Origin of the sequence: Algibacter lectus (assembly GCF_900112395.1) — a bacterium.
Classification (GTDB): Bacteria; Bacteroidota; Bacteroidia; order Flavobacteriales; family Flavobacteriaceae; genus Algibacter; species Algibacter lectus.
Genome location: NZ_FOLN01000006.1, coordinates 1 through 57,671, shown reverse-complemented (window position 1 = coordinate 57,671; position 57,671 = coordinate 1). Strand labels below are relative to the sequence as shown.

Below are 57,671 nucleotides of genomic sequence, written 5' to 3'. Positions count from 1 at the left end.
TAATTTAGGAGGAAACTTACGTATTAGAGCTTATAATAAACTGATTTTAGAAGGAGGTAAAATGCTTAAAACGGCATTAGCAACAAACTCAAATACATTTTATAGCGTACCAGAAATTAAACAACCATTAGTTTCTAAAGAAGCTAAATTAGAGGGGGTGACTTTGAAAAAATCGTACTTGTTTGATATAGAAACAAAAGTAGGTGAGGAGATTATTTTGGTTGGAAAATAAAATGTTTAGAATTAGGTGTTAAAAAGAGGTGTTGATTGTGTGAAAACAGAAGTTATTGGTCGAATTAATAATCGAAACGAACTATAAATTTCTATGTTTGAGTACCTGAGAATCATTTAAGATCTCTTTTAAATAAATTTTATATCAATGAAAAAATTAAGTTTAAAAAATTATTTCAGTTTAACATTTTTAGTGTTGGTGAGTGTTTTTAGCACGAATGTTTTGGCTCAGATTGATGTTGCTTCACCTTTAATATTAGATATGGTTCATCATAATCCTGGTGAAGCACCTTATCAATCGGCCTATAATGATCCTGCGGTTATAAAAGAAATGGGTTATAATGGTAAGGTTTATTTTCTGTTTGAATCTCCAGCATTAGCGATAAATTGGGAATCTGTAGACCCAGACATTTTACCAAAAGGTTCAGAGGAACGCGCATGGGTAGATGCTAAGGCTGCACAAATTAAAGAGATGCATGCGAAGAGTAAAGCACAAGATATGGCTATTTATGCCATGTCTGATTTGGTTTTATTTCCGAAGCGTTTAATAGAAAAATTTGGTATAGAAAACACTTTTGGAGATCCAAATAATGCCTTAACGGAAAAATTTATTCGAGCTCAAATTAACGAAATGTTCGATCAATTTCCAGATTTGGATGGTTTGGTGGTGCGTATTGGGGAAACTTATTTGCACGATGCACCCTATCATCAAGGTGCTATCGAAAATAAAAAAAGCCCCGAAAAGACTATTATTCCTTTAATGAAAATTCTTAAGGAGGAGATTTGCGAGAAACGAAACAAGCAGCTTATTTTTCGAACATGGATTGCCTTCGATAAAAATATAAAAGATTATTTGGAAGTTAGTGATGCCATTGAGCCTCACGATAATTTGGTAATTAGTATAAAACATTGTGAGGGCGATTTTCATAGATCTAACGCATTTAGTAAGGTGATTGGTCAGGGACGTCATCGTCAAATTATAGAAGTTCAGTCAGCACGTGAATATGAGGGGAAAGGTGCTTACCCTAATTACATCGCAAACGGTGTTATAGATGGTTTTGAGGAACATGCATCGATGCCTAAAGAACAAATAAATAGTATTAGCGAGTTTGTTGAAAAAAGACCCAATTTGTATGCCGGTATTTGGACGTGGTCTCGTGGCGGTGGCTGGGAAGGTCCTTATATTAAAAGTGAAATGTGGTGCGATTTAAACGCATGGGTTATGGCACAATGGGGGCAAAATACCAATAAAAGTGAGGAGTTTATTTTTAATAGATATGCTACCGAACGTTTAAAGTTGGAAGGTGAAGATGTTGCTAAATTTAGAGAACTGTGTTTGCTTTCTGCTGAAGCTGTAGTGCGAGGTAGAAATAGTACGTTTAGAGATATGAATCCTTGGTGGACAAGAGATCAGGGAATTGCTTGGCCGGGTGCTGTAAAAGGAGAAGTGGAGCGTAAGCGAAATTTAGAGCAAAAAGATGAATCTGTTGCCAAATGGAAAACGATTGTTAAGCTGGCAAAATCTATTAAATGGGATAGTGAAGCGACTAAAAATCATGCTATAGGTTCTTCGGAATATGGATTAAGACTTTATAAAATATACCGAATTATTGTTAACATGGCCGATGCTGAAAAACAAGGTGATGCCAAGGCTGTTAAAAAATGGATTAAAGCTTATGATAAAGCTTGGAGGCATTACAATAAACTTCCGCAGCAATATCCGTCGGTAGCGACACTTTATACCCAAAAATACGATCGCCACATTTCTAATAATGCTGATAAAAAAATTAACGAGTTGAGAACTAAATATTAATATTAGGAAAATAAATTATGCATAGTTTAAAACAAATTTCATCCATTGCTTTAGTGATGCTTTTGTCTTTAATGACGAGTGGTCAATCAAAAATTAATAAAGCTTCGGAAGCTAAACCTAAACCCAATATTATTTTTTTAATGACTGATGATCAACGTTGGGATAATATGGGAGTTTACGGGAAACCGGAATTTAATACGCCTAATATAGATAAATTGGCAGCCGAAGGTGTGGTGTTCGATCAGGCGTTTTATGCTGTGGCTATTTGTATGCCGAGTCGAGTAACTATGTTAACGGGAAGGTATAATTCAAATCATAGAGTAAGTTTTGTAGCTCCAGACGATTATACGTTATCGCAAAATGATTTTAGTAAAAGTTACCCCGCATTACTTAAAAATGCGGGTTATAGAACGGGTTTTATCGGTAAGGTCGGATTTACAGTAACAGATGAAGCTACACGACCAAGTATGCCAAAAGAGCAATTCTATAAAGAACATATGGGTGGTGTTTTTGATTTTTTTGCAGGAAGTGAAACACGTGATAGAAAAGGGCATGTTACCTGGCCAGAAGACGATGTAGAATTGAAAAATATTTATAAAGAAGGGCGACAAAACTCAGGAAGAACCTTAAGAACGGGAGAAGCCATGATGCGTTTTATAGACACACAGCCAGAGGATCAACCATTTTGTTTGTCGGTTAGCTTTTATGCAGTAAAGCATGATAACGATAAGGATGTATATATGCCGCATTTCGAGCAATTTAAAGAGGTAGAAATGGAAGCGCCAGACAATTGGGTAGAGGGCGATAATCCTGTTTTACCAACAGTAGTTAAAGAAAATGCAAGAGGTGTGTATTTGCATAAAAAACGCTCATCTACACCCGAAATGTATCAAAGGCTTGTACGTCGTTTTGCAACACAGGGTTATACTGTAGATGAACAAGTTGGCTTTTTGGTTGAAAAACTAAAAGAGAAGAACATGTTAGAAAATACCGTTATTATCTATACCAGTGATAACGGTCGTTTTCAAGGTTCTCACGGGCTTTTTGATAAATGCCTTTTGTATGATGAATCTGTTAAGGCTCCTCTTATTATTTATGACGGACGTATGTCGGAATCTAAACGTCAGAGACGTGAAAAGGCTTTAATTTCTTCAGTAGATATGGCGCCTACAATTGTTTCTATGGCAGGTTTACAAGTGCCAAAAAGTATGCAAGGTCGAGATATTAGTAAGGTTTTAAGTAAAACTGAAGACATGTCGCAATGGCGAGATACCGTGTTTATGGAAGATTTGTTTTTGGCCGCTATGTTTCAAGAACGCTATAAAGACAATGTAGACGAATTAAATCAAAATTTAATAGAAAATAACAAATCATATAGAAGCAGAGGCGTGCGTACAGAGCAATGGAAATATATTGTTTACTACGAACATACACCTAAAATTGAGGAACTTTATGATGTGATTAAGGATCCTTCTGAACAAAATAATTTATTTAATAATCCAGAGTATACTGCTGTTTTAGAAAAATTAAGAGCAAAAACAGAGGAGATGTATCAAGTAGCTCTCAATAAAAACAACTAAAAACCATAAACTAAACTAGACTAAAGCCCATGAAACACATTCTAAGTATTCTTTTTTTATTCACTACAGTTTTAGGATTTACTCAAAACAAGAATGAAGTGAGTATAGAATCTTTGTTAAAAGATATGGTGGATAGAGATGTTGTCGCTCGTTTTCCTTCAACTAATTTTAGATTAAAACAAGAAAGTAGTTATAATAGAGCTTCTACAATACCTCAAGATTCTATTGGTTGGTTTAATAATCATGATTTCAACAGTAAAGATGGCGATCATAATTTTATAAGAACAGAAGAAAAAAATGGTCAAAAAGAATGGGTATTAATGGATCATGTAGGGCCTGGAGCTATTGTACGCACTTGGATGCCTTTTTTGAGTGCAAATAAACCAGACACAGACATTGAGATCAAAATTTATTTAGATGGAAGTGAAGAGCCTGCATTGCAAGGTAATATGTTAGGCTTGCTTGATGGAACAGGTTTGATTCCTTTTCCATTGGCACATCAGTCATTGCGTTCAGCAGTATCTTTTTTTCCTATTCCTTATGCTAAGAGTTGTAAAATTACTACAACACAGAGGCCTTTTTTCTATCAATTTACTTATAGAGAATATGATGATTATACACCTATAAAAACCTTTACTAAAGAGGGTTTTGATAATGCAATGCCTTTAACTAAAGAGGTAGGTGAGTTATTGTTAGCTCCAAAAAATACAATGAAAGGTGAAGATGTTTCTTTTAATGCAAAATTAAAATCTAAAAAAGAAAAATCTATAAAATTACCAGAAGGACATGCAGCTGTTAGAGAGCTTAGTATAAAATTAGATGATTACAAAAATCCTGATGTAACTCGTACTGTAATTTTAAAAATTGAATTTGATGGTGAATCAACTGTTTGGTGTCCATTAGGTGATTTCTTTGGTAACGGAATAGGGTTACACCCATTTCAAGGTTGGTATAGAACGGTTAGTGAAGATGGAATAATGACATGTAGATGGGTAATGCCATATCAAAAAACAGGAAAAATATCGATTGTTAATATAGGGGAAACTACAGTAAATGTAGACTTAAAAGCAACTGTTGGTAAATGGAATTGGGATAGTGAAAGTATGTATTTTAATGCAGCTTGGAAAGGGCAATACCCTGTAGCTACTAGACCTTTTTCTGATTGGAATTATATTACACTAAAAGGAAGAGGTGTATATGTTGGCGATGCTTTAACTGTTATGAACCCTGTTGCAAAATGGTGGGGAGAAGGCGATGAAAGAATTTATGTAGATGGTGAAGATTTTCCATCCATTTTTGGAACAGGAACAGAAGATTACTATGCCTATTCTTGGGGAGGGAAAAGTAACGAGTTTTACGAGCATCCTTTTCATGCACAACCAAGAAGTTATATATTCAATAAGTTAAATAAAAAAACTAAAGATTTTAAGGGTAAAAACACCTCTGGTTATAGCACAGAAACTAGAACTCGTGCCTTAGATGTTATGCCTTTTAGTAGTTCTTTAAAATTAGACATGGAAGTTTGGAGCTGGACCGATTGTGAAATGGGATATGGCGTAGGCATGTATTGGTATGGTGATAAACAAACCACATCTAATAGAGTTCCAGATGAAAAAGAAGCATTAAACGTACCTCCATTACCAAAGAATTTTCCGAATGAATAATTTATCAGGAATGATACGGAAAATTATTCATTAAAAAAGCACCAACTAAAAACCAAAATTATAATGACAAAAAACATTTGCTTTCTAAGTATAACGCTTCTTTTTCTAGCAAGCTGTAACTCAAAATATAAATACAATATTGAGAAATCGGAACATGGCCTTACCATCCAGCAGGATAGCTTAAATATTAATGTTGAAATTATTGACGATGCCATTATTCATGTAAATAAAATACTGAATACAAGTACACCGTCAACAATTCCAGATTATGTTACGGTTTTAGAGCCTCAAAGCGTAGAATGGGAGTTGAAAGAAACGTCAGATAGAATAACAATTAGCACCAAATTGGTAAAACTATTTGTAAATAGTGATGGTGTTATTACTTTTGAAACAAAGGATGGTAAAGGTTTATTAGCCGAAACCAATGAGCGTACTTTTATTAATTCCGAAGAAGAAGGAAAGCAACATAATGTTTCACAAGGGTTTCAAGCGGGAGATGAAGGTTTGTACGGTTTAGGGCAGTTTCAAAGTGGTATCATGAATTGGAAAAATGTACCAATTCGTTTACAGCAGTATAATCAGGAAATCGCTATTCCGTTTTTGGTTTCAACTAAAGGTTATGGTATTTATTGGCATAATTATAGTCTTACCGATTTTAATAATCCTGAAAATGAGATCGTATTTGATTCTAAAGCTGAAGTTAATAATAATAGTGAGGATGCAATAGCTCCTTTTGATGGTGAAAAGGAGAATGTAGCAGCTTATGCTGCTAAAGAGGCAGCAGAAAAGAACATACGCGAAACTACATTTACACCAACAAAAACTGGAGAATATACCTTTTTAGCTTTAAGTGATAATAACGGCCGTATGCGAGGGAATATTAATGTATCCATCGATGGCGATCCTGTTATCAACTATTCAACCATATGGATGCCTAGGCGATATTCTGGTAAAAAACATTTGGAAGCAGGAAAAGCATATAAGTTAATATTCCAAAATACAGGAGCAAAAATACCTGGAAAATTATTCTATAATGAACCGGATTTTAACAAAACCGTTTTTAGTAGTACTAAAGGCAATGCCATCGATTATTATTTCGTTTATGGAGATAATCCGGGAGAAGTAATTTCAAACTATCAAGAGTTAACGGGTAAGGCGCCTATGTTTTCAAAAAAATCTTATGGTTTTTGGCAATGTAGAGAACGTTATCATAATCAAGAGGAATTGTTAGAAAATGCTCGCGAAATGAGAGATCGAAATATCCCTGTCGATAACATTGTTCAAGATTGGTTTTACTGGCCAAAAGGGACTAAAGGACCAGAGTGGGATAGAGCTAAATATCGAGATCCAGGTGCTATGGTAGATGAGCTAACCAAACTGAATTTAAATTTAATGGTTTCTGTTTGGCCAGAGGTTAAAAATAAACCTTTAGAGGAAAAGTATGGGCTTACTAAAATAGAAAGTAGTAATTATATCGATATTTATGATAAAAAAGTAAGTGAGCAATTTTATCGAGCTTTAAGTGATTCTATGTTTCATAAAGGTGTAAAATCTATTTGGTTAGATGGTACAGAACCAGAGGGAGTAAGAGATACAAAAGTAAGTACTGCCGTTGGACCTTATGAAGAAGTTCAAAACCCTTATTCTTTAGAAGTAACAAGAGCCATGTATGAAGGTCGAAGAGAAGAGTTTCCTAACGAGCGTGTTTTTAACTTAACACGATCGGCTTATGCCGGACAACAACGTTACGGAGCAACATCTTGGTCTGGCGATGTCGCTGGAACTTGGGAGCAGTTTGCGGAACAAATCCCTGCAGGGCTTAATTTTACTATGGCGGGTGTACCGTATTGGACACATGATATTGGTGGTTTCTTTAGAGATTCTAAGTCGTTAAATCCTATTTACGATAGTCAGTATACTAATCCGGAATATATAGAATTGCTAACACGTTGGTTTCAGTTTGGCGCGTTTAGTCCTATTTTTAGAATTCATGGTTATGTTTCAGAAACTGAAATTTGGAGATATAACAAAGATTTTGAAACTACAGCTCGCAAATTTATAGATACCAGATATAAATTGATGCCATATATTTATTCTGAAGCTTGGAAAGTAACAACTCAAGGTAAATTAATGATGTCGCCGCTTGTGTATCATTACCCAAATGATAAAAATACTTGGGGTATTAAAGATCAATTCTTTTTTGGAGAATCGTTAATGATTTGCAATGTTACCGAATATCAACAACGTCAAAAAGAAATTTATTTGCCAGAAGGTGTTTGGTATAATTTCTGGACAGGTAAAAAAGTAAAAGCTACCGGGAAAATTACTATTGAAACGCCTTTAGATGAAACTCCAATTTTCGTAAAAGCAGGAAGTATCTTGCCAATAGGTCCAAAAGTTCAGTTTGCTACAGAATTAACAAAAGATCCTATTGAAATTGTGGTGTATCCTGGAGCCGATGGGGAATATGTAGTCTATTTTGATGATAACGAATCGTATAATTATGAGGATAAAACCTATTCTGAAGTGGTTTTTACTTATTCCGATGCCGATAAAACATTAAAAGTAACTAAAGGTGTCGATAATTATGTTGTGTTTGAAGATTTGCCAAAAGAATTCCTAATACACACTGTAGATCAAGGTCGAGCAGAAAGAATTTATTTTCAAGGTGAAGAAACTACTATTCAGTTTTAGATTTTTATAGTTTGATTAATTTAAACAATATTAAAATGAATAATTTAAAACTTAGCGTTTTAGTCTTAACAATATTGACAGGAATTAACTTATCCTTCAGTCAAATAAAACTAAAAGATCTTGAAGATTTTCGAACTCCTCAAGGCGATTGGTTCGAAGTGAAATCGGTTGAGGTTGATTCGGTTAACTACCAGTTTTTAAATTTTAAAAAAGGTGCAGGTTTTTTTGTAAATGGAGAAATAGGCAAAACGGAACATATAGAAACTCAGGAGTCTTATGGCGATGTAGAATTGCATATTGAATTTCTATTGCCAAAAGGTTCTAATTCAGGAATTTATTTTCAGAGTAGATACGAAATCCAAATTTTTGATAGTTACGGAAAAGATGATGTGGCGTATTCTGATTGTGGAGGTATTTATCAGCGTTGGGATGAAAGTAAACCTAAAGGAGAAAAAGGTTACGAAGGTATCTCGCCAAGAGTTAATGCAACATTACCGTTAGGAGAATGGCAGACTTACGATGTTATTTTTAGAGCGCCGAAGTTTGATCAAAACGGAAATAAAATAAAAAATGCCATGTTCGAAAAGGTAGTTCTTAACGGACAAATTATTCATGAAAACAAAGAAGTAACGGGAGCTACTCGTGAAGGTTTAGATGCTGCTGAGGTTGCTTTTGCTCCATTAAGGTTACAAGGCGATCATGGAAGTATTGCTTTTAGAAATATTCTAATTAGAAAATTAGATAATACAAGAGAAACCAAACTGAATACTTGGGTGGATCTTTTTGAAAATTCAGAAAAAACGGGACCCAATTATGATTTTATTGTAAACGGAGATGCGACTGAGCAAGAAGCAAACACTATGTTTGAGTATAATGGAAAGGAGCTTAAAGCCATGTATAAATGGAAGAAAACTGCCGCGCCTTACGGGGTTGCGATTACCAAAAAAGCTTACAGCTCTTATGATTTGAAGTTTGAGTTTAAATGGGGTGAACGTAAATTTGAGCCACGACTCGATAAAATACGTGATGCCGGTTTATTATATCATTGTCCTGTGGGAAGTTATGCTTGGCCATCAAGTTTAGAATATCAAATTCAAGAAGACGATTGTGGCGATCTATGGAATATTCTCGGAGCACATTGCGATGTTTTAAAAGAAGGTAAAGTTTTAAAAATTGAAAAAAGAAGTTATAGCAGATCAAAAAAATGGACTAATGAAGAAAAGCCAGGCTGGAATCAAGTCTTGTTGCAAGTTAGAGGTGATAGCGCAAAATACTATTTAAATGAGGTTTTAATCAACGAAATCACCAATGCAACATATGGAGGCTTATCGCTTAAATCTGGATTTATAGCTCTTCAGGCTGAGTATTCAGAATTAATTTATAGAGAAATAAAAATTAAAGAAGTTCAGTTTTAGACCAGATAAAAGTATTAAAATAAAAATAAGATTAATAATGAATAAACTTATCAATACCATTTCAGTAACTAAAAATGCGATGTTTATTTTCGGGATGTGTTTCCTACTAAGCATCATTGCTAGCGCACAAATTAAAGTAAATTCTTTAAGTGAATTAACACCTTATTTAAGTCAGGATAAAGTGCATGTGAAAATGACCCCTGGTGTGTACTCTATAACGGCAGCCGATGTAAAAAATGGTTTATATCCAAAATCTTCTTTTGTAGGTAAAGAGTGTAAAGTATTATTGCTTTTTGAAGGAAGCAAAAGTACTTACGATTTTTCAGGAGTTACCATTAAGGTTGATACAAAAGTGTTTCAATCTTATGGAAATATTAGAATTAACGAAATTCAAATTGTTGGTAATAATAACGTGCTTAAAAACCTAACATTAATAGATGACGGATCGGTTTATGATGGGCCAACAAAAGGTGCGTTAAATGTTTGTATCGATGGGAAAGAGAATCTTGTTGAAGGTTTCTACGTAGCCGCTAAAGGATCGTTTCCTTATGGTTATGGCGATGCCTTTGGTAAAGGTGGTAAAAACGTTATTAGACACCAAAAACACAGTTCTTGTTTAATTCGTGGAGAATCTAATCACTTAAAAAATTCGACGTTTATTCATAGAAGTTACGGGCATTGTTTGTTTATGCAAGCTGCAAGTAACCCGACAATAGAAGGTTGCTATGTAGAAGGCGAAATGCGTAGTACCGACGATATGTTATTAGAAAAAGGTACAGGCTCTCCTGCCGATAAAGTTGATTTCATGACGGTTTGGGGTTACGAACTTCCCAAAGGCTACATGTTAAGTACTGGCGAAGCAGGTATTCGTGCTTATAATGCAGGCGAAACTATTATTGATGGTAAACTTATTAAGCGTGGCACATCGAACCCAACCATATTAAATTGTACGGTTAAAAATATGAGAACAGGTGTTACTTTAGCGCATGCCACTGGTAAAAAGTATGTTGAAAACTGTACAGTTATAGGTAGTGAAAACGGATTTTCTTTAGGTTCTGGCGATGTGATTAATTGTAGAGCCGATTGCAGTTATGGACCAGTATATTCATCGACTTATGAAAATGACAAGAATTTTAATGCTGATATCACTATCATTCCTGCGAGTAATCCGTACATGAATGGTTCTAGAAATGTTGCTTACATAGGTGGTCGTGGTCATAATATCACTTTACGTGGAAGTAATGAAGGTGTCGAACACGGATTACAAATTAAGGTTGGTGGTTTAAAAAATAACATTCGTTTATTAAATGGAAATTTTCCTCATCAAAACGACTTTAAAGGATCCGATTTTGAAATTAATAATCTTACCGATTATCCATTATATCTTTCGAATAAAAGCATAGGTGTTATGGTTAGAACGTCTGGAACTATAGAAGATTTAGGCACAACTAATACTATTCAATCAAAATAATAGATAAGATACCTTTTTAAATGAAGCAGCTTAAGTTTATAAATATTGCAGTAGTACTTATGTTTGTCGTTGCGCAGTTTAGTTATGCCCAAAACAAAAGTAAAACAGTTGAAAAAGGACTTCAGTTAAATCAAATTAAAGTGTCTAGCTTATCAGGGTTACGGGAAGCAGTTCAAGAAAGTAATCAGCACATTATTCTTAATCCAGGAAAATATAATATTACCGATTTACCAACAGAATCTAGAGGTTTCCCATGTTCCGGTTCTAACAATATTATTGAACTGAATGAGGTTTATATCAATTTCCCTGTCGGAACATGTAAAGATGCTCATTTCGATATTACAGGTTCTAATAATATTTTAAGAGGTGGCGATTTCGAAGATACTTACCAAAACGGTATGGAGAAAGTAACCGATTTTGGTAGCTACAATCAAAATCGAAAAACCTTAGCAAAAGGCTTAAAAGGAGGTGCAAATATTCGCGTTTCAGGAAATAATAATACTGTGGAAGGCATAAAGCTAACCGTAAGAGGTTCGTTTCCTTATGGCTATGGCAATATGTACGGTATTGGCAGAGGTAATGCTACCGGTTTAGACAAACGTTGCGCTTTGTTAATTACAGGCGTGGGGAATACGGTTGATAATTGCGAATTTCAACATAGAGCATTTGGACATGTTATTTACATGCAGAAAAACGCTGATAAAACCCTAATTAAAAACACCTACATTGAAGGTGATGTGCGCCCAAGTAACGATACTTACACAGAAACTAACGATGGCGATTTACCAAAACGATTTAATTACAAAATGCCACTTGGAGAAATGGAAGGACTTCCTATTCCTCGTGATGTAATGTTTAACCTTACGGAAGATGGTATTCGCGCTTATAATATTCCAGGGTCTGTAACCGTCGAGAATTGTGTGGTTAAAAAATGCAGAGGCGGTATTAAATTGTACATGGCAAAAGGGAAAGTAACGGTTAAAAATAGCACAGTTTTAGATTGTGTTGTCGAGGGCTATTCTCTAAATAATGGAGGAGAAATGATTAATTGTAAAGGCAATGCTGCTTACGGACCATTACTTTACATGCATTTTGATAAAGTATCAAACCAAAATATAGATTTAACTGTTTTACCGGCGCCACACGCTGTCGGAAACCATGTGTTTGCAGCCATAAAAGGGCATGGACATAATATAAAATTAACGGCAGCTAATCCTTCAGAAACTATCGATAATACACTTAGACCCATTGTGGTTGGTTATCCTGCTCGCTTTCAGTTTTTAACTACAGATTATCCAAATGTACCTAAAGGGTATGAGGAAAATTTTAAGAAGCATTTTGGAAATAAAACGTATAGTGCGACAAATATTTCAATAAAAAATGGTACTAATTATCCGGTTATTTTAGGTCATTTATCCGAAGAAAATCAAGTGAAAAGTAGCGGTAAAGTAACCGATTATGGAACAGCTAATCTTGTAAAAACCTATCCTGCTTCCGAAGAAAAAAAGTAGTTAATCCCTCTAAACATCGAAGTTTTTTCAATATAAGCCTATAATTTATAGTATTTGAATGATAGTTTATATCCATATTTCTAAGGAAATGATATTTTTATGCTCTTAAATGTCCGTTTTCTAAAGCGCGGATATTTTAATTGAAACATTCAACATCTATTCAGATAAATTAATTCTTATGAAAAAAAGTAGAGGTCTTATTGCTGTAATTTTATGCGCCTTATTTATGGTGTCTTGTAAATCGGAAGAAAAAAAGACTGAAGTAAAGAAAGAGAAACCAAACGTAATTTTACTTGTTGTAGACGATCAGGGTTATGGTGATATTGGACGCCTTGGCAACAAGGAAATTAAAACACCAAACATCGATAATCTTTACGATGTAAGTGCGCGTTTTACACAATATCACGTATCTCCAACTTGTGCGCCAACAAGAGCCGCTTTAATGACGGGGCATCACTCTAACCGAGCTGGTGTTTGGCATACTGTAAACGGGCGTTCGTTAATTTTAGATAGAGAAACTACTATTGCTCAGGTTTTTAAAGATAATGGCTATGCAACCGGAATTTTTGGAAAATGGCACTTAGGTGATAATTATCCATTTCGCCCAGAAGATAAAGGCTTCGAAGAAGTTTTAGTACACAGTGGTGGCGGTATTGAGCAAGCTTTGGATTATTGGGATAACGATTATTTCAATGATACTTACAAGCATAACGGTGAGTTAAAGAAGTTTGAAGGATTTTGTACTGATATTTGGTTCGATAACGCTAAAAACTACATGGCAGAAAATCAAAAGAATAATAAGCCATTCTTCTGTTATTTATCTACAAACGCAGCACATACGCCATATTTTGTTGATAAGAAATATTCTGATCCTTATGAAAATAATGAAAACATACCAAATGCAGCCTTTTACGGTTTAATTTCTAATGTTGATGAGAACCTTGGGAAACTAGTAGAATATTTAAAAGAAATCGATTTAATGGATAACACCATTTTGATTTTCTCTACTGATAATGGAACTTCAGCAGGAGCAAAAATTGAAAAAGGAGGCGATCGTTTAGATGGTTTTACTGATAAAGGATTCAATGCTGGTATGCGTGGTATTAAAGCGAGTATGTATGAAGGTGGACACCGTGTACCTTTATTCATTCACTGGAAAGATGGTGGAATTACTACCGGAAAAGATATTAACGAACTTACGGCACATTACGATATCGCACCAACTTTGGTGGATTTATGTGGTTTAGAAGTTAAAGAAGATTTAAAATTCGACGGAAAAAGTTTAAAACCATTAATCGATGGTCATAATGAAGCATTTGTAGATCGTGCGATTATTACAAATTCGCAACGTACTGAAGTGCCAGAACCTTGGAGAAGAACCGCTTTTATGAAAGGCGATTGGAGACTTGTTAATGGTACCGAGCTTTACGATTTAAGTAAAGATCCGGAACAACGTACTAATGTTGCCGATCAATTTCCTGAAAAAATGGATGCTTTTAAAGCAGAGTATGATGCTTGGTGGAAAGAAATTTCTCCAAGTTATGCCGATCAACCTTATATTATTGTAGGCACTCCAAATGAAAACCCAACAACGTTGCACGGTCATGATTGGCACACTACAGCGGCAGCAAGTCCATGGCATCAACGCCATATTAGACAAGGTTATATCGATAATGGCTACTGGTTAGTAAAGGTTGCTGAAAGTGGAACTTACAACTTAAAATTACGTCGTTGGCCAATAGAAACAGGTTTACCTTTAAATGGCTTGGCTCCGGTGCGTCCAACTCTAGAAGGTACAACGGTTAGAGAAAGTGTGAAAAGTAAAGCGTTAACTATTAAAAATGCTAGAATTAAAATTCAAGATGAAGAGCAGTCTGTTGTTGTAGATCCTAATGCAGAATTTGTAGAATTCACTGTAAATCTTAAAGCTGGAGAAACACAACTGCAAACTTGGTTTACTTTAGATTCAGGAAAAGAATTGGGAGCATATTATACGCTCGTCGAAAAAATATAAGTTGGACTTTATAAATTTTTACTTTTAGGAATTAATAACCTAACTTTTACCATAATGAGAAAAAGAATTTCATTACTATTTTTAGTCTTAATTGCCATGTTTTCGAGTTTTGATGGGCTTTCGGCACAATCGAAACAAAAACCAAATGTTATAATTGTAATCACTGACGATCAAGGAAAAGGAGATTTAGCTTGCGAAGGAAATAAGTTTATTAAAACACCAAATATCGATAAGTTTTATTCCGATGCGGTTCGTTTTACAAATTACCACGTGTCAACCACCTGTGCACCAACACGTGGAGCAATCATGACGGGACGCCATAGTAATCGTGTTAATGTGTTTCATACTATTAATGGGCGCTCTATTCTTTTTGAAGATGAAGTGACTTTACCACAAATTTTTGCTCAAAACGGCTATACTAATGCCATGTTTGGAAAATGGCATTTAGGTGATAATTATCCATACCGTCCTGAAGATAGAGGTTTTCATGAAGTTATTCGTCATGGTGGCGGAGGTGTAGGTCAAGGTCCAGATTATTGGGGTAACGATTATTTCGATGATACGTACTGGCACAATAGCAAAATGGAAAAGTACGAAGGATATTGCTCAGATGTGTTTTTCAATGGTGCTTTAGATTTTATTGAAACCAATAAAGACAAACCTTTTTTCTGTTATATTTCTACCAATGCACCGCATTCACCGTATAATCTTCCAAAAGATTATTTTGATTTGTATCAGGGTAAAAAGTATAAAGATATCAATGAGAGAACCTTGCGTTTTTATGGAATGATTACCAATATTGACGACAATTTCAAAAAGTTAGAAGATAAATTAGACGATTTAGGTATCTCCGATAATACCATCGTAATTTTTACTACAGATAATGGAACGGCAGCAGGTAGAAGTGTTTACAACGCAGGCTTAAAAGGCGGTAAAGGTAGCCAGTATGAAGGTGGACACCGTGTACCACTTTACATTAGATGGCCAGATGGAAAATTGACAGGCGGTAAGGATATTGATGAGTTAGTAGCGCATTACGATTTATTGCCAACGTTTGTAGATTTATTAGGTTTAGATTTTAATCCAGTTAAAAAACTAGATGGTAAAAGTTTAACGCCTTTATTAGAGGCTAAGAATGATACTTGGGAAAACCGAATTTTATACATGGATACCCAAAGAGAACAAAATCTGATCAAGTATAGAAAATATACAGTTATGGACAAAGATTGGCGTTTAGTTGATGGTAAAGAACTGTATAATATAAACAACGATTTAGGTCAGCAAAATAACATCATTTCTGCACACCCAGAAGTGGCAGCACGTTTAGGTGTGGGGTACGAAACTTGGTGGCAATCTTTTGTAGACGAAGAAGTTAACGAGCGTTATGCTTACATAAAAGTGGGTTCTCCAAAAGAAAACCCGAGTAGAATTTCAGCTCACGATATGATTGTGGGGAAATTTAGTGGAGCTTGGCACCAAAATGGAGCTATTACTGGAGCTCGTGCTGGTGGTAAGTGGAAAATTGAATTTGTTGAAGATGGCGATTATAAAATCAGTTTACGTAGGTTTCCAAGAGAAAGTAACTTAGCTATCAACGCGACGTTTCCAGCTCAAGAAAAGGCTATAGAATATGATAAAACATCGCCAGCTGGAGAAAAATCAGATTTTAAAGAAGCTTTCTTATATGTAGCTAATATTTCTAAAACTTTAGACATTAAAGCAGATCAAGATGAAGTAACCTTTACAGGGAAGATTCCAGCGGGAAAATACGATATGGAAGCACAACTTATAGATGAGTTAGGTCGTGTACACCCTGCATATTATGTATATGTTGAAAAAATAAATTAGAAACGCTCTTTAGCGGAATTTTAAAATATCAAAATGAAGTTAATATTAAAATTAGTAGCTTGTTTGAACCTTGTCTTGTTAGTCTCTTGCGGCCAGCAAAATAAAGGACAGGAAGTAAAAGTAACACAAGAAACAAAACCTAATATTGTTATTATTTACACCGACGATCAAGGTTATGGAGATGTTGGAGCACTTAACCCAGAGGCGAAATTTAAAACGCCAAATATGGATAAGTTAGTTAACGAAGGCGTAACTTTTACCGATGGACATAGTAGTGATGCGGTTTGTACACCTTCTAGATACAGCTTGTTAACAGGGCGTTACAGTTGGAGAACAAGTTTAAAGAAAAATGTTTTACGTGCAGATGGCCCATGTTTAATTGAAAAAGATAGAATGACGATTGCTTCGTTACTTCGTGAGCAAGGTTATAGCACAGCCATGATTGGTAAATGGCATCTTCAAATGGAGTTTGAAGGTGATGTAAAAAAGGGTGGTCGCGATTGGTCTAAACCTTTTACAGATGGTCCAATAGAAAAAGGTTTCGATTATTTCTTCGGAATTCCTGCTTCTATGAATTATGGTATATTAACATATTTAGAAAACGATCGAGTGCTTGATCCTCCAACGCTTTACACAAAAAAGAAATTGGATGTTACGCCGCGTACTTACAGAATGACGCCTCCTTTTCAAGAAGAAAAAGCTAAGGGCTATGTTGAGGTAGCGCCTTCATTTAATGATGAATTGGTACTTAAAACTTTTGCAGATAAAGCCGTTGAATATATCGGTAATGCTGCCGATGAATCTAAATCTGGGAAACCTTTCTTTTTATACCTACCACTTACAAGTCCACATTTACCACATTGTACACATCCTGATTTTCAAGGAAAAAGTAATTGCGGAAATTATGGCGATTTTATGGAAGAAACAGATTATCGTATCGGGCAAGTGCTTGATGCTTTAAAAGCGAATGGTTTAGATGAAAATACTTTGGTTATTTTTTCATCGGATAATGGTGCGGAATCTAATTACGCTTATCAAAGAGATACTTACGGACATTATAGTTGTATGAATTTTAAAGGAGGAAAACGTGATGTTTATGAAGGCGGACACCGAGTACCGTTTTTAATGCGTTGGCCAAATGCTATTAAAGCAGGAAGTCAAGTAAACGATCCAGTTTGTCAAACCGATTATTTAGCAACTATTGCTGATATTGTTGGAGCTAAAATACCTGATAATGCAGGAGAAGATAGTTACAGCTTATGGCCAATGATGCAAGATGACGCTGTTAAACAAAAAGCAGATAGACCGGTAATTCATCATTCATTTACGGGGCATTTTGCTATTCGCGAAGGGAAATGGAAATTAAATATGCTTAGAGGTTCTGGTGGTTCTTTAAAACCTGTGATTATAGAACCAAAAGAAGGCGAAGCGCCGTTTGAACTTTACGATATAGAAAACGATCCTGGGGAAACTACAAATCTTTATTTTGAAGAACCAGAAGTGGTTAGTAGGCTAACAGCTAAAATTACCGATATTATAAAAACAGGTCGATCAACAGAAGGATTACCTCAACCTTATGTTACAGAAAATTGGGAGCAATTAACTTGGATGAGCTTAAATTAATTAGGCATAAAGTGAATTTTTAAATTTGAAGTTCGAGATGTTGGCTTGTAAAATTATTTATAAAATAATAATAGAATTTGATTCTAAAAAATAAATAGAATGAGAGCAAAAGTCAACGTTTTCACAATCTTACTTTTTGTTTGTTCTTTTATCGTTCAAGCAAAAGATTTTCACGTATCAAAAAAAGGAAACGATTTTAATGAAGGAAGCCAAAGCGCTCCGTTTAAAACCATTTCCAAAGCAGCCAAATTAGCACAACCAGGCGATGTTATTATCGTTCATAACGGTGTTTATCGAGAACGCATAGATCCTTTTTATGGAGGAAGAAATGATAGAAATCGAATTGTTTATCAGGCAGCTGAGAACGAAGATGTTTGGATTAAAGGTTCCGAAGTTATCAGTACTTGGAAAAAGTATAAAGGCTCTGTTTGGAAAGTCGTGATAGATAATAGTTTCTTCGGAGATTTTAATCCGTATCAAGAAATTCTTTATGGCGACTGGTTAACAAAAACTTACGGCAGAGATCATCATTTAGGCGAGGTTTACGTAAATGGAAAAGCCTTATATGAAATTGATAGTTTAACTAAAGTAGCATCTTTAAATCCTTTGAAAAGAGCAATAGATGTTGAAGGTTCTAAATACAAATGGTATTGTGAAACAAATAATGAAACGACAACGATATACGCCAATTTTCAAGATAAAAACCCTAATAAAGAGTTAGTAGAAATCAATGTGAGACCTACTGTCTTTTTTCCGAAGAAAACAGGAATTAATTATATCACCGTTCGTGGATTTAAAATGGCGCACGCTGCAACGCAATGGGCACCACCAACAGCAGAACAACAAGGTTTAATAGGCCCAAACTGGAGCAAAGGTTGGGTTATTGAAAACAACCTCATCACCGACTCTAAATGTGCCGGAATAGTGATAGGGAAAGAGCGTGGTTCTGGTCAAAACGCATGGCGTCGCGATAAAAAGAAGCATGGTACACAACGCGAGCGCGAAGTTGTTTTTAAAGCTTTACAAATGGGATGGTCTAAGGAAATAATTGGTTCTCATGTTATAAGAAACAATACCATAAAAGATTGTGAACAAGGCGGAATTATCGGTCATCTTGGTTGCGTTTTTAGTGAAATATCTAACAATCATATTTATAATATAAATGTAAAAAAACAGTTTGATGGTTGGGAAATTGCCGGAATTAAACTGCATGCAGCTATAGATGTTCTTATAAAAAATAATTTTATACACGATAATCACAGAGGTATTTGGTTAGATTGGCAAGCGCAAGGTGCTCGGGTATCGGGTAATCTTTTAGTTAATAATGAAGATCAAGATTTGTTTGTAGAAGTGAATCATGGACCTATGATAATTGATAACAATATTTTACTTTCCGAAAGAGGGATTCTTAATGCGTCTCAAGGCACAGCATTTGTCAATAATTTAATTGCAGGAAATATACACATGAGAACGGCAACAAATAGGTTTACCCATTATCATTTTCCACATTCTACGGAAGTTTTGGGGATGATGACGGTTATACTTGGTGACGATCGTTTTTATAATAACATTTTTGCGGCCAATAACGAGTCGTTAGAGAAGAGTCAATATTATGGGTTGGATGCTTACAACGATTTTCCTTCAGCTTCATACCAATGGAAATCACCTGGTAGTTTAAACAACTATAATGCGCAGAAGTTCCCCGTTTTTATAGATGCTAATTTGTATTTAAATAAAGCTAAACCATCGAATATAGAAACTAATTTTGTTGAAAATAAAACTTTAAATCCAGCTATTCGTTTAACTAAAGCGGATGATGGTTATTACTTAAATATTACTGCAGACGCGAGTTTTAGACAAGTTAAAACACAGTTTGTAAATACCACTATTTTAGGTGCTGCTTTTCAGTCGGAAACACCTTATGAAAATCCTGATGGCTCTGCACTCACCATTAATGAAGATTATTTTGGAAACGAACGAACCACGGAACAACCATTGGTTGGCCCATTTCAGAATTTAAAAATAGGAGAAAATAGAATTAAAGTTTGGAGTAATTAAGTTTGAAACATTAAAAATATGCAGCGTAAAAAGTTTATAAAAATTTTAGGTTTTGGTGCTTTAGGTATCGGTTTAGCTCCAATGGCCTTTGCTAAAAATACTTATAAAAAAACAAACGAAGCCATTTGTAAACTCACTTGGGATGCCTTGTGTGGAAAAATAGGTAAAGCCTATAAAACGGATGCATTTGTGTATGTTCATCCTAGAAAAAGAGTGCCAAATGTGTTTATTTATGGCGACTCTATTTCAATTGCGTATTCATCAACCGTGATGAAGCTTTTAAGGGAAAAGGCTAATGTTTATCGCTTGTTTAAAAATGGAGGATCTAGTGATCAGTTTATCCCGAATATGGATAAATTGGAGCAAAGTATGTTTCAACCAGGATTGGAGCAAGGCTGGAAATTTGATTGGGATGTTATTCATTTCAATGTGGGTTTACACGATTTAAAATACCTAAAAGGAAAAAACCTAAATAAGAAAGATGGTAAGCAAGTGTCGTCTATTGAAACATATAAAGAAAATTTAGAGGGTATTTGTCAATATCTAAAAACGAAATTTCCGAAGGCAAAATTAATTTTTGCAACCACAACACCGGTTCCCGAAAATGCAAAAGGTCGCTTTAAAGGCGATAGTATTAAATACAATAAAGGAGCTTTAGAAGTTTTAGCAAATCATCCGGATATTATAATTAACGATTTGTACACTTTTACCCAACCACATCGCGAAGCTTGGGAGCAAGCACCCGGAAATGTGCATTATAAAGCTTTAGGGTTTAATAAGCAAGGAGAAGAAGTGGCTCGAATTATTGATGAGGTTTTGTAATAAATATTTACATTAATAGCTAAATAAACCGCATTTTCATTAAGTTGAAAAACAAAGAAAATATATCTGAATAATCATTTAAATAGAAATATCAAAAATTAAAAAACCAAACAATAATCAATATGCATAAATTTTTTAAACACACTCTTTTAGCCGGAATTTTAGTGCTAGCGTTTACAAGTTGTAAAGACAAAGCAGAAACCAAAGCGGAAGTTGCAGAAGCTCCAAAAAGACCGAATTTTCTATTTGTATTGGTAGACGATCAATCGCCGTTTGATTTGCAAACCTACGATCCAAATTCAATTTTAGAAACGCCAACCATTAGTAAGTTAGCTAGCCAAGGTGTTGTTGTAGAGCAAGCGCGCCACATGGGGTCTATGAATGGAGCTGTTTGTACGCCATCGCGCCACATGATTATGTCTGGAAGAACGTTATGGCATTTACCACCAAGTGCAGAATTTCAAAAGCAAACCGATCCAAACGAGATAGACGACCAAACTATTGGAGCTGTTTTTAATCGTGCGGGTTATAAAACCATGAGAACTTGTAAAAAAGGAAACTCTTATCCAGGAGCAAATAAACAATTTACTGTGGTTCACGATGCAACAAAACGTGGCGGTACAGAAGAAACAGGAAGTGCTTGGCATGCAAAGCAAGTGCTAGAATATTTAGGAGATAGAGAAGTTACGAAAGAAGAAGATCCGTTTTTTATCTATTTCGGGTTTTCTCATCCACATGATACTCGAAATGGTACGCCGGAATTGTTAGAAAAGTATGGAGCAACCAATCATAAAGATCAAAATTCATTACCTGCTGCAAATGATAAGCAACCAGAACTTCAGGATAATTATTTAGCGGCACACCCATTTTTTCATGGACATCCACAACTTAGAGATGAGGAACGTGTAAGTGGTGTTTGGAAAAATAGAGATGAAAGAACGATTAGAAATGAATTAGGTAGAGAATATGCTTGTTCAGAGAATGTAGATAATCAATTAGAGAAAGTTTTAGCTAAGCTTGAAGCTATGGGCGAACTAGATAATACTTATATTGTTTATACTTCAGATCACGGTATGGCTATAGGTCGTCATGGTTTACAAGGAAAACAAAACTTATATGAGCATACTTGGAGAGTACCATTTATAGTTAAAGGCCCTGGGATTCCTTCAGGAAAACGTGTAAAAGGAAATATGTATCTTTTAGATGTGTTGCCAACCTTATGCGATTTAGCAGGAATTACTGCTCCAGAAACTGTAGAAGGTAAAAGTATGGTACCTGTTTTTAAAGGAGAAAAGGAAACGGTTCGCGACGTGATGTATGGCGTATACGCTGGTGGAACAAAACCAGGGATGCGTAGTGTGAAAATGGGCGATTGGAAATTAATCAAGTATGATGTAATGGACGGTAAAGTGAGAGAAACTCAACTTTTCAACTTAGCAGAAAATCCAAACGAATATTTACCTGAGCATAACAAACCAGGTGAAATGGAAACGGATTTAGCCGAAAACCCAAAATATGCTGAGAAATTAGCCGAAATGGAAGCTTTATTACTAGAGCAAATGGTTGCTAATGATGATCCTTACCGTCTTTGGAATCAAAAATCATAATATTTATAAAAGTCTCAACATAAATAAAGTTGAGACTTTTTTACTTTAATTCAAGTTATATGAAATCAATAAAAACACCTGTTTATTTCGCCTTTATGATGCTTACTTTTTTTCTTTTAAGTGTTTCTATTTTACATGGCCAGGCACCAGCCGATTTCGGTTTTGTAGAGGGGGAAAACTATAAAAAAGACGTTGTATATAAAACAGTCAATGGGAAACCTTTAGTCATGGATGTTTTTTATCCTAATGCCGATGTACTTCAGGATGAAAACCCATGGGTTGTGTTTGTTCACGGAGGTGGTTGGGCTGGAGGTGTAAAAGAAAATATTTTCAGAGATTCTTTTTTAGGTACATTGCAAACCCTTTTAGATAACGGTATAGTGTGTGCAACCATAGATTACCGATTAGCGAAAAAACCTGTAACATCGTACGAGTCTGTGGTAGATTGTAAAGATGCTGCGCGATTTCTTCTAAAAAATGCAGTTGACTATAAATTAGATAAAGAAGAATATGGCATTTGGGGTGGTTCTGCAGGAGGGCACCTGAGTTTGGTTACAGCTTTAGCTCCAGACGCACCTTTTCCTGGCGACCCGAGTTTGGCAGATATTCATCCAAAATATAAGTTTGTAACTTCTTTTTTCCCGTTTACATCATGCCTAAATCCTGATATTAGACCAAATTCTATTTTTGAAAATGGTAAACTTTTCAATCGTTTATTGGGTGGAACTCTAGAAGAAAAACCAGAGCTAGCACGCTTGATGAGTCCTACTGAGTTTTTAGATGAAAACAGTTTGCCTATTTTATTGGTACACGGCGAAAAGGATACTACGCTTCCTATTATTAACTCTCTTTACATGATGGAAGTTGCCAAAGAAAAAAATGCCGATGTACAATTGCTAGCTGTTAAAAATGCTGGGCATAGCATGTCTGGTAAAAATATATCTCCGTCTTTTGAAGGTATTGCCGAGCGTTGCAGCAGTTTTATGCTTTCTCATTTAGGAGAGACTAATTAGGCTATATATAATTCAGAATAAAAGAAATATTTAAACGATAGAAATTAAACGAGGTATTTTAAAATGAAAGGTATTTATATTCTTTTTGCTATATTATTCGGCGTTTTCCATGGAAATAGTCAGGATATAAAATACCCAGAGGTTGAAATTAGCAACGGGATTATTAAAGCTAATTTGTATTTACCAGATGCTGAAAATGGTTATTACAAAGGCACTCGGTTTGATTGGTCTGGCGTTATTTCTAACTTAGAATTTAATGGACATACTTATTTTGGCCAATGGTTCGATGCTGATAATCCGCCAGCATTCGCCACCATTATGGGGCCTGTCGAGGCTTATGCGCCTTTAAATTATAATGATGTTGTAATTGGAGAAAGTTTTGTGAAAATTGGAGTTGGTGCGCTTAAAAAAACTTCAAATGAAAATTATAGTGATTTTAAAAATTACGAGATTGTAAATCCGGGAAAACGCAGCATAAAAGTTAAAGGTAACGAAGTTGAATTTATTCATATTCTAAACACCGACAAGGTTTCATATCAATATACCAAAATTATTAAGCTTATAGAACATGAACAAAAAATGGTGATTTCTCATGTTTTAAAAAACACAGGGAAACATCAGATTAAAACTTTCGGCTTCAATCATAATTTTTTGGTGATCGATAATGAAACAATTGGTAAAGATTTCGAAATGATTTTTCCTGTTGAAGTTTCAGGGATTGGCCGTGGTTTAGGTGATATTTTTGAAATTGAAGACAAACGTTTAGTTTTTAAAAGAGATATTATTGGCGATGAATCTATTGCTATTAAACACTTGAATGGTTTGAATAACAATGTCGATAATTTTGATGTTAGTATACATAATTCTAAAACAGGAGCAGGCGTTAAAATTACTGGAGATCAACCACTTTCTAGATTCCGACTTTGGGGAACGGCAAGAACCATATGTCCGGAAACTTATATCGATATTAAGGTAACGCCAGGAGAAACATTTAGTTGGAGTTACTTTTACGAATTCTACGAATCTAAAACAGTGAAGCATTAAAGTTTATTGTGTTATAAAATCACACTTTTTATAAGCGGATTACTTTTCAAAAGTAAAATGCTCAAAAAATAAAATACTAAAGTCTGCTTTTCTATAAGCAGGCTTTTTTTGTTTATACCAGTTGCTGTACGAATTAATCTTCAAAAAAGAACTTTAGTTTATAGGCAAAGAACTATAATTTATAAGAATTCTGCTTTCAAAATAATATCATTACATAACCATTTTAAGTATGCTACGCAGGTAGCCTATTTATTCTTAATACCCCAAATGTTACCAGAGTAAGGCCTTCTTTCTAAACTAATTAAAGAATGAAGAACTATTATTTTTTTAAACATTCGATGTGTTTCGTTTGTTTCTTTTTTTTATCCCTATCCATATGGGCAACCGATGAAATGGTATCTCCAGGAGGCGATATTCAAACCGCAATCGATAATGTCGCCGCAAGTGGAGGTGGTGTTGTAACGCTCGCTGCGGGAACACATAATATTACTGTACCTGTTAGAATGAAAAGTAATGTCACTTTACAAGGTGAAGGCCAGTGGGCTAGTTTACTTAAAACTACGGTAAACATGAAAATGATTATTGCAGATTCAGAAAATTTAGTGAATCTCATTATTCAAAATTTGGCTATAGAAGGTACCAATGCCGCAAATGGTGGAGGAATAGAAATTACAGCTAATGATGATGTGGAACATGATAATGTCCAGATTTTAAATGTGCATTGTACAAAAACGGGTTGGGGTGTTCATATTAAAGGAACAAAAAACTTGTTAGTAAAAGATTGTTTGTTTGATGAAAACGGAACGGCAGGACAAGAAGGTTTTGCACATAACATGTACTTACGTCGTGTATATGGTGCAGAAGTTAGAGATAGTCGGTTTTTAAATTCTACATCGGCAAATGGTATTAATATTTCTTACAGTGAGGATATTAAAATTTACAACTGTGAGATGTCGGGCAACTATTTTAGAGGTGTTCGTGCAGCAAATACCGATGGTTACTTAGTGTACGATTGTATTGTGCAAAATAATGGTAATGTGGGGATTTTAGCTAATTCCGAAGGTGTGCCAACAACAAATATTGATATTAGAAGAAACTGTGTTTCAAATAATACATTAGAAGGTATAAGTGGTGTTAACGGTGTTACCGGAATTGTAACTGATAATAATGCCTACGGAAATGATACGGATGATGATAGTGCAGACTATAGCTTGCCAGGTGGTGTAAACGAATCTGGTAATATTTCTGATGCAAGTGTTAACTGTGCTTATCAAACCAATCAAACTCGTATTTTACTTAGTGCTACATCAGGTATTAATACTGTGGAATTAAATTGGACTTTAGATAACGTAACAACCGTTAGACAAGATGTTTTTAGAGATACAGATGCTGATGCTAGCGGACGTACTTTAATTGCGAGTAATGTGTCTGGAACAACGTATACCGATAATTCGGTTGTTGGAGGTACAGATTACTGGTACTGGATTAAAGCGAGCGATATTTCAGAAAACACTATAAATTCTAATGCGGCGAGTGCTAATCCATCATCTGGAGAACCAAGCGTTGAGCTTTCTGCAACAGCAGGAGATGGTTTTGTAACTTTAGATTGGGATATTGAAAATATAGACATTCAAAATGTAGGTGTTTTTAGAGATACTGATGATAATGCTAGTGGACGCCAATTGATTAAAAACGGTTTAACAGGAACGAGTTATACAGATACTTCCGTGGAAAACGGAACGCAATATTGGTATTGGTTAAAGGTAACCGATGTCGATTCTAAAAATTTCCAGAACGATCCAGCAACTTATGCATTACCAACGGTGCCTACTGTGGCTCGCGCTCAATTTATTCATCCAGGTATTTCTCATAAAAAATCAGATTTAGACCGTATGAAATATATGGTTGAAGCAGAAGTTGATCCTTGGTACGCCTCGTATCAAGATATGGTTTTAGATTCTAAATCGAGTTATGATTATGTAGTACAAGGTGATGAAACTTTTACCGAATTAGGTAGAGACTCTGGTGTAAACTATGGCGCTTGGAATAGTGATATTCGAGCGGCTTATTACAATGCCATCCGTTGGTATATTACAGGAGACACAAGACATGCCGATAAAGCCGTTGAAATTTTTAAAGCTTGGTCTAATTTAACATCGGTAACTAGTGGAGGAACTGAGGCTTTAAGTGGAGGAGTGGCATACATTATGGTAGAAGCAGCGGAAATTATCAAAAGTACTTACCCAGGTTGGGAAGCTGCAGATGTACAAGCTTTTAAAGATATGTTGGTGTACCCAGGATATTCTACTACTACAGAGCCTGCAGATATTAGAAATAATGCAACCTTTTACTGGAAATCTTATTTAGGAGATCCTGTAAGACATGGAAATCAAGGTCTTTCAGGCTGGCGTACTGTAATGGCTATGGGTATCTTTTTAGATAACGAAACTATGTACAATCGTGCATATCACTATATTAAAGGTACTTTAGATGAGCACACAGGAGATTTAGCATATCCTGCAGGACCAAATACAAGTGGTGAAGTGCCTACCGCAGTTGGAGAACACTCAGATACTTACGGTATTGATCGTGGTTATACCGAAGCGAATTATGGATATAACGAGGTGATGACTAATTATATATACGAAAACGGACAATGTCAAGAATCTTCTAGAGATCAAGCCCACGTTATGTTTGGTCTAGGTTTATTAGGTTCTATGGCAGAAATGGCGTGGAATCAAGGTGATGATTTATATAGTCATGAGGATGATCGATTTTTAAAAGGTCTAGAATTTTCATTGAAATATAATGTAACGGCTTTAGCGTCTTACCCAGATCAAACCACTGCTTGGGAACCTGATAACTTTATAACAGGATTTGATAGAACCGGGAGATGGTATTCTAAATCTATGAGTCCTGATGGTATTGGTGGTTTTACGTCCATTCGTCCAAATTGGGAAATGTCTACTGCCCATTACATTGGTAGAGGTTTTAAAACTGAAGAAGAAGCTAAATGGACCCAACGTGCAAGAGATAAATCGATTGAATTAGGAGGTTACGAAAAAGCAGGATGGAGTAATGATGCCATTGGTTGGGGGGCACTTACGTTTCGTAGACCCGTAGAATGTTTTGGAGATCCAATAATAGGTTTTGATGTTAATGGTTTGCCCGATTATGCAGTACATACTATAGCAGAAGTTATTGAAGCGGAAAACTTTGATTACGATCCATTACAACATGGTGAAGGTCGAATTTATAACGATTTAAGCGTTGGGAATTCAGGTGGAGCATACCGAATGATGGACAACGTAGATGTTGAAACTATAGCAACTGGAGGATATAATTTAACAGACATAGAAGCTGGAGAATGGTTAACCTATACGGTTTCGGTGCCAGAGACTGCTATTTACAGTATTAGTATTAAATATGCTGCTTCTCAAGCAGGAGGTGCTGTTAAATTTAGTTTTGGAGGTGAAGAAAAAACAATAGAACAAGCCGTGCCATTTGGAGCACCTCATTCTGAGGGAGATTCCGATTGGAAAGATTATGTTATTGCAGAAGATATTCAATTAGAAAAAGGTGTTCAAAGTTTAAAAATTTATTTTTCAGGAGTTTCTAATGCTTTCAAATTAGATAATTTTACTTTAACTGAAACAGGAATTGTAAAACAAGATCAAACTATTCAGTTTTTTACAATATCAAATAAACTATTAGATGGGGACGATTTTGATCCAGAAGCTACAGCTACTTCAGATTTAAGTGTGAGCTATTCAAGTTCAAACACGTCAGTTGCAACAATTGTAGATGGTATGGTTCATATTGTTGGATTGGGAAAAACCACTATCACTGCAACACAAGAAGGTGATGCTGTTTTTAATGAAGCGCCTAGCGTTTCACAAGAATTAACCGTTGTGCCTATGGTTGCTGGTACTTTGAGTTTAGGTGCCAATGCCGATACGTATGTGCATGAAGGAAAAGCAAATGATAATTTTGGAGAAGCAACATCGATGGTTACAAAAGTAGATGCGCGTTATGCTATTTTAAAATTCAATTTAAGCACACTTCCTGGAGATGTGATTTCAGCAAAGCTTAGGTTATATCAAAGAACACGATATAGAGACTTAAGAACAGTGTATGATGTGGCTGATGATAGTTGGACGGAAACAGGAATAACATGGAATAATAAACCGGACTATTCTAATGCGAGATCTGAAATTACAACAGCTGCAAGTACATGGTGTGAATGGGATGTATCATCTTATGTAGCTCAAGAAGCTAACGGAGATAAGGTGATCACGTTTGCTGTTAAAGACCCTGCGAATAGTGGTGTTGGTATCGATTTTTACACAAAAGAACTTGGCGAAACAGTCCCGGAATTGGTTATCGAATATGCTGGAACATCGTTAAATGTTAATGCCGAAGATACTATTATCAGTATGTATCCAAATCCAGTTTCAAATGCGCTTAATATTTCATTAGGTTCAGCTAACTTAAATTTAAATAAAACTAGTATTAAGGTTTTTGCTTTAAGTGGTCAGAAAGTTTTGGAAACTAAACCAAAATCGAATAACATAAAACTAGATGTGTCTCAATTAAACAGCGGTATTTATATGCTTATGATTTCCGATACATCGAAAAATATAACAAGAAAAATAGTGAAGTTGTAATTCGTATTAACCAACCAATTCAATCATTATTTAAAGTGAGAAGTTCTATCAAATTTATTTGGTAGAACTTTTTTTATGTAAGACTTTTTTTAGTTTATAGGATTTCAAGTCTTTAAAAAGCAATAATTTAAAGTGATGAAGTAATAATTTATAGAATTAAGCTATGGTTAATGGTAAGTTTACTATCAACTAAATAACCATAAACTAAACGTATGAAAACAACATTACAATTATTTAAAATGAATAAAATGTTATTCGTTTTATCATTAACGCTTTTTGCCACTTTTGGAGCAATTGGGCAAACAACAATTTCTAGTGTTGCTGAGCTTGCTACTGCGGCTGGCAATTCAAACCAAAATATAGTTATGGCTCCAGGTATTTATCAAATGGAAGATTACTTAATGCCTGAGGTTATTGAGAATACGGTTCCTGATGCGAACAATAGGCAGGCTATGATTGAATTCAGCGGAAGTAATAATAATTTCGATTTAACAGGTGTTACTATTGAAATAAATTCAGAGCTTTTAAATGATTATGGCACTCGTATTATTGAGTTATATGTTACAGGGGATTTTGTAAACATTAAAGGCTTAACAGTAACCGATATTGGGAATTCGGCACCTTCAAGCCCTGGCATGCAATCTGTGACTATTGCAGGAGAAAACAATATCATGGAAGGTGTTACATTAAATATAAATGGTTCTTATCCTTACGGTTATGGAGATCTTTTAGGGAAAGGAGACGGTAACCTAGTTAGCTTACGTAAGCATAGTGGTTTACTGGTTGAGGGATTAAATATTACTATTAAAGGCTGCTCTATTTACTCGCAGGCATTTGGACATTTATTCTTTATTCAAGGCGGAAGAAATGTGCTTTTTGAAGATTGCCATGCGGAATCAACAACGAGAACAACCGATGATATGTTAGCTGAAACATCAGGACCAGCTTTCGATAGAGATTTTGCAGCAGTTTATACTAATTATGAGGGGAATAAAGTTATTACGCCGGGTTATACAAAATCATTAAGTGAAGTTGGATATCGTTCATACGGTGCAGGTGGCGTTGATGGGCATACTACAGGCGCTATTACACTTATTAATTGCGTTGCCAAAAACACACGTTCAGGTTTTGCTTTTACTAGATATGGAGGCGATGTATTAATGCAAAACTGTGAAGCTACAGGTTGCGAAGCAGGTTATCAAGTGGAAGAAGTAACTATTGAAAATAGTAGAGGTGATGCTGTTAATGGACCGTTATTATACCTTAACGGTGGTGCTTCAACCGTAGAGCTTTCTTTAATGGAAAATGTGGCAACAACTACGTTACATGCTATTGCAACTATTGGAGGGGATAACCATGACGTAACACTTAAAAAGTGGAATGATGTTACTCGCCCGCAAGTGCATCCTATTTTATTAGGAGCTACCAGACCATCGGGAGCTAATCCATTTTCACCATTAGGAAGTACATCAACTTCTGGAACCGTTTTAAATACTTGTACAGATATGCCTGTTGAAATTTTATCTACAGTAAGCTCTTGCATTATTAATACCACCGGTACAGTTACAGATAATGGTACAGGAAATACTATTAATACGGTATCTGACTGTGATAATATTGTAGTTGTAGAACCAGAGCAAAATACTATTGGTGATACATTTATAGTTGAAGATATAGAATATAAAGTAACGAATTTAGACCCTTACGAAGCCGAGGTTATATCTAGCTCGTTAGTTAATGTGGTTGTGCCAAGTACAGCAACAAGCCCAGAAACAGAAACGCCATTTACGGTTACTAGAATAGGAGATAATGCTTTCAACGGCAGTAGCACAGAAACTATTAAATTACCAAGTACAGTTACATCAATAGGCTATCAAGCGTTTAGAGGTGGAAGTTTAACAGGGGTAACATTTACAACAACAAATGGTATCACGGTAATTGATGGCAGAGGCTTTTTTGTTGCTACTACACTTCTTGAGATAACTGATATTATGAGTAGTGCAGAATCTTTAGGTAGCGGAGCGTTTAACGGTAACTCAAGTGTAACATCTTTAACAACACCGAGTACATTATCAACTATGGGAACAAGTGTTTTTAGAGGAATGACAAATTTAGAAACGGTAGACTTATCGGCTTCAACTTTGTTAACCGAAATTCCGTCGCAAACTTTTAGAGATGCCACGGGTATAACATCTATAATTCTTCCCGAAAATGTAACTTCTATTGGTGCTAGCGCATTTTTAAACCTTAATAATTTAAGTACTGTAAAAGTTTTAAATCCAGTTCCAGCTGCAATAACAGCTTCTGAGTTTTCCGGTGTAAATCTTGCGGATGCGACGTTGTTTGTGCCAAGTGAAGAAGCTAAAGCGGCTTATGAAGCGGCTGATGTTTGGAAGGAGTTCGGTACTATTATGGTATCCGTAACATTAAACGTAAACAATATAGAACAAACGTTAGATTTTAATATATATCCAAACCCAACTAACGGATTAATAGCAATAAAAAGTAAACAACTTAACCAAGCAAGCGTTAATGTTTACGATTTAAACGGAAGAGTTTTGTTAACGAAAAATATTAGTGGAACATCCTCAGAAATCAATGTTTCCAAACTTTCTTCGGGAATTTATTTACTTAAAGTTAAGGTAGGAAATAATGAGTTTATTAAGCGTATTGTAAAACAATAATAGGTTTTATATAGATTGAATACAGCAGCATTAAGATGATTCTTAATGCTGTTTTTTTATGCTTTAATAGTAAATGAACTATAATTTACATCAAAAAAACGATGCTTTATAAGAAATAAAAAAGCGTATAAATATTTTAGCTAAAAGCAAATACAGTAACTTTTTGTGTCCTGTTTTTGCTGATAATTATTCAATAATAATATACAATATGAAACTTTCTAAAATTACATTATGCGTCTTTTTTATAATTGCATTTAGTTTATATTCAACCAAAGGAACGGCTCAAAATGATGCAACAGATAATGCTGGTTTTGTTAAAATATTTAATGGTGAAAATTGGGATGGTTGGTATCTTAAATTAAGAAATGACGATGCGGAAATGGCTAAAGAGGTTTTTGCTATTGAAAATGAAATGGTACACGTTTTTAAAGATGCACCAGATAGTTTAGATTTAGGAACAGGCGAAAATGGGACGCACGGCTTATTTTATACCAAAAAGAAATACAGTAAATACATTCTGAAATTTGATTATAAATGGGGTGAAAAAATAGCCAATAATTTTGAGAGGTGGCAATATGATGCAGGCGTGTATTATCACGTTACAGATGATAAAATTTGGCCAACCGGTATTGAGTATCAAGTGCGTTACAACCAAGTAACGAATAAAAACCATACAGGCGATTTAATTCGTCCGAAAGGTGTAAAATACGATTGGTATTCTGTTCCAAACGGCGACTCTTACTTAAACCTAAAAGCAGGTGGTGTTTTGGATGAAACAAAAGGCTGGTTACACTTTGCTTCTCCTACCGAAAATTATAACGCCTTAAACGGTGAATGGAATCATTGCGAAATTATAGTCATGGGCAGTGCATATACTATTCATAAATTAAATGGAGAAATCGTTAATATGGCTTTCAATTTAAACCCTAGCGAAGGTATCATTGGTTTTCAATCTGAAACAGCCGAAATATTCTATCAAAATATAGAAATTAAAGAATTTTCAAAGGTTATTCCTATGGAGAAATTCTTAAAATAATTACGCGTTATAAAAGAGTAGAATTTATGTTTTTTCCTTTCAAATTAAACCATTTTTCTTAATCTTAAAAGATGAATTTTTAGAATTTTTGTCTTAAAAAAGCAATAACATTTGAGTTGTGATTTTAGTGTGATAATTTCATGAATTACACCGGAAACCTTGGCTTTTAACGTGTAAATACCCAATATGAATCATTGTTTATAGTCTAAGGGTATGGAGTTATAGTCTATTTCTGTTTTTTTTTTCAAATTGCAGTATGTAGAGCAACAGGCTTTGCTGTTTATTTTTGAATAATATTTAAGATGAAAATCAGTATTAAAATTATCGTAATTCTAATTGTTTCCATACCAAAATTTGGGTTTGCAGATGTAGAATTAAATAGTTTGTTTTCTAACCGTATGGTCATTCAACGTAATGCCGAAATTCCTATTTGGGGTTGGGCAGATCCAAATGAAAAAGTTGAGGTTTTGACAAGTTGGGGAGAACATGCTACAGCGATAACAAATACAGATGGAACTTGGCGTTTGGATATCAAAACCCCCAAAGCTGGAGGTCCGCATAAAATTACCGTTTCCGGAAAAAATACAATTGAAATTACAGATGTATTGTCGGGAGATATTTGGTTATGTGCAGGGCAATCGAATATGGATTTCTCTATGTCGAAATTTGTTAAAAACTCTAGAGATCCAAAAGACCAGCCTTTAGTTGAGTATATTCGAAATGAAGTTGCAACAGTAAACGACGATTGGATTCGCCATATAGAAGTGCAGCCAACATCCTCACTTTCCGAAAAGAAATTAAATTTTGACGATCAATGGAGAAAAGCAAAACCAGAACAAATCGGTAAAATATCTGCAACAGGTTACTTTTTTGCTAAAGCAGTTCGCGAGCAGGTTAATGTGCCTATTGGTTTGTTAGAATGTGCTTTGGGAGGTACACGTATTCAGCCATGGCTTTCGGAAGCGACTTATATGGCCGACCCAAATATGAAAGCTTATTTTGAAGCTAGCCGAAAAAAATCTAATGAAATTATAGAAAGAGTATCTGTAGAAAATTATGTAGATACCACTTTCACAGCAAAGTTTAAAGCTTGGGAAGCTGGCGGAAAGAAAACACCTAAACCTTATCCTTCTACACATCCATCACTAGATAAACAATTGCCGGCAACACTTTATAATGGTATGTTGTCTGCTATTATGCCGTTTAAAATAAAAGGGGTTTTGTGGTATCAAGGTGAAAGCAATTCGCATTTTTTAGAAGAAGAGTATAGAGATTATTTTACTGCGTTAATAAAAAGTTGGAGAGCAGATTGGAACCAAGAAGATTTACCTTTTTACTGGATGCAATTGGCAAATTATGAAGTACCAGATAAACGTTCCGATTTAGGTTGGGCATCGGTTAACAATCAATTAAGGCAAAGTTTAAAATTACCGCATACCGGTATGGCTGTTCTTTATGATATTGGTGAAGCTAAAGATGTGCACCCACATAATAAAATGGATGCAGGAAAGCGCTTGGCTTTATGGGCTTTAAAAAACGATTACAATGTAGAGGTTTCTGCTGTTAGTGGACCGTTATATTATTCACATAAAATAAAAAGAAACAAAATACAAATTACATTCTCAGAGGTTGGAGAAGGTTTGATTGTAGGTCATAAGCATTTGTTAAATCCTGTGTCCGAAGTTAAAAATCAACCTTTAAAATGGTTTGAAATAAAAGGAAAAGATGGCGAATGGTATCCTGCTCAAGCAAAAATAATTTCAAAAAATAAAGTTGAAGTTTGGAGTGAAGAAGGCTTGATGCCTGTGGCTGTTCGTTATGCTTGGTCATCAAATCCGGAAGGTGCAAACTTGTATAATAATCACGGGCTTCCGGCTTCTGTGTTTTTAACGGAGTAATATTTAAATATCATTAATTATGAAATCCCTTCAGTCTATCAAGTTATCAAGTCCTTATTTAATCTTTCTAATGTTTGTTTTAGTGAGTCAGATTCATTTTGCACAGAACGTAGAACTAACCTATACCACAGCTTCTAAGCGTTGGGTAAAGGCTAAAAAGTTTTTGCAAAAAACAAATGAAAATGCGAGTACAAAAATTAAAATTTATGCAGATAGTTTATTGCAAGAAGTTGATGGTATTGGTGGCGCGTTTAACGAGTTGGGTTGGGAAGCTATTAATACGCTAGATGCCGATAGCGGGAAGGACGTTATTAATGCTTTATTTTCTAAAGAAGGTTGTAATTTTTCTATGTGCCGTATTCCAATTGGAGCTTCAGATTATGCGCTCAGTTATTATTCACATAATGATGTTCCAGAAGATTTTGTAATGCGCGACTTTAATATTGATAGAGATCGTTATATTTTAATTCCATATTTGAAAGCGGCTTTAAAGGCTCGTCCAGATTTACAAATTTGGGCTTCACCGTGGACGCCTCCAGCTTGGATGAAGGTTAACGAACATTATTCTCTGCGTGCCGGCGATTGGAATAATCGTGCCAACGGAAATAGAATGGATCCGGGTGCTCAAATACTGAGTAATGCAACAGCATTTAAAATGCAAGATCAGTATCTAAAAGCTTATGCACTATATTTTTCAAAATTTATTCAAGCTTATAAAAAAGAAGGGGTCGATTTGTTTTCAATTCAACCACAAAACGAAATTGCCTATGCGCCAAACTGGCCAAGTTGCACGTGGAGAGCCGAAGATTTCTCAATATTTATAGGCGATTATTTAGGTCCGAAATTAGAAGAAGATGGTTTGGATACCGAAATTTGGTTAGGTACCATTAATTGGAGTAAGCCAGATTATGTGCGTACTATTTTGGATAACAAAAAAGCAGCTAAATATATTAAAGGTGTTGGTTTTCAATGGGGAGGATCTAACGCTATACCTGCTATAAATAAAGAATATCCAGATTTAAAATACATGCAAACCGAGAATAAGTGTGGTGAAGGCGAGAATGATTGGACGTCGTTTGATCGCTCTTGGGAAACTTTAGTGCACTTTTTTAATAATAAAGCTGGTTCTCATATGTATTGGAATATGGTTTTAGACGAAACAGGAAAAAGTGCCTGGGGATGGCCACAAAATTCTATGGTGGTTATCGATAAGCAAACTAAAAAAGTTACTTATACTGATGAGTTTTATTTGTTTAAACATTTATCTCATTTTGTTCAGCCGGGTGATCATTATTTAAAATCTTCCGAAGGAAAAAATCATTTAGCATTTCGGTTAAAAGATGGAAGAACTTTGGTTTTACTGAATAATCCCGAAGACAAAAAACAAAATGTAAATTTAGAATTAGGCACCAATACCATTGCGGTTTCCGTCGAGGCCAAGTCTATTAATACTATAATAATCACGAAATAATTACTAGTAAATAATCGAAAATATAAGATAATATATAAAAAATGAAAAAACTAAAACAAGCCATTGTTGCATTTATTTTGGGAGGCGTTTTGTCTCTAAATGCACAACAAAAAATTTCGGTTAATGTAAACGATACTGGCGAACAATTCGATCATTATTGGAGTAAAATGGTAGGAGCAGGTCGTGCTAACGAAGGTTTAAGAGCCGGATGGTTAGAACAGCTAGGGCAAGTTCAAGAAAATTGTGGATTTGAATATGTGCGTTTTCACGGATTGTTTCACGACGATATGTTTCCTGTTATTATAGAAAAAGGTAAAACGGTTTATAACTGGCAATATATCGACGATTTATTCGATCGTATGTTAGATTTAAACGTAAAGCCATTTGTAGAATTAGCGTTTTTGCCAACGAGTATGGCAGCCGAAAATTCTAAAACAGTATTTTGGTGGAAAGCTAATATTACACCAGCCGATGATTCTTTCGAGAAATGGCACGATTTAGTTAAAGCCTTTACACAACATTGTGTGGATCGTTACGGAACGGAAGAGGTACTTACTTGGTATTTTGAAGTATGGAACGAGCCAAACTTATACCCATTATTTTGGGACGGAACGAAATCTCAGTATTTTGAATTGTATAAGCAATCTGCTTTAGCTGTGAAATCTGTGGACGAACGTTTAAAAGTTGGCGGACCATCAACGAGTAATTTTGTGCCAGATACCCGTTTTGATGGTGAAACTACAGATGATAAAGCATCTGACGCTGTATTTAATGCAAAGGATATTAATAGCTTGCAGTGGCATGGCGTATGGATTGAAGATTTTCTAGCGTATTGCCATAAAGAGAAATTACCTGTAGATTTTGTAACCACACATCCTTACCCAACCGATTATGCTTTTAACCCAGAAACAGGTAAAGGAAAGGGCTTAACACGTTTTGCGAAGTCGCTTAAATTAGATTTAGAATGGCTGAACGAAACCATAGCGAAAAGTCATTATCCAGATGTTGAAATTCATTTAACAGAGTGGAATACCAGCCCAAGTAGTCGCGATGAAATGCACGATCGTTTACCTGCGGCCGCTTATATTGTAAAATCTAATTTAGATTGTATTGGCTTAACTAATTCTTTAGCATTTTGGACGTTTACCGATATTTTTGAAGAAAAAGGAGGAGCATCAAGTATTTTTCATGGTGGTTTCGGAATGATAAATTTTCAAGGTTTAGTAAAACCATCGTATCACGCGTATAGAATGCTTCATGAATTAGGAAACGAGAAATTGTATAAAGATGATTATCTGTTTGTAAGTAAGGATGCTTTAACAGGAAACGTAGTAGCTTTAGCTTATAATTATCCCGTAGAATATGAAGATGCTGTACCGTTTGGAACAGATAAACGTGAGTCTGGAACTTCTAAAAAATTAGATTTTACATTAACAGGTTTAGATGCAAATACCATGTTTGAAATTGAGATTTTGGATAAAGATCACGGTAATATTCATAATTTTTGGGAATCTATGGGCAAACCAGAACCGCCAACACGTGAGGAGATTAAAGTCATGAAGGCATACGCAAACACCATGAAAACGGAATTTGTAAAAGCTGATAAAAACGGAACCTTAAAAATTAACCACGAGATTACACCATGGAGTTTAGTTTTAATTAAACAGGTTAATTAAAAAAATAATATAAATGAAGAACTTTAAATATAACAAAAAACGACTTTCTGTAGGGCTAGTAGCGCTTTCTATTCTAGTGGTAGTATCATGTTTCAATATTAATAAAAACATAGAAATAAAAGGAGAAACGTTTAAAACGAAATTACTTTTTAAAGAAAATTTTGATAAAGGATTAGATAATTGGCAAGTGGAGCAAATGCCAGAAGGTACTGTAGAGGTTAAAAATAGCAAACTGGAAATTAACGATGTTTCTGGTTGTACCGTTTGGTTGAAACAGAAGTTTGAAGGCCCGATAGTTATCGAATATGATGTTTTTGTAATTCAAGATGGTGGTGCAAACGATCGCGTTTCAGATCTTAACTGTTTTTGGATGGCAAACGATCCTGAAAACCCAACCAACTTATTTGCGAATTCTGATAAGCGTGGTGGTAAATTTTCAAATTACGATAGCTTGAAGTTGTATTATATGGGACTTGGCGGTAACCACAATAAAACCACAAGATTTAGACGTTATGTTGGTAATGGCGAACGTCCTTTACTGCCAGAACACGATTTAAGTGATTCTAAATTTATGTTGGAACCTAACAAAACATATCATATTAAAATAATAGCAAACCATGGTATTGTACAGTATTACAGAGACAATCAATTGGTGTCCGATTTTGTAGATGCTAATCCATATACTTCGGGGTATTTCGGATTTAGAACCGTGAAAAACCACATGACAGCAGATAATTTTAGAGTATACCAGTTAATTTCAGAATAATAGAAGACCTAATATAATTTACGAATGAAGTATTACAAAATAACGCTAGCACTTGCTGTTTCATTTCTATTTACGGGCATGAAACCTGATAATAAAGATATTTATCATAAAGGTTGGATAGATTTTAATAAAAATGGCGCTAAAGATGTTTTTGAAGATTCTAAAGCACCATTAGAAGCTAGGGTTAACAACTTAATTTCGTTGATGAATGTTAATGAGAAAACCTGTCAGTTAGTAACATTATATGGCTATTCTCGTGTTTTAGAAGATGAAATGCCAAACGATAAATGGAAAAATAGAGTTTGGAAAGATGGTATTGCAAATATTGATGAGCATTTAAATACCATTTGGAATCAGGAAAAAACGCATACCAAATATGCATTTCCATATAGTACGCATGCAGAAGCTATAAATACCGTTCAAAAGTGGTTTATTGAAGAAACCAGAATGGGAATTCCTGTAGATTTTACTAATGAAGGTGTACACGGTTTATGTCACGAAAAAGCAACACCACTGCCAGCACCTATTGGTATTGGTAGTACATGGAATAAAGATTTGGTTTATAAAGCCGGAACTATTGTGGGCCGTGAAGCTAAAGCTTTGGGGTATACCAATGTTTATGCGCCTATTTTAGATGTAGCTCGCGATCAACGCTGGGGACGTGTTTTGGAATGTTATGGTGAAGAACCGTTTCATATTTCAGAAATGGGAAAACAAATGGTTTTAGGTATTCAATCGGAAGGTGTAGCATCAACTTTAAAACATTTTGCTGTTTACAGTGTCCCAAAAGGCGCAAGAGATGGTGATGCGAGAACAGACCCACATGTGGCACCTCGCGAAATGTTTCAACTGCATTTATATCCTTTCAAGAAAGTTATAAAAGAAGCTGCGCCTATGGGAATTATGAGTAGTTATAATGATTACGATGGTGTTCCAGTTACGGCTAGTCCTTATTTTTTAACCGAATTACTTCGTGAACAATTTGGCTTTAACGGTTATGTAGTTTCCGATAGTGAAGCGGTAGAATATGTTTCGGAAAAACACCATGTTGCGGCAGGTTATAAAGAAGCGGTACGCCAAGTTATTGAGGCTGGTTTAAATGTTAGAACCACGTTTAGAACTCCAGAATCTTTTGTAGAACCTTTAAGAGAATTAATTGCAGAAGGAAAAATTTCAATGCAAACTATTGATTCTAGAGTTGCTGATGTTTTAAGAGTAAAATTTAGATTAGGCCTTTTTGATAGTCCTTATGTTGAAAACCCTGATAAGGCTGATAAAACAGTACATACCGCTGCAGACGAGGCGTTTTCAAAACAAATAAATAGAGAGTCTTTAGTGCTTTTGAAGAATGAAAATAATCTATTGCCTTTAGATGTCGATAAAATCGATAATATTTTAGTGACAGGTCCATTAGCCGATGAGGTTAGTTTTACTTTTAGTAGATATGGTCCGGCTTTTAATCCGTCTACTTCTGTGTTTAAAGGTGTGAAAGATTATGCAGGAAATAAAGCCAATGTTAGCTTTGTAAAAGGTTGCGATATTGTAGACCCCGATTGGCCAGGAAGTGAAATTATTCCAACGCCATTATCTGCAAAAGAACAAGCAGATATTGATGCTGCTGTAGAGCAAGCTAAAAAATCTGATATTATTATTGCCGTAGTTGGCGAAGATGAAAAACGTGTTGGCGAAACCAAATCGAGAACTAGTTTAGGACTTCCTGGGCGTCAGTTTCAACTTGTACAAGCGCTTTATGCAACAGGGAAACCTGTAGTTTTAGTTTTAATTAACGGGCAACCACTAACTATTAATTGGGAAAATAAATTTTTACCTGCTATTTTAGAAGCATGGTTCCCGAGTACAGCAGCCGGCGAAGTTATTGCAGAAACCTTATTTGGAGATTATAATCCGGGAGGGAAACTATCGGTAACTTTCCCGAAATCGGTAGGGCAAATTCCTTTAAACTTTCCGTACAAACCAGGTTCTCAAGCAGGGCAACCCGGAGCAGGACCAAATGGTTACGGTAACACACGTGTGTTAGGACCTTTATATCCTTTTGGTTACGGTTTAAGTTACACGTCTTTTGAATATAGCGATTTAGTTATTTCTAGAACATCTTTAAAAGCTCAGGCGAATATTGAGGTGTCATTCAAAATAAAAAATACAGGAAAACGCGAAGGTGATGAGGTGGTACAAATGTATTTGAAAGATAAAGTGAGTAGTGTAACTACTTACGAGTCTATGTTACGTGGTTTCGATCGTGTGCATTTAAAACCAAATGAAACTAAAACCATCCATTTTACTTTAACACCGAGTGATTTGGAATTGCTTGATATAGACATGAATTGGACGGTAGAACCTGGAGATTTTGAGGTTTTAATTGGAGCATCTTCAGTAGATATTAAATTGAAAGAAACTTTTACAGTAGAATCTGTAAACGATTAACGTTATTTTTAGAATACAAGTAGTGTGAGTTTAGAACATATTGTGAATCTCTAAAAAAGAGCTAATTAGGTCTTAAAATTGCATTTTAAAACTTTATTCTGTTTCAAATGCAATAATAGTATTAGTATTGGTCAAATATTTGGAAGATTTCAATGGTTGCTTATAGTACTATTGTATTCATAATTCTTTATAGCAGTAGAGCTGCACTTTATTTTACCAGTATTTATGGAAACAAAACAAAACGTACTTAAAATACATGAAAAAGACAATGTAATTGTCGCACTAACGGATTTAAAAAAGGGAGATAAAATCACCTTTGAAAATCACGTGTATGAACTTCAAAATGATATTTCAGCAAAGCATAAATTTGTTACTGAAACTCTAGCAGAAGGCGATCCCGTTTATATGTACGGTGTGTTGGTTGGAAAAGCTAAAAAGGAGATTTTAAAAGGCGATATCATTAGTACCACTAACCTTATTCATGATACGGAAAAGTACGGCGTTAATTCTTCCGAAGAAAAAGAAGTTTGGCAAGCACCAGATGTTTCAAAATTTGTAAATAAAACATTTAACGGTTATCACAGAGCCGATGGGAAAGTTGGGACTGAGAATAATTGGTTAATTATTCCTTTGGTATTCTGCCAAAACAGAAATGTTGAAGTTTTAAAACAAGCTCTAGTTGAAAAATTAGGGTATGGTAAAAAGCAACATTTAGGATTAGATGTAGATGCCTTAATTAATGATTATAAGTCTGGCGTTTCCGCGGAAGCGATGTTAGAAAAAAATATATTGAAAGACGGCGAAGACACAAGCAAAAACTTGTTATTCCCGAATGTAGATGGTGTTAAGTTTTTAACTCACGATGGTGGGTGTGGCGGTGCAACATCAGATGCTATAACGCTTTGTAATCTTTTAGCAGGTTATATTAACAACCCGAATGTTGCAGGAGCAACGGTTTTAAGTTTAGGTTGTCAACATGCACAAGCAAGTATCTTACAAGATGCTTTAGGTAAAATGGCGGATGCTAATAACAAGCCCGTTTATATTTTAGAGCAACAACAAAGTGTATCTGAAAAAGAATTATTGGCCGAAGCTGTTAAGAAAACCTTTGTTGGGTTAATGGAAGCTAATAAAATTGAACGTAAACCAGCAAACCTATCTAAATTAGTAATTGGTTTAGAATGTGGTGGATCGGATGGATTCTCTGGAATTTCAGCAAACCCAACTTTAGGTTATGTTTCCGATTTAATCGTAGGATTAGGCGGAGCAACGGTTTTATCAGAATTTCCAGAACTTAATGGTGTAGAGCAGGAGTTAATTAACCGTTGTACAAGTACAGAAAAGGCTAAAAAATTCTCGCATATAATGTCTACTTACAACTCAAAAGCAGAAGCTTTAGGTGCGGCATTTTCAATGAATCCTTCACCTGGAAATATAAAAGATGGTTTAATTACCGATGCTATAAAATCTGCAGGAGCTGCCAAAAAAGGTGGTACATCACCAGTGCAAGATGTTTTAGATTATACGGAGCAGGTTGTAACTTCTGGTTTAAATTTATTATGCACACCAGGGAACGATGTAGAGTCTACAACAGGTTTAGCAGGTTCTGGCTGTAACGTTATTCTGTTTACTACAGGTTTAGGTACGCCAACAGGAAACCCAATAACACCGGTTGTAAAAGTATCTACCAACTCAACACTTTTTAATAAAATGGGTGATATTATTGATTTCAATACGGGATCAATAATCGAAGGTTCTAAAACCATCGAACAAGCTGGCGAAGAACTTTTAGACTTTGTTATCGAGGTGGCTAGTGGTAAACAAACAAAAGCAAGACAATTAAGACAAGACGATTTTATTCCGTGGAAACGTGGTATGTCTCTTTAATAATTATAAAACATAAATTAAGCATATAAAAATGACAAAATTCAGTTTAAAAAATAAAGTAGCCCTTGTAACAGGTGGCGGTAGCGGAATTGGTAAAGCCATATCTTTAACGTTTGCTGAGCAAGGTGCAGAAGTGCATATTCTAGATTTTAATCTTGAAGCTGCGGAACAAACAGTGAAAGAAATTGAAGCTTTAGGTGAAAAAGCAGCGGCTCATAAATGTGATGTTGCAAACCAAGCTAATGTGGATAGTATTGTAAAAATGATTTCGGAAAACGGAACGATTGATATTTTAATTAACAATGCAGGTATTGCCCATGTTGGTAATATTGAAGGATGTGAGGAAGCCGATTTAGATCGTCTTTACAACGTAAATATCAAAGGAGTTTACAATTGCATTAAAGCATGTTTACCAGCTTTAAAGAAAACAGGGAACGGCGTAATTTTAAACCTAGCATCTATTGCATCTACAGTTGGTATTAACGATCGTTTTGCATATTCTATGACAAAAGGAGCAGTGTTAACGATGACGTATTCTATTGCAAAAGATTTTATAAAAGATGGTATTCGTTGTAATTGTATTGCACCCGGACGTGTACATACACCTTTTGTAGATGGGTTTATTAAAAATAATTACCCAGGTAAAGAAGAAGAAATGTTCGAAAAATTATCGGCAACTCAACCTATTGGGCGTATGGGAAAACCTCAAGAAATGGCAGATTTAGTGCTGTTTTTATGTTCGGATGAAGCTGGCTTTATCACAGGATCTAACTATGCTATCGATGGTGGTTTTGTAACACTAAACGGTAATTAAAAAAATATATATTTATACAAACATAAAATAACTTATACAGATGAAATTAATAAGATTTGGAGCAGTAGGAAGCGAGCAACCAGGTGTTCAATTAGAAGACGGGACAATAATCGATGTATCGGCATTTGGAACAGATTATAATGAAGAATTTTTTGGAAACGATGGTATTGGAAAACTAAAAGTTTGGTTAAAAGATAACCAAGATAGTTGCCCAACCGTAGCAGACGATGTACGTTTAGGTGTGCCATTAACAAGACCATCAAAAATTGTTTGTGTGGGCTTAAACTATGCACAACACGCAGCAGAAGCTGGTATGGATATTCCTAAAGAACCGGTATTGTTTTTTAAATCGACTACCGCTTTAGTGGGACCTAATGATGATGTTATTATTCCGAAAAACAGTGAAAAATCGGATTGGGAAGTAGAATTAGCTATCGTTATTGGTAAAAAAGCATCTTATGTAGAAGAGGCAGATGCTTTCGATCATATTGCCGGTTACGTTTTACATAACGATGTAAGTGAGCGTGCTTTTCAAATAGAAAAATCTGGACAATGGTGTAAAGGTAAAGGTTGTGATACATTCGCACCAGTAGGACCTTTTATTGCAACAACAGACGAAATTAAAGATCCGAATAACTTAAATCTTTGGTTAAAAATTAACGGAGAAATGATGCAAAATAGCTCAACATCCGATTTTATTTTTAATGTACAACACGTAGTAAGTCATATCAGTCAATTCATGACCTTACTTCCTGGAGATATTATTTCTACAGGTACGCCATTTGGTGTTGGTTTAGGTTTAACACCTCCAACATACTTAAAACCTGGCGATGTTATGGAATTAGGTATTGAAGGTTTAGGTGTTTCTAAGCAATCGGTAAAAGCATACAAAAAATAATGAAAATAGATGCGCATCAGCATTTTTGGAGTTACAATCCAGTTAGAGATAGCTGGATTGATGCTTCTATGGAAGTGATAAGAAAAGATTTTCTTCCTAAGGATTTAAAACCTATTTTAGATGCCAATGCTATTGATGGCTGTATTGTGGTAGAGGCCAATCCGTCGGAAGCTGAAACCCAATTTTTATTAGATTTAGCCCATAAAAATCCTTTTATAAAAGGTGTTGTTGGCTGGGTCGATTTATGTGCAGATAATGCAGAAGCGCGCTTAAAACATTTTTCTGAAAACAAGATGTTTAAAGGCGTTCGCTATTTATTACAAGTAGAAAACGAAGACTTTGTTTTACGCGAAGATTTTCAGCAAGGCATTAGTAAATTAAGTCAATTCAACTTAGCTTACGATGTTTTAATTTTTCCAAAACATTTGGCAAATGTGGTCAAGTTGGTCGAGAAATTTCCGAACCAACAATTTGTGATCGATCATATCGCGAAACCACAAATTTCAAAAGGATTAGATCCCGATTGGGTAAAGCATATTATGAAATTAGGCACATTTAAAAATGTGGCTTGTAAAATTTCGGGTATGGTTACCGAAACGGAAGATTTTAATTTTCAACCAGAAGATTTTACACCATTTTTAGATACAATGGTTGATGCTTTTGGAACCGATAGATTACTATTTGGATCCGATTGGCCTGTATGTCTTTTAGCTGCGGAATATAAAAGTGTTTTGCAAATTATTGAAAACTATTTTATCGATTTCTCGGAAGAAGAACAACGCCAAATTATGGGCGAAAATGCCATAAAGATTTACAATTTATAAACGTAGAACTACAACTAAAACTAAAATTCAAATTATGGATTTAAATTTAAAAGATAAAGTTATTATAGTTACCGGAGGCTCCAAAGGTATCGGCTTAGGGATTGTAGAATCCTTAATTCGTGAAGGTGCTAAGCCAGTAATTATAACTAGAAATAAAGCCAGTGTAGACGAGGTTATCGACGTGTTTTCTAAACAAGGTATCGATATATTTTATGCACTAGCAGAACTTACCGATCCTGTACAATGCGAAAAAGCAGTGGCAGCTGTAGTAGAAAAATATGGCCAAATTGATGGCTTAGTAAATAACGCAGGCGTTAACGATGGTGTTGGCTTAGAAAGCGGTAATTACGAAGGTTTCATGGAGTCTTTAAAACGTAATGTTGTGCATTATTATTTAATGGCACACTACGCATTACCAGAGCTTAAAAAGAGCAAAGGTGCTATTGTAAATATTGGTTCTAAAACAGCCGATACAGGCCAAGGTGGTACTTCGGGTTATGCTGCATCAAACGGTGGGCGAAATGCTTTAACCAGAGAATGGGCCGTAGAGTTATTGCCATATAGTATTCGTGTAAACGCATTAATTGTTGCCGAATGTTACACACCATTATACGAAAAATGGATTAGCACATTCCCAGATAAAGAAGAAAAGCTAGAAGCCATTACTAAAAATATTCCTTTTGAAAATCGTATGACAACGGCTGAAGAAATTGGAGATACAGTCGCTTTTTTATTATCCAGTAAATCTAGCCATACCACGGGGCAATTACTTTATGTAGACGGCGGGTACACACACCTCGATCGTTCTATATAATACGTCATTTTTTCAATTAAAAATTAATAAGCTATCCTAACTAATTTATATGAATACCACACCAAAAACACCTGTAGTATCAAAAAAAGTACTTATTCCATTTATACTTGTAACGTCATTGTTTGCCCTTTGGGGATTTGCAAATGCCGTTACCGATCCCATGGTAAATGCCTTTAAAAAAGTATTAGAATTAACCAACACACAAGCCTCTTGGGTACAAATGGCTTTTTACGGTGGTTACTTCTGTATGGCCTTACCTGCAGCTATGTTTATGCGTAAGTACTCGTATAAAGTTGGGGTTTTAATAGGTTTAGGTTTATATGCTGGTGGTGCATTATTGTTTTATCCAGCGGCTATTACAGAGCAATTTTGGTTTTTCTGTTTAGGTTTATATGTATTAACATTTGGTTTAGCCTTTTTAGAAACGGCTGCCAATCCATATATTTTAGCAATGGGAGCTAAAGAAACAGCAACCCAACGTTTAAATTTAGCACAATCGGTAAACCCAGTAGGTTTAATAGCAGGTTTGCTAGTGGCAAAATATTTTGTTTACGATAAACTTCAATCTGATGATATTGCAGATTTTAGCGCATTAGACGAAGCTAAAAGAGCCATGATAAAAGTAGCCGATTTAGCAGTTATTCGCGATCCTTACGTTGTTTTAGGTTTAGTAATTACGGCTGTATTTGTGTTGTTTTTAGTGAGCAAAATGCCACAGTCTAAAGAAGAAGGTGTTATGCCAAGTTTAGGGCAAACCTTTAAAAAATTAGGGTCTAACAGTAAATATGTTTTGGGTGTTGTAGCACAAATATTATATGTTGGTGCACAAATTATGACGTGGACGTACATTTACCAATACGCCGAAGCTATCGATTTATCGAATGCCGATGTACCTAGTTACGAGAAAATAGATGTATTTGCTTATCAATTTATCGCCTTTGTTTTATTTACAGTAGGTAGAATTGTAGGTACAGCGATGTTGCGTGTTATGAGTCCAGGGAAATTATTAATGACGTTTGCTCTTTTAGCTATGGCATGTGTTGCAGGCGCTATATTTGTAGAAGGCATTTTTGGCTTGTATTGTGTAGTAGGTATTTCATTCTGTATGTCTTTAATGTTCCCAACTATTTATGGTATTGCATTAAACGATTTAACCGAAGAGCAATCTAAAGTAGGTTCTGCAGGATTAGTAATGGCCATTGTTGGTGGTGCCTTATTACCAATGTTACAAGGTATGATTATCGATGCTGGCGGAAGCGGTGTTGCCGATACTACAATTATGGGTGTTGCCGAGGTTAATTTCTCGTTTATATTACCTCTAGTATGCTTTGTTTACATCGCTTGGTATGGTATGCATGTTTTTAAGAACCACGAAGGAACTGTTGCTTAAATTGAGTTGAAAAATTATAATATGAAAAAACATTGTTTCGCTTTAGATTTAGTAGATGATGCTAAATTAATAGAAGATTATAAAGTGGCCCATCAAAAGGTGTGGCCAGAAATTATAAAGAGTATTAAAGATTCTGGTATAGAAGATTTAGAAATTTATTTAGTAGGAAATCGTTTATTCATGATTATGGTGGTAAACGATAGTTTTTCATTCGAACAGAAGAACGCTATGGATGCTAATAATCCTAAAGTTCAAGAATGGGAAACATTGATGTGGAACTACCAACAAGCGCTACCAATGGCCAAAGAAGGCGAGAAGTGGATGCTTATGGAAAAAATATTTCAGTTGTAGAATATAGTAGATGTGTTTGTTTTCGTTTACACGGAAGCATAAAAATAATATTGTAAAAGCTCAAAAGCATCATTGTTTTTGAGCTTTGCTTTTTTTATGAATTTGATAAGAACTGCAGATCAATAATTATCGCTAAATCTGAAATTAATACATGATTCAACTATCTAAATTTTTAAGAGTCAATTTATATGCTTAAGTTTCGGCTTTCAGCTTGAGATTTTCGAAATATGACACAGCATAACACCATATTCCCAAACGGGGCATTTCATTTAAAACCTTTTATTTTTTTTAGATGAAACAGGTATCCATTATTGGCGGAGGTCCAGCAGCACTTATGCTTGCGGCACAAATAGATACTGCAAAATATAGCGTAACTATTTACGAAAAGAAAAAAACAGCCGGACGTAAGTTTCTTGTAGCCGGAGAAGGCGGCTTAAACCTCACGTTTAGTGCTCCGGAAGATGCGCTCATACAGCAATATCACCCTAGTGGATTTATGGCGCCCATTATCCGTGAGTTTAATAATCAAGATTTTATAAATTGGCTCAATCAACTCGGTATTTCAACCTTTGTAGGCTCTAGTAATCGTGTGTTTCCAAAGCAAGGCGTAAAGCCCATAGAAGTGCTTAAAACCATTGTAGATTATGTTGCAGCACGAGGCGTTCAATTTAAATTTAATACAAAATGGACGGGCTGGAATAGGCAAGGCGATTTAACTTTTGAAAATGAAGCTGCAGTAACTTCAGATATTGTAGTTTTTGCATTGGGAGGCGCAAGTTGGAAAGTTACAGGTTCCACGGGTTCATGGAAATCTAAGTTTGAAAAACGCCATATAAATGTTCTGCCTTTTAGAGCTGCAAATTGTGCTTTTGGTGTTAATTGGCAAACCGATTTTATAAACATTCACGAAGGGAAACCTTTAAAAAATATAGCACTTACTTTTAATAATGTATTAGCAAAAGGAGAGTTGGTAATTTCTAAATTCGGGTTGGAAGGCAATGCTATTTATGCGCTTAGTCAAAAAATACAAGATCGGTTACTTACAGAAAAAGAAGTGATTATCCACTTAGATTTAAAACCTAAAATGACGGTTAATCAAATACGTAGTAAGTATAAAAATGCACGACGTTCTAAAGTTACCGATATTTTAAAAAATGATTTAAATCTCGATAGAACAGCTATTAGTTTGTTAAAACAATTTACAGATAAACACACCTTTTCGAATCCCGATGTGTTGGTGCAAACTATTAAAGCCGTTCCGGTGGTTATTACCTCGGCAGGTCCTTTAGATGAAGCTATTTCGTCTTTAGGCGGTTTGGCTTTAGATGAAGTTGACGCCAATTTTCAATGTAAAAAAATACAAAATACCTACGCCATTGGCGAAATGCTAGATTGGTATGCGCCCACTGGTGGTTATTTATTACAAGGTTGTATTAGTATGGGTGTCGCTTTGGCTAATCATTTAAATAGTTTGGAAGGGTAGAGGTAGGCTGCAATGGTCTTTTTATTTTTGAATTGTTTTTTTGGGATGTGTAATATGAATATTATATATTAGGTGGATACAATTTATTAAACAGCACTAAAAATGGCTAGTCGTAAAACCTTGAAAAGCGTTTCTCATAATTTTGGACATTCATTTGTGAGTTTGATGAATTTTATAGAAACAGATTATTTCTTGGGGCTTTTACTTAAAGAAATGCGAAAAACAAAACTAAACCGACTTGAAGTAGATATTTTGAATGATAAATCGTATCCAAAAGAATTGCTCACATTGAAAATTCTAAAATCTATTGGTTATTGGAACAAATCATTTCCAAAATTAGTTGAAAATAGTGGTTCTTCCATGGAATATGTGAAATCGGCAAAAATGATAATTGAATTTGATTTAGCTTTAAGCAGAGTGTGTTCTCACGACAAACAGTTTATTGAAAATCCATACGTTTGCGAAATAACAATTTTAGATGATAATGGAAAGGAATACAGGAAACAACAAAATGGATGGTGGTTTCCAGAAAATTAATATATTAACTTTACTTTCAAGCCATGAAAAAAGAGAAAACCAAATTAAAGTTACTAACGTCAGTATTGCATAAAATGAAAATAAGTACAAAAATAGTATTGATTTTCTTGGCTTTAAATGTATGCTCTTGCAAAGGAAATGCTCAAGATACCGAAACTGAAAAATTGACGCCGAAATATGAATATTTGGGAATAGAAAATAGTGCGTTTCCAAAACCGATAGGCATAATAAATGACTACGGACAGGTGTTTACAGAATCTCAACGGGCAGAATTATCGAAAATCCTTTATGATTATGATATGGAAACAACAAGGCAAGTTGTGGTGGTCACCATCGACAGTATAAAACCTTATCAAAACATTCAAAAATATGCAACCAATTTAGGACAAAGTTGGGGCGTTGGAACGGCTGAAAAAAACAACGGACTTACCATAGTATTATGCAAGCCTTGTAGAGAAATTGGGATTGCAACAGGAACTGGAACCGAGCTGATTTTAACCGACCAAATTTGTAAAGAAATCATTGATGAAAAAATGATACCCGAATTTAAAAATGAAGCATTTTATGCCGGAATTAAAAGTGGTGTACTCCAATTAATTAAAAAGTGGGAATAAACAGGTTTTTCTTCTAAATTTCCTTTAGTAATAAATCATTTAGTACATAAACAATACACAAAACAATTCAATTTTAGTGTAACATAAATCACCTTTTTTAATATTTCGGATACTTATCTTTGGTATAAGAAACCCGAATATTATGACTACAATTAAAATATTAGGCACCGGATGTCCAAAATGTAAAACAATGACAACCGTTGTTCGAGATGTCGTTTCAGAAAACAACATTGAGGCAACCATTGAAAAAGTTGAGGATATTATTGAAATCATGAAATTTGATGTCATGACAACTCCAGCATTGGTAATCGATAATGTGGTGACAATAAAAGGGCGTGTACCTTCGAAAGACGAAGTGCTAGCGCTATTGAATTAATACACCAAACGGTTATGGAATATCATATTAAAGCATCGTCTGTTTCAAATCAAGATGCTGTTATTCATATAAAACAATCTGATATAGATTTTGGTACAACGCCAAAAACGGCCGAAACCTTACCAAACCCTGCCGAATTATTCTTGGGGGCTTTCGCATCTTGCGTATTAAAAAATGTAGAACGTTTTTCGGGCATGATGAAGTTCTCTTATACAAAAGCCACCATTGACGTTAATGCCACCCGACTTGAAAATCCGCCAAGGATGGAACATCTTATTTACAATGTAACCATCTATACCAACGATAAAAAACTGAATACAGATTTACTTAAAAAGAACATCGAAAAGTTCGGTACCATCTACAACACAGTAAAATTATCGTGCGCCATTTCTGGTACTGTTAGTGTTAAACAACATGTTTAACTGGATACAAAATATTGCCGATTGGTTTGTTTACAACCTTCTAAATTTAAATAAAGAACAACATATAGCAGAAGCCTTAAACTTCTTTATTTACGACACTATAAAGATTTTAATTCTACTCTTTGTAGTTATCTTTTTTATGGGAATCGTAAATAGTTACTTCCCTATAGATAAGGTTAAAAACTACCTCTCCAGAAATAAATTATTTGGTTTAGAATATCTTATGGCTAGCCTTTTTGGAGTTGTAACACCGTTTTGTTCCTGCTCATCAGTACCTTTATTTATTGGTTTTGTGCGTGGCGGAATTCCTTTAGGTGTCACCTTTGCATTTTTAATAACCTCACCTTTGGTTAATGAGGTTGCCATTGGTCTCTTTATGGGCTTGTTTGGTGTAAAAACAACTATTATCTACGTAATTAGTGGTGTGCTATTAGGTACAATATCTGGCGTTATACTTCAAAAATTAAAACTAGAATCTTATTTAACACCATGGGTGAAAGATATTTTAGCACATGCACAAAGAGATCAAGATGTGTTTCAGGCAGAAAAACAAACCTTTAAACAACGCTTACCAATTATTTGGGCCGAAGTTCTTAAAATTATAAAAGGCATTATCCCTTATGTGCTGGTAGGTATCGCCATTGGCGGACTCATGCACGGCTATATTCCAGAAGGGTTTTTCGAAAAATATATGGATAAAGACAACCTGTTTGCTGTGCCTATTGCAACCATTTTGGCGGTGCCTATGTACTCAAACGCATCGGGTATACTTCCGGTGGTGCAGGTATTGGTAGCAAAGGGCATTCCTTTAGGAACCGCAATTGCTTTCATGATGGGCGTTGTTGGCCTGTCGTTACCAGAAGCCATGCTTTTAAAAAAAGTTATGACGCTTAAACTCATTGCTATATTTTTTGGAGTGGTAACATTATGCATTATCATCTCTGGTTACGTGTTCAATTTAATTTTATAATTCAGAATAAAACAAGATTAAAAAAATCTACAACTTTATCAATCTGTTTTTAGTTCGGTTGGTATGTTTGTTATATTTTAGTTGTAGGTAATTTAAACAGATTTGAAATTGAAAGAAGTAGAAAGCAATTATAACTTAACACCTCTAACTTGGTATGGCATAGTATTGTAAATAGCATAATGCTTATACTCGTAATTTAGGGACTTACTTGGCAAATAATGCAATGCGTGAAACTGAAGCGTAAAAAATAAATTTTGGCTTTTACGGAAACCCGTAAAGTATTGTGAGATAGATGATTTAATTTTAGGCTTTGACTAAGGGGGGATTATTTATTATACTTTGCTTTAGTTTTTTATAAATCTTTCATAAAAATATAATATGCCAATACTTAATGACATAATTGACTGGGTTGAACATAAGCCTGACTTCTGGCAAGTAGCAATTGACCGCTTAATTAGGAATAATGAGCTTACTGATAATGATATTATGGAATTAACAGAAATTTGTAAAGTAGATTATGGATTATCGGAATTTAATTTTACTAATGTAGATTTTAATGATTTAAGAAGTTTTGCAAATAATGTAACCAGTAGCAATGATGTTATACTTTCTAAAATTTCTAATATTGATAATGTAAACGCACTCTCAAAAACTTGTGAATTAGAATTTGCCCCAAAAGGACTTACGATAATCTATGGCGATAATGGTTCAGGAAAATCAAGCTATGTGAGTATTTTAAAACACGCTTGTAATACAAGAGGACATAAGCCGAAAATCAACGATAATTTATACGACCCAACTTGTTTTGGAAGCGATAAAAAAGCTGATATTGAATATACAATTGATGGAACAAACTTTAATATAGTAAACCTTGTTAACGAAGAAGTAAGTACTTCTATTTTAAAAAGTGTGGATGTTTTCGACACATTTAGTGCAAACCATTATATTGAAGGAGAAGATGAAATTGCTTTCATTCCTCAAGGTTTATCAATTATAGAAAAATTGGCAATTGGTATAAAAAAAGTCGAGAGCAAACTAAATTCAGAGTTTTTAAGTCCAGCTTTAAAAGAGTTCGACTATTCCTTTTTAGATGTTTCGGAATGTTCAACAGCAAAAACCTTTCTAGACAACTTAAACGCAGATACAAAACTAGAAGAATTAAGAGCTGAATCTATTTGGAATTCAACTAAAGATTCTAGAATTAAAAAGTTGATTAAAGAAATAGAGAAATTAAACGCGACAGATCCAAAGAAAAACTTAAAAGAAAATGAAGAAAAGATAAAACGCTTTGAAATTTTGCAAAAGAAATTTCAAACGCTAGAAGATAACTTGACAGGTCAAATCTTAATAGATTTAAAACAAACGTTAAATAACTTTGTAATAACAAGTAAAGCATTAAAAGAGTCTTCTGAAAAAGCATTTTCTGATTTACCAATTGAAGGTGTTGGTAATAGTTCGTGGAAATTACTTTGGGAAAGTGCTCGTAAATTTTATAATGAAAGTACGAAAAAGGAAAACTTCCCTGAAATAAATAAAGATAGCAATTGTCCTCTTTGTCTTCAAGGGTTAGATGAGGGTGCAAAGAATAGGTTTACTTCTTTTGAGGAATTTATAAAAAATGATATTCAAAAAACTTTTGATGAAGCATCTAATAAATTTGATTTAGCTATTGAAGATTTGAATAGTTTAGACTTCTCTTTTGAGGAGCAAAAACCTTCAGCAATAGAATTAAATGAATTGGTTGAGGATTATTCGCAAAATCAAGAACAATATTTAGAATTACTTTCTAAACAGAAAGAGAATTTAGTAACTCTTTTTAATGCTAAAAAAACTATTGAATATTTTAATAAAATTGAAATTGAGAACACACCAAAAACACAAATTCAAGAACTCATTAAAACCTTAAATAAAATAAATGAGAAATTAAAAGACCAATCAATTGAAGAGGATTTAAAACCGCTCAATAAAGAACTGAATCAATTAAAAGGGGAAAAAAATATTTTCGATTATAGACCAAAATTTGGTCGTGAAATTTACAGACAAAAAAGAATAAAATTACTTAATCAATGCATTAGTAAATGTAATACTCGGGGCATTACAACACATAGTAATCAGTTAGCTACAAGTTATGTAAGTCAAAATCTTAAACAGAATTTCAAAAGCGAACTGACCAAACTAGGTTTTAAGAATATCAAAATAGAGACGGAAACGAAAGGACAAAGAGGAAAACAATATCACTATTTAAGACTTGATGAACAAAATGCAAGCGGAATAGCATTAAAAGATGTTTTAAGCGAGGGAGAGCACAGATGTATTTCTTTGGCAACATTTTTGTCTGAATTATCCATTTCAGAGCATAAAAGTACTATAATTTTTGACGACCCAGTTTCATCTCTCGACCACAAATGGAGAAATAAAATATCAAAAAGAATTGCAGAAGAATCTTTAGATAGACAAGTAATCGTTTTTACTCACGATATTACTTTCCTGTTAATGATTCAAGAACATTCTATCAAATTAAATTGTGATTTAGATATAAAGAGCCTTACAAGAAAGAAAAAAGAAACAGGACTGATTGCTAGCAATCCACCTTGGGATGCTTTACCTGTTGGCAAAAGAATTGGTTTATTAAAAGACGCCTACCAAAAATTGGAAAAAATCGAAAGAACCGAAACTGAAGAAATATATAAAGAACGCGCAAAAATTTTATATGGTAAACTTCGAGAAACTTGGGAACGTTTTATTGAGGAAGTTTTCTTGAATGGTGCAATTCAAAGGTTTGGGAGAGAAATTCAAACTCAACGTTTATCAAAAATTATAGATTTGACAAATGATGATTATAATCTTGTAGATACAAATATGAGTAAATGTTCTACTTATTTTATAGGACACGATACAGCAGGAACATTAATTGAAGAAATGCCTGACTCTGATGAATTTCTTGCTGATTTGAAAATTTTAGAAGAATATATGAAAGACATTAGGAAACGAAGAAAATAACAAAGCATAACAATATATATATAATAGGCGAAACAGTAGTGAAATCAAGGGTTTTGGTTCATGTTTAATTTTGTGCTTAACCGAAAATTTAATGCTTCAAAACCGCTTACTTTTCATATACTAACCGTTAACCACAGTAAAAAAATGAACTGGAACAACTATTTATCCGAAAGTAAATCACCATCTGATTACCCACATTTGGGAATTTTAGAAGGAACTGTTCGTTGCCCATTTGATATTTCTGAATTACCAACTAATTCTGAAATAATAGACATGCCAACGCCGCTTAAAAAATTTAAACTGAATTATTTCAATTATGAACATTTGATTGGAAATAAAGTTGTTGAAGGAATAATACTAAATGACTTAGATAAAGAACGTTTGAATGTAATTGCTTCATTACCAAATCTAAAATATCTTAACATCTCTAACAACAAACAAGATGCCATTCCAAATTTATCCGTTTTAAAATCTTTAGAAGTTTTGATTTTAAGTGGAATAACTAAAGTAGAAAACATCAATTTTATTGCGAATTTGGAAAACTTAAAAACATTATATATTTATGGAATTAAGAATTTGTATGAATTAAAACCACTTACAACGTTACCTCAATTAAAAGAATTATGGTTAGACCACGGAAGAATGGGAGGAACAGGGAAAGCCGTTAAAAATATTGAGCCTTTATCAGAATTGAATAATTTGGAATACTTAAATATGATTCTAAATGTTGAGAATAAAAATTATGATATTTCACCATTACTGAATTTAAAGAAGTTAAAACATTTGAGAACCTTGCCAAGGTTTATGAATAAGGAAAAAAAAGAAACGTTAGAAATGGAAATTCCATTAGTTAAAATAATATAAATTACTGTGATTAACAAAGTATATAATTTACTGCTAGTTTTAGCTTACTTCTGAAAATCTTCGCGGATTTTCTATTCAGTTTTTGTTTACTAAATTAGGAGCTTAACCACGTAGCTATAAGAATAAAATGATTAAGAATTTTAATGATTTTGCAAACTATAAATATCAAGTCTCAAATGAAGATATTTTCTCAGACAATCTTGAATTAGGAATTTCTGGAATTAAATATGATTCCAAAACTCTATTAGTTTTGCCGAGAAATAAGAATTTAGGTCCTATAAATCAATATAGAGAACTAGAATTTATAGAATTCAATAATTATGACTTGAATGATACTGAGGTAAAAATTCTAAATGAGAATGAAGAAGTTCTAGAAAAAGTAAAATATTTAAGTTTTTGGAATACAAAATTATTCGACTTAACTCTACTTAACATATTCAAAAATGTCGAGTTCTTAAGCATATCACATATAACTGACCCAGATTTCACATTCAACGGTATTCGTGATTTGAGTCAATTGAAAACACTTTGTCTACTTAAAACGGGGAAAGTTAAAGATTTAACTTCTCTCAATTTTAATGATAGTATTGAGAATTTATCAATAATTCAACCTACTAATATTAAAGACACAATTGGAATAGGAAAACTAAATAACTTGAAATATTTAAATATTGAAGGGTCATATGATAAAACATACAAACTTGAAAAGTTAAATGAATTAGACAAATTGCCTTCACTTGAAAAGATAGAGTTAACCAGAATAAAAATTCCTCAAAAAGAATTAATTACTGCACTTAATTTACCTTTTCAAATTGAATTGAAAATAGACACTAATCTGTATTCAACTCAGGAATACAAAGAACTTAGTTTGGAATTAAAAAATGTAAATTCAAATGCTTTTACTCCTTTATATAGAAAGTAATGATTATGTACAACCTATTGGTAAAGGAAAAAGGAGAATTAAAAAATCTGACAAAAAATTTGAAGAAAAACTCGACCAGTTAATTGAAGACTGGTACAAATAACAATTGCTAACAAAGTACTGTGCTAAAAAACAAGTAAAATCTTATTAATTTTTCACTAGCGCACTTTTATATTCCTTGTCAAATATTAAACCCGATTTTGCAATAGCAAAAGCTTGTTTTAATAGCTTATTACATACCGCTATTAATGCTAATTTTTTACTCTTTCCTTTTGCTACTAATCGTTCATAAATATCTCTGCATGCTTTATTGTATTTACAAGCTGTAAAACTGCACATAAATAATAAATTCCTGAGTTTTTGATTGCCCATTTTACTAATTCGTGGTCGTCCTTTTATACTACTTCCACTTTGCCTAATCACTGGAGTTAATCCTGCGTAACTACATAATTCTGCT

General features: G+C 34.5%; 41 protein-coding genes (1 of these 41 running past the window's edge). 40 read left to right on the top strand and 1 reads right to left on the bottom strand.

Annotated features, from left to right (window positions below; all coding sequences use genetic code 11):
• From BM246_RS11585 to BM246_RS11390, 40 genes are all read left to right on the top strand, one after another.
• On the top strand, nt 1–232 hold the 3' end of the coding sequence (locus BM246_RS11585) for a glycoside hydrolase family 95 protein (RefSeq protein ID WP_074938058.1). It extends 2,267 nt beyond the left edge of the window; 232 of the gene's 2,499 nt are visible here — the last part of the coding sequence; its start codon lies off the left edge, out of view; the stop codon is at nt 230–232.
• A gap of 147 nt (nt 233–379) precedes the next feature.
• A complete protein-coding gene (locus tag BM246_RS11580) occupies nt 380–2,044 on the top strand; it encodes a hypothetical protein (RefSeq protein ID WP_231961855.1) in 1,665 nt (554 codons plus the stop codon).
• Between the two features lie 17 nt (nt 2,045–2,061).
• Nucleotides 2,062–3,624, top strand: coding sequence for a sulfatase-like hydrolase/transferase (locus BM246_RS11575; RefSeq protein WP_231961854.1), 1,563 nt, complete (start codon nt 2,062–2,064; stop codon nt 3,622–3,624).
• A 29-nt stretch (nt 3,625–3,653) separates the two neighbouring features.
• Entirely contained in the window at nt 3,654–5,288 is a 1,635-nt protein-coding gene (locus BM246_RS11570) for a glycoside hydrolase family 172 protein (protein WP_074938056.1), read from the top strand.
• A gap of 63 nt (nt 5,289–5,351) precedes the next feature.
• A complete protein-coding gene (locus BM246_RS11565) occupies nt 5,352–7,982 on the top strand; it encodes a glycoside hydrolase family 31 protein (RefSeq protein ID WP_074938054.1) in 2,631 nt (876 codons plus the stop codon).
• A 35-nt stretch (nt 7,983–8,017) separates the two neighbouring features.
• Nucleotides 8,018–9,397 (top strand): 3-keto-disaccharide hydrolase, encoded by a 1,380-nt coding sequence (locus tag BM246_RS11560; protein ID WP_074938052.1) that lies wholly within the window; start codon nt 8,018–8,020, stop codon nt 9,395–9,397.
• A gap of 37 nt (nt 9,398–9,434) precedes the next feature.
• Nucleotides 9,435–10,868, top strand: coding sequence for a right-handed parallel beta-helix repeat-containing protein (locus BM246_RS11555; protein ID WP_139221887.1), 1,434 nt, complete (start codon nt 9,435–9,437; stop codon nt 10,866–10,868).
• A 20-nt stretch (nt 10,869–10,888) separates the two neighbouring features.
• A complete protein-coding gene (locus tag BM246_RS11550; protein ID WP_231961853.1) occupies nt 10,889–12,379 on the top strand; it encodes a right-handed parallel beta-helix repeat-containing protein in 1,491 nt (496 codons plus the stop codon).
• 178 nt (nt 12,380–12,557) lie between these two features.
• Nucleotides 12,558–14,393, top strand: a complete 1,836-nt coding sequence (locus tag BM246_RS11545) for an arylsulfatase (RefSeq protein ID WP_074938048.1) — start codon at nt 12,558–12,560, stop codon at nt 14,391–14,393.
• A 54-nt stretch (nt 14,394–14,447) separates the two neighbouring features.
• Nucleotides 14,448–16,241 (top strand): arylsulfatase, encoded by a 1,794-nt coding sequence (locus tag BM246_RS11540; RefSeq protein WP_074938046.1) that lies wholly within the window; start codon nt 14,448–14,450, stop codon nt 16,239–16,241.
• A gap of 33 nt (nt 16,242–16,274) precedes the next feature.
• Nucleotides 16,275–17,864 carry a sulfatase family protein gene (locus tag BM246_RS11535; protein WP_074938044.1) on the top strand — a complete coding sequence of 530 codons (1,590 nt, stop codon included), beginning with the start codon at nt 16,275–16,277 and terminating at the stop codon, nt 17,862–17,864.
• A 99-nt stretch (nt 17,865–17,963) separates the two neighbouring features.
• On the top strand, nt 17,964–19,922 hold the full coding sequence (locus BM246_RS11530) for a DUF1565 domain-containing protein (protein ID WP_083415793.1): 1,959 nt from the start codon (nt 17,964–17,966) through the stop codon (nt 19,920–19,922).
• Nucleotides 19,923–19,940: 18 nt separating this feature from the next.
• Nucleotides 19,941–20,744, top strand: a complete 804-nt coding sequence (locus tag BM246_RS11525; RefSeq protein WP_074938042.1) for an SGNH/GDSL hydrolase family protein — start codon at nt 19,941–19,943, stop codon at nt 20,742–20,744.
• A gap of 122 nt (nt 20,745–20,866) precedes the next feature.
• A complete protein-coding gene (locus BM246_RS11520; protein WP_074938040.1) occupies nt 20,867–22,351 on the top strand; it encodes a sulfatase family protein in 1,485 nt (494 codons plus the stop codon).
• Between the two features lie 59 nt (nt 22,352–22,410).
• A complete protein-coding gene (locus tag BM246_RS11515) occupies nt 22,411–23,364 on the top strand; it encodes an alpha/beta hydrolase (RefSeq protein ID WP_074938038.1) in 954 nt (317 codons plus the stop codon).
• A 63-nt stretch (nt 23,365–23,427) separates the two neighbouring features.
• Complete coding sequence (locus tag BM246_RS11510; RefSeq protein ID WP_074938036.1) at nt 23,428–24,408, top strand: hypothetical protein; 981 nt, start codon at nt 23,428–23,430, stop codon at nt 24,406–24,408.
• A gap of 308 nt (nt 24,409–24,716) precedes the next feature.
• Nucleotides 24,717–29,075: a CBM96 family carbohydrate-binding protein gene (locus BM246_RS11505; protein WP_083415791.1), complete on the top strand. Its 4,359-nt coding sequence runs from the start codon at nt 24,717–24,719 to the stop codon at nt 29,073–29,075.
• A 212-nt stretch (nt 29,076–29,287) separates the two neighbouring features.
• Nucleotides 29,288–31,759 carry a leucine-rich repeat domain-containing protein gene (locus BM246_RS11500; RefSeq protein ID WP_074938033.1) on the top strand — a complete coding sequence of 824 codons (2,472 nt, stop codon included), beginning with the start codon at nt 29,288–29,290 and terminating at the stop codon, nt 31,757–31,759.
• A gap of 208 nt (nt 31,760–31,967) precedes the next feature.
• A complete protein-coding gene (locus BM246_RS11495; RefSeq protein ID WP_074938031.1) occupies nt 31,968–32,795 on the top strand; it encodes a 3-keto-disaccharide hydrolase in 828 nt (275 codons plus the stop codon).
• A gap of 302 nt (nt 32,796–33,097) precedes the next feature.
• The gene (locus tag BM246_RS11490) at nt 33,098–34,693 is read left to right on the top strand and encodes a sialate O-acetylesterase (RefSeq protein WP_083415790.1); all 1,596 of its coding nucleotides are present in this window, start codon (nt 33,098–33,100) and stop codon (nt 34,691–34,693) included.
• A 19-nt stretch (nt 34,694–34,712) separates the two neighbouring features.
• Nucleotides 34,713–36,164 carry a glycoside hydrolase family 30 protein gene (locus BM246_RS11485; RefSeq protein WP_074938029.1) on the top strand — a complete coding sequence of 484 codons (1,452 nt, stop codon included), beginning with the start codon at nt 34,713–34,715 and terminating at the stop codon, nt 36,162–36,164.
• Nucleotides 36,165–36,205: 41 nt separating this feature from the next.
• Complete coding sequence (locus BM246_RS11480; RefSeq protein WP_083415788.1) at nt 36,206–37,840, top strand: GH39 family glycosyl hydrolase; 1,635 nt, start codon at nt 36,206–36,208, stop codon at nt 37,838–37,840.
• 13 nt (nt 37,841–37,853) lie between these two features.
• On the top strand, nt 37,854–38,606 hold the full coding sequence (locus BM246_RS11475) for a DUF6250 domain-containing protein (protein ID WP_052415214.1): 753 nt from the start codon (nt 37,854–37,856) through the stop codon (nt 38,604–38,606).
• 24 nt (nt 38,607–38,630) lie between these two features.
• Nucleotides 38,631–41,048 carry a glycoside hydrolase family 3 N-terminal domain-containing protein gene (locus BM246_RS11470; RefSeq protein WP_074938027.1) on the top strand — a complete coding sequence of 806 codons (2,418 nt, stop codon included), beginning with the start codon at nt 38,631–38,633 and terminating at the stop codon, nt 41,046–41,048.
• Between the two features lie 225 nt (nt 41,049–41,273).
• Nucleotides 41,274–42,935, top strand: a complete 1,662-nt coding sequence (locus tag BM246_RS11465) for a UxaA family hydrolase (protein WP_074938024.1) — start codon at nt 41,274–41,276, stop codon at nt 42,933–42,935.
• Nucleotides 42,936–42,966: 31 nt separating this feature from the next.
• Nucleotides 42,967–43,749, top strand: a complete 783-nt coding sequence (locus tag BM246_RS11460; protein ID WP_074938022.1) for an SDR family NAD(P)-dependent oxidoreductase — start codon at nt 42,967–42,969, stop codon at nt 43,747–43,749.
• Nucleotides 43,750–43,789: 40 nt separating this feature from the next.
• The gene (locus BM246_RS11455; RefSeq protein ID WP_042497410.1) at nt 43,790–44,647 is read left to right on the top strand and encodes a fumarylacetoacetate hydrolase family protein; all 858 of its coding nucleotides are present in this window, start codon (nt 43,790–43,792) and stop codon (nt 44,645–44,647) included.
• Nucleotides 44,647–45,471, top strand: a complete 825-nt coding sequence (locus BM246_RS11450) for an amidohydrolase family protein (RefSeq protein ID WP_074938020.1) — start codon at nt 44,647–44,649, stop codon at nt 45,469–45,471. The genes BM246_RS11455 and BM246_RS11450 overlap by 1 nt, the downstream gene beginning before the upstream one ends.
• A gap of 34 nt (nt 45,472–45,505) precedes the next feature.
• Entirely contained in the window at nt 45,506–46,285 is a 780-nt protein-coding gene (locus tag BM246_RS11445) for an L-fucose dehydrogenase (protein WP_042502995.1), read from the top strand.
• 49 nt (nt 46,286–46,334) lie between these two features.
• Nucleotides 46,335–47,675 (top strand): L-fucose:H+ symporter permease, encoded by a 1,341-nt coding sequence (fucP, locus tag BM246_RS11440; RefSeq protein ID WP_074938018.1) that lies wholly within the window; start codon nt 46,335–46,337, stop codon nt 47,673–47,675.
• A gap of 21 nt (nt 47,676–47,696) precedes the next feature.
• Nucleotides 47,697–48,026 (top strand): L-rhamnose mutarotase, encoded by a 330-nt coding sequence (locus tag BM246_RS11435; protein ID WP_042502991.1) that lies wholly within the window; start codon nt 47,697–47,699, stop codon nt 48,024–48,026.
• 292 nt (nt 48,027–48,318) lie between these two features.
• Nucleotides 48,319–49,509 carry a BaiN/RdsA family NAD(P)/FAD-dependent oxidoreductase gene (locus BM246_RS11430; RefSeq protein ID WP_074938016.1) on the top strand — a complete coding sequence of 397 codons (1,191 nt, stop codon included), beginning with the start codon at nt 48,319–48,321 and terminating at the stop codon, nt 49,507–49,509.
• A gap of 102 nt (nt 49,510–49,611) precedes the next feature.
• Nucleotides 49,612–50,046, top strand: coding sequence for a hypothetical protein (locus BM246_RS11425; protein WP_139221886.1), 435 nt, complete (start codon nt 49,612–49,614; stop codon nt 50,044–50,046).
• Between the two features lie 23 nt (nt 50,047–50,069).
• Nucleotides 50,070–50,660 carry a TPM domain-containing protein gene (locus tag BM246_RS11420; RefSeq protein ID WP_231961852.1) on the top strand — a complete coding sequence of 197 codons (591 nt, stop codon included), beginning with the start codon at nt 50,070–50,072 and terminating at the stop codon, nt 50,658–50,660.
• 142 nt (nt 50,661–50,802) lie between these two features.
• Complete coding sequence (locus BM246_RS11415; RefSeq protein WP_042497519.1) at nt 50,803–51,036, top strand: thioredoxin family protein; 234 nt, start codon at nt 50,803–50,805, stop codon at nt 51,034–51,036.
• Nucleotides 51,037–51,050: 14 nt separating this feature from the next.
• Complete coding sequence (locus BM246_RS11410) at nt 51,051–51,458, top strand: OsmC family protein (protein WP_074938014.1); 408 nt, start codon at nt 51,051–51,053, stop codon at nt 51,456–51,458.
• Nucleotides 51,451–52,428: a permease gene (locus tag BM246_RS11405; protein WP_074938012.1), complete on the top strand. Its 978-nt coding sequence runs from the start codon at nt 51,451–51,453 to the stop codon at nt 52,426–52,428. The genes BM246_RS11410 and BM246_RS11405 overlap by 8 nt, the downstream gene beginning before the upstream one ends.
• A gap of 378 nt (nt 52,429–52,806) precedes the next feature.
• Nucleotides 52,807–55,428: an AAA family ATPase gene (locus tag BM246_RS11400; protein ID WP_074938009.1), complete on the top strand. Its 2,622-nt coding sequence runs from the start codon at nt 52,807–52,809 to the stop codon at nt 55,426–55,428.
• A gap of 144 nt (nt 55,429–55,572) precedes the next feature.
• Nucleotides 55,573–56,292, top strand: coding sequence for a leucine-rich repeat domain-containing protein (locus tag BM246_RS11395; protein ID WP_074938412.1), 720 nt, complete (start codon nt 55,573–55,575; stop codon nt 56,290–56,292).
• 127 nt (nt 56,293–56,419) lie between these two features.
• Nucleotides 56,420–57,214, top strand: a complete 795-nt coding sequence (locus BM246_RS11390) for a hypothetical protein (protein WP_074938007.1) — start codon at nt 56,420–56,422, stop codon at nt 57,212–57,214.
• Nucleotides 57,215–57,361: 147 nt separating this feature from the next.
• Here BM246_RS11390 and BM246_RS11385 read toward each other — a convergent pair.
• Nucleotides 57,362–57,671: transposase (locus BM246_RS11385; RefSeq protein WP_139221885.1), on the bottom strand; the 310-nt coding region annotated here is incomplete at its 5' end.

Excerpts from the sequence above, each read along its gene's own strand:
- BM246_RS11580 (WP_231961855.1), top strand. The coding sequence starts at position 380 with ATGAAAAAATTAAGTTTAAAAAATTATTTCAGTTTAACATTTTTAGTG.
- BM246_RS11575 (WP_231961854.1), top strand. The coding sequence starts at position 2,062 with ATGCATAGTTTAAAACAAATTTCATCCATTGCTTTAGTGATGCTTTTG.
- BM246_RS11570 (WP_074938056.1), top strand. The coding sequence starts at position 3,654 with ATGAAACACATTCTAAGTATTCTTTTTTTATTCACTACAGTTTTAGGA.
- BM246_RS11565 (WP_074938054.1), top strand. The coding sequence starts at position 5,352 with ATGACAAAAAACATTTGCTTTCTAAGTATAACGCTTCTTTTTCTAGCA.
- BM246_RS11560 (WP_074938052.1), top strand. The coding sequence starts at position 8,018 with ATGAATAATTTAAAACTTAGCGTTTTAGTCTTAACAATATTGACAGGA.
- BM246_RS11555 (WP_139221887.1), top strand. The coding sequence starts at position 9,435 with ATGAATAAACTTATCAATACCATTTCAGTAACTAAAAATGCGATGTTT.
- BM246_RS11550 (WP_231961853.1), top strand. The coding sequence starts at position 10,889 with ATGAAGCAGCTTAAGTTTATAAATATTGCAGTAGTACTTATGTTTGTC.
- BM246_RS11545 (WP_074938048.1), top strand. The coding sequence starts at position 12,558 with ATGAAAAAAAGTAGAGGTCTTATTGCTGTAATTTTATGCGCCTTATTT.
- BM246_RS11540 (WP_074938046.1), top strand. The coding sequence starts at position 14,448 with ATGAGAAAAAGAATTTCATTACTATTTTTAGTCTTAATTGCCATGTTT.
- BM246_RS11535 (WP_074938044.1), top strand. The coding sequence starts at position 16,275 with ATGAAGTTAATATTAAAATTAGTAGCTTGTTTGAACCTTGTCTTGTTA.
- BM246_RS11530 (WP_083415793.1), top strand. The coding sequence starts at position 17,964 with ATGAGAGCAAAAGTCAACGTTTTCACAATCTTACTTTTTGTTTGTTCT.
- BM246_RS11525 (WP_074938042.1), top strand. The coding sequence starts at position 19,941 with ATGCAGCGTAAAAAGTTTATAAAAATTTTAGGTTTTGGTGCTTTAGGT.
- BM246_RS11520 (WP_074938040.1), top strand. The coding sequence starts at position 20,867 with ATGCATAAATTTTTTAAACACACTCTTTTAGCCGGAATTTTAGTGCTA.
- BM246_RS11515 (WP_074938038.1), top strand. The coding sequence starts at position 22,411 with ATGAAATCAATAAAAACACCTGTTTATTTCGCCTTTATGATGCTTACT.
- BM246_RS11510 (WP_074938036.1), top strand. The coding sequence starts at position 23,428 with ATGAAAGGTATTTATATTCTTTTTGCTATATTATTCGGCGTTTTCCAT.
- BM246_RS11505 (WP_083415791.1), top strand. The coding sequence starts at position 24,717 with ATGAAGAACTATTATTTTTTTAAACATTCGATGTGTTTCGTTTGTTTC.
- BM246_RS11500 (WP_074938033.1), top strand. The coding sequence starts at position 29,288 with ATGAAAACAACATTACAATTATTTAAAATGAATAAAATGTTATTCGTT.
- BM246_RS11495 (WP_074938031.1), top strand. The coding sequence starts at position 31,968 with ATGAAACTTTCTAAAATTACATTATGCGTCTTTTTTATAATTGCATTT.
- BM246_RS11490 (WP_083415790.1), top strand. The coding sequence starts at position 33,098 with ATGAAAATCAGTATTAAAATTATCGTAATTCTAATTGTTTCCATACCA.
- BM246_RS11485 (WP_074938029.1), top strand. The coding sequence starts at position 34,713 with ATGAAATCCCTTCAGTCTATCAAGTTATCAAGTCCTTATTTAATCTTT.
- BM246_RS11480 (WP_083415788.1), top strand. The coding sequence starts at position 36,206 with ATGAAAAAACTAAAACAAGCCATTGTTGCATTTATTTTGGGAGGCGTT.
- BM246_RS11475 (WP_052415214.1), top strand. The coding sequence starts at position 37,854 with ATGAAGAACTTTAAATATAACAAAAAACGACTTTCTGTAGGGCTAGTA.
- BM246_RS11470 (WP_074938027.1), top strand. The coding sequence starts at position 38,631 with ATGAAGTATTACAAAATAACGCTAGCACTTGCTGTTTCATTTCTATTT.
- BM246_RS11465 (WP_074938024.1), top strand. The coding sequence starts at position 41,274 with ATGGAAACAAAACAAAACGTACTTAAAATACATGAAAAAGACAATGTA.
- BM246_RS11460 (WP_074938022.1), top strand. The coding sequence starts at position 42,967 with ATGACAAAATTCAGTTTAAAAAATAAAGTAGCCCTTGTAACAGGTGGC.
- BM246_RS11455 (WP_042497410.1), top strand. The coding sequence starts at position 43,790 with ATGAAATTAATAAGATTTGGAGCAGTAGGAAGCGAGCAACCAGGTGTT.
- BM246_RS11450 (WP_074938020.1), top strand. The coding sequence starts at position 44,647 with ATGAAAATAGATGCGCATCAGCATTTTTGGAGTTACAATCCAGTTAGA.
- BM246_RS11445 (WP_042502995.1), top strand. The coding sequence starts at position 45,506 with ATGGATTTAAATTTAAAAGATAAAGTTATTATAGTTACCGGAGGCTCC.
- fucP (WP_074938018.1), top strand. The coding sequence starts at position 46,335 with ATGAATACCACACCAAAAACACCTGTAGTATCAAAAAAAGTACTTATT.
- BM246_RS11435 (WP_042502991.1), top strand. The coding sequence starts at position 47,697 with ATGAAAAAACATTGTTTCGCTTTAGATTTAGTAGATGATGCTAAATTA.
- BM246_RS11430 (WP_074938016.1), top strand. The coding sequence starts at position 48,319 with ATGAAACAGGTATCCATTATTGGCGGAGGTCCAGCAGCACTTATGCTT.
- BM246_RS11425 (WP_139221886.1), top strand. The coding sequence starts at position 49,612 with ATGGCTAGTCGTAAAACCTTGAAAAGCGTTTCTCATAATTTTGGACAT.
- BM246_RS11420 (WP_231961852.1), top strand. The coding sequence starts at position 50,070 with ATGAAAAAAGAGAAAACCAAATTAAAGTTACTAACGTCAGTATTGCAT.
- BM246_RS11415 (WP_042497519.1), top strand. The coding sequence starts at position 50,803 with ATGACTACAATTAAAATATTAGGCACCGGATGTCCAAAATGTAAAACA.
- BM246_RS11410 (WP_074938014.1), top strand. The coding sequence starts at position 51,051 with ATGGAATATCATATTAAAGCATCGTCTGTTTCAAATCAAGATGCTGTT.
- BM246_RS11405 (WP_074938012.1), top strand. The coding sequence starts at position 51,451 with ATGTTTAACTGGATACAAAATATTGCCGATTGGTTTGTTTACAACCTT.
- BM246_RS11400 (WP_074938009.1), top strand. The coding sequence starts at position 52,807 with ATGCCAATACTTAATGACATAATTGACTGGGTTGAACATAAGCCTGAC.
- BM246_RS11395 (WP_074938412.1), top strand. The coding sequence starts at position 55,573 with ATGAACTGGAACAACTATTTATCCGAAAGTAAATCACCATCTGATTAC.
- BM246_RS11390 (WP_074938007.1), top strand. The coding sequence starts at position 56,420 with ATGATTAAGAATTTTAATGATTTTGCAAACTATAAATATCAAGTCTCA.